Origin of the sequence: Rhodococcus sp. 14C212, assembly GCF_011058195.1 — a bacterium.
In the GTDB taxonomy this organism is placed as follows: domain Bacteria; phylum Actinomycetota; class Actinomycetes; order Mycobacteriales; family Mycobacteriaceae; genus Rhodococcus; species Rhodococcus aetherivorans.
The window spans coordinates 113,189-154,522 of the sequence record NZ_JAALEH010000006.1 but is presented as its reverse complement, the minus strand read 5'-3'; the positions used below and the strand labels follow the sequence as shown (position 1 = coordinate 154,522).

Here is a 41,334-nt window from a genome sequence, read left to right as displayed (position 1 = left end):
GGATCGACCCGGCCCGGATCAACGTCAACGGCGGCGCGATCGCGCTGGGCCACCCGCTGGGGATGTCCGGGGCCCGGATCGTGCTGCACCTGGCGCTCGAACTGGCCCGCCGCGGCGGCGGCGTCGGCGCCGCGGCGCTGTGCGGCGGCGGCGGCCAGGGCGACGCCCTCATCGTCCGCGTCCCCAAGGCGTAGGACCCGCGACCTCGAGCATCCGTCGAGGACCGTCACGTTCGGGCGGAGGCGACACGATCGCCTCCGTCCGAACGCGTGTCCGGCGCTTTACGACACGAGATTCGTTGCGGCCCATTTCATGTGGGAACGCACGGTGGCGGCCGCTTCGTCGGAGTCGCCGGTTTCGATGGCGTCGACGATGGCGCTGTGCCGCCCGACGTCCATGTTGCCGACAGCCTTTTCCAGCCCGGCGAACATGATGGACATGCGGATCGACCCTTCGAGGGACTGCCACGAGTGCATCAGCGTCTCGTTGCCGGTCAGACGGCAGAGGATGCGGTGGAAGTTCAGATCCGCCTCGATGCGCGCATCGAGATCGTGCTCGGCACGCGCCATGATGTCGAGCGCCTCGCGCAGGGCCGGGACCACGGTCGAGCGGTCGGGAAGCTCGGCGAGCTCCCGGACCGCGAGGGCTTCGAGGGCCGCGCGGACGGCGAAGATGTCGCGGATCTCCTTGGCGTCGAGGTGGCGGACGTAGAGCCGGCCCCGGGCGCCGGCGGAGATCAGGCCTTCCTGCTGGAGCTGGCGCATGGCCTCGCGCAAGGTGCCGCGGCTGATCTGGAGCATCTCGGACAGCTCGGTCTCGACGAGCGGGCTGCTGGGGGCGAGGGCGCCGCTGGTGATCGCGCTGCGCAGAGCCGCGACGGCCTGCTGGCGCAAACTGGTCTTCTCCAGTCCGAGCAGCGCGGCAGGTTGTGCGGCCATTGATGCCTCCAGGCGGTGTCAGCGGGCGACTGTCGACAGCAGTCTGTCGACAATGATACGGGCCCGCGCCGGTGGCGGCGCGGGCCCGTCCACACTGCGTCAGCTCAGCTCGTCCAGGACGCGGGCGACGATGCGGTCGGTGCTCAGGCCGTAACGATCGTGCAGCGTCGGCAGGGCACCGGCGTCGAGGAAGCGGTCGGGCAGCGCGATCGGGGTGATCTTCCGGCCCAGGCCCGCCCCGACGGCGGCAGCGGCCACCGTTTCGAACAGCCCTCCGACGACCGTGTGATTCTCGAGGGTGACCACGAGGCGGTCCGTGTCGATCTCGGCGAGCACGGTGGCGGCGTCGAACGGTTTGATCGTCGGGGTGTGGATCACGGCGACATCGACGTTGTGCCGGGACAGCTCCTGCGCCGCCTGCAGTGCCCGCATGGTCATCAGGCCGCTGGCGACGAAGACGACGTCGTTGCCGTCGCGCAGCACCTTGGCCTTGCCGAGCTCGAAGGTGTAGTCGTACTCGTCGAGGACGGTGGCGACCTTGCCGCGCAGCAACCGCAGATAGGTCGGCCCCTCGCAGGCGGCCAGCTGTGGGACCGCCTGCTCGATGTCGACCGAGTCGCACGGGTCGACGATCGTCAGGTTGGGCATGCCCCGGAAGATCGCGATGTCCTCGGTGGCCTGGTGGCTCGGGCCGTAGCCGGTGGTCAGGCCGGGCAGGCCGCCGATGATGTTGACGTTGAGGTTCGGTTCGGCGATGTCCAGGCACAGGAAGTCGTAGGCCCGACGGGCGGCGAACACCGAGTAGGTCGAGGCGAACGGCACCAGTCCGGTTTCGGCCATTCCGGCGGCCGCGCCGAGCAGCAGCTGCTCGGCCATGCCCATCTGGAAGAAGCGGTCCGGGAACGCTTCGGCGAAGATGTGCATGTCGGTGTACTTGGCCAGATCCGCGGACAGTCCGACGATCTTGTCGTTCTCCCGGGCCGCCGCGACCAGTGCGTGGCCGAACGGCGCGGCGGTCGTCTTCTGGCCGGGGTCGACGAAGGAGGCGATCATCGCCGACGTCTTGAGCTTGGGGGCGGTGGTGGTCATCGAGCATCCTCGAGGTCGTATCCGGCGGTCAACTGGTCGCGGCAGATCTGCCATTCGTGCTCGTCGATGCGCATGAAGTGGGCCTTTTCCCTGGTCTCCAGCAACGGCACGCCCTTGCCGACTCGCGTGTCGCACAGGACGACCGCCGGCGCGCCGCGCACGGCGGCACCGGCCGCGGCCTCGTCGAAGGCGCCGAGCAGGGCGCCGGTGTCGTTGCCGTCGACGCGGTAGGTGCGCCAGCCGCAGGCGGTCCACTTGTCGTGCACGGGTTCGGTGCTCAGCACCCCGGCGGTCGCGCCGTCGGCCTGCAGGGCGTTGATGTCGACCATCGCGATCAGATTGCCGAGCTGGTGGTGGTGCGCGCTCATCGCCGCTTCCCAGGTCGAGCCTTCGTCGAGCTCACCGTCGGACAGGAAGTTGAACACCCGTGCCTGCGAGTCCTGGTGGCGCAGACCCAGGGCCATTCCCACGGCGATGGGGAGACCGTGCCCGAGCGAGCCTCCGGAGATCTCCATGCCGGGGGTGTAGGTCGACATACCCGACATCGGGAGGCGGGAATCGTCCGAGCCGTACGTCAGCAGTTCGTCGCGGGGAACGATCCCGGCCTCCGCGAGCGCTGCGTACAGGCCGATGGCGTAGTGGCCGGTCGAGAGCAGGAACCGGTCGCGGCCGGCCCAGTCCGGGTCGTCGGCACGGAACCGGAGGTGCTCCGCGTAGACGGTGGCCAGGATGTCGGCCGCGCCGAGGGCCTGTCCGACGTAGCCCTGGCCCTGTTCCTGGCCCATGTCGAGCACATTGTGCCTGAGACGGTAGGCGAACTCGTCGACGGCGGCGAGGCGGCGGTCACGATGGCCGGCGCCGGCGTGCGCAGTGGTGGTCACAGCAGTTCCTTTTCCTTGGTGCTCGATGCCGTCCCGGCCTGACGGCGCAGCGTTGCGCCGCCGGGGCCGGAGGCGTGTTCTTCTGAGCGGGTGGCCTCGTCGGCGAGTCGGCGTTCGGCCGTGCCCCAGGTCTCCCGGGTGAGCAGGGCGGTGATCAAGCCGATCAGCCCGAAGGCACTGAACAGCAGGGCCGGGCCGACCCAGCCGAGAGAGACGTAGAGCAGGGTGGTGACGAACGGGGTGAAGCCGGAGACCATGGCCGAGATCTGGTAGGCCAGGGAGGCGCCCGAGGCACGCCGCGCCGCCTGGAACAGTTCGGGGAACCAGGCCCCCTGGGCGCCGGCGAGGGCGTTCTGGCACACCGCGTAGGCGATGACGATCGTGGCGACGATCAGGACGAACAGGCCGGTGTTGACCAGCAGGAACATCGGCACACCGAAGAGGGTGGCGAAGGCGCACACGCCCAGGTACACCGGGCGCCGCCCGATGCGGTCCGTCAGGGCGGCCCAGGCGAAGGTGGCGACGATGCCGATCGCGGAGGCGACGCACAGCGCCAGGAGCGTTTCGGATTTTCCGGCCAGGTCGTTGGTGTGCAGGTAGGAGATCATGTAGGTGATCGAGACCGCGTAGCCGGCGGTTTCGGCGACCCGCAGCCCGATGCCGCGCAGGATGTCGCGCCAGTCCTTCTTGATCGACTCGAGTACCGGTGAGGCGGCGATCTCGCCGCTGTCCTTGACGTCTTCGAAGACCGGCGACTCGGGCACCTTGGACCGGATGATCAGGCCCACGGCCACCAGGACGATGCTGGCGAGGAACGGCACGCGCCACGCCCAGTCACCGTCGAGGTGCACGCTGAAGAGAAAGACGAGATTCGCCAGCAGCAGTCCGACCGGGAAGCCGGCCTGGACGATGCCGGTGTAGCGGCCCTTGGCCTTCCATGGGGCGTGTTCGTAGCTCATCAGGATCGCCCCGCCCCACTCGGCGCCGAAGGCCAGACCCTGGACGATCCGCACCGTCACCAGCAGGGCCGGGGCGACGAGTCCGACCTGGGTATAGGTCGGTAGCAGGCCGATCGCGAACGTGGCCAGGCCCATGACGATGAGGGAGGCGACCAGGACGGGCTTGCGCCCGATCCTGTCCCCGAGGTGTCCGCCGAGGATGCCGCCGAGGGGCCTGGCCGCGAATCCGACACCGAGGGTGGCGAAGGCGGCGAGGGTACCGATGACCGGATCGCCGCTGGGAAAGAAGGCGGTACCGAAATACAGGGCAGCGGCGGTGCCGAAGCCGATGAAGTCGTAGGTCTCGATGACCGCCCCTACCGAGGAGCCGATCGCGACGCGTTTCGCGTCTTTCGTGCCGTGGACGGGACCGCGCATCCGGAGAGCATCGGTGCTCATGAACATCTCCTCTTCGAACCGGGAGGACCGGTGGGGGATCGGGCAGTGGATGTCGACTGTCAACAGTGTGCACCGAGTGTGACCGCCACCACCAGCCCCTGTCAACCGTCAATCTTCGACCGTTGACTGTTGACAGTGAATAGTTCTACCGTGGTCCCCGTCACCCCCGCTTCCTCGAAGGAGTTCTCGTGGTCCACGACCGGCTCGGCTGCTCGTCGATCAGCTTCCGTCACCTCGCGCTGAGCGACGCGCTCTCCACCATCGCCGAGCTCGGGTTCGCCGAGATCGATCTCGGAGCCCTGCCGGGAGTGTGCGACCACGTTCCCTTCGGACTCGACGCCGCCGGCGTCGAACAGGTGACCAAGGAGGTGGCCGCGTCGGGCCTGCACGTGCGCAGCGTCAACGGCGACATCGGCGACCTCAACCTGCCCCTGACCCCCGCACAGCGCGACGAGCGGAGACGTCACCTCGATCGGCTGCTCACCCTCACCGCCGGTGTCGGGGCCCGGGCACTGGTCCTGCCGTGCGGAGCCCTCGACCACACCCCGGTCCGGTCACTGGACGAGGACCTCGATGCTGTTGCCGCCCAATTGGAATGGGCAGCCGCCGCGGCCCGCACGTTCGGCGTGGCCCTGTGGACCGAGTCGTTGCACGTGTACCGGTTGTGCTGCGACACCGCACGTGCCGCGCAGCTGACCGCCAGACTGTCCCCCGAGATCGGGATCGTGATGGACTTCAGCCACATCATCGCTTCCGGCGGCGACCCGGTCGGCTTCGTCGGCCTGTTCGGCCATCGCATCACCCATGTGCACCTGCGCGACGCCGTCCCGGGGAACATCAATCTCGGCATCGGCAACGGCACCGCCGATTTCGCCGCCGGCATCGACGCCCTCACCGCCTTCGGATACGCGGGCCATTTCAGCCTCGAACTCGAAACCCGCGACATCACCGACGCGGAGCGCCCCGCCGGCACCGCGCAGGCGGCCCGCCTCATCTCCCCCCTCATTCCCTGACCCAGCCATCAACAGCCCTCGAGGAGAAACCCATGTCTTCCACCCAGCGCACCGCCGTCGTCACCGGCGCCACCTCCGAGCGCGGCATCGGCATCGCCACCGCCCGCCGCTACGCCGAAGACGGCTGGGCCGTCGTCGTCCTCGATCTGGACGGTGAAAAGTCCGCCAAGATCGCCGCGGAGATCGGCAGCGACTACTCCGTCCCGGCGTTCGGCCACGAAATCGACGTCGCCGACGAGGCCTCCGTCCAGCGTGCGCACGACGCTGTCGCCGCCGAAGTCGCCGCAGGAACCCTCCCGCCCGTCGGGGCCCTCGCCAACATCGCGGGCATCACCTCACCGGTGCCGTTCCTCGACACCACCCTCGAACTGTGGAACAAGGTCATGGCCGTCAACGCCACCGGCACCTACCTGGTGACCCGCGCCTTCCTGCCGGCGATGATCGACAACGGCTGGGGCCGGATCGTCAACATGTCGTCCGTCTCCGCCCAGCGCGGCGGCGGCGTCTTCGGCAAGGTCCCCTACTCCTCCGCCAAGGCCGCCGTCCTCGGCTTCACCAAGTCCCTCGCCCGCGAACTCGGTGACACCGGAGTGACCGTCAACGCCGTCACCCCCGGAGCGGTCGACACCGGCATCCGGGTGGGCAGCACCCCCGAGCAGGAAGCCGCCATCTGCCGCGACATCCCGCTCGGCCGCACCGCCGGCACCCGCGAAGTGGCCTCGGTCATCACGTTCCTCTCCTCCGAGGACGCCGCATACCTCACCGGCACCACCGTCGACATCAACGGCGGCAGCCACATGCACTGACCGCCAGGAGCTGCGCCCGGACAGACACGGCCCCGCACCTCCTCACCGCGCACTCGGCAGGGAGACCGTGCACTGCACGACAGTGCGGTATCGACTCGCACCCCACCGACGACCATGAGCACACCGTCCGCCCGCGCCTCCGCGGAACTCGCCGTGCCCTCCCGCGACGAGCGGGAGGACTGGACCGCCCGCGCCGACTGCCGGTTCGTCGAGCCGTCCGTGTTCTTCGGCCCGGACGACGAGCCACGCGGTGCCCGCCTACGACGGGAACGCACCGCGAAACAGATCTGCCACACCTGCCCGGTCCGAATCCCGTGCCGTGCTTATGCACTCGACAGCCGGCAGAGGTACGGCGTCTGGGGCGGCACCACCGAAGCGGAACGCCGAGTCCGGCACCCCGCCCTCCCGGCAGCCGTCCCGCCGGAACCGAGGTGACACGATCACCTCGTTCACCCGTGAACCGGTGACACCGAACCCGTGTCACCGGTTCACGAGTCCGCCACCGCCCACGAAGCGGTCACGCGGCGGAATGCCGTGGCGGCGAGTGAAACCCCGACACGCCACGGGCCGCAATCCCGGTCTCGGTCTCGGTCTCGGTCTGGGTCTCGGCGAGGTTCAGCTCCCCAGGAACTCCAGCAGCACCTTGTTCACGGCCTCCGGCTGCTCCAGGTAGCCGTAGTGCCCGGCGTCCGGGATCTCCTGGTAGCTCGCGCCGGGTATCGCGTCGGCGACCTCCCGCGACAGGTACGCCGGGATCATCCGGTCGTCGGCGAAACCGACGGCCAGGCACGGCACGCGCACCGCCCGGTAGGCCGCGCGACGGTCGAACTCGCGGTCCATTCCCAGCTGCGCCCGCACGCCCGGCGACGTCTTGCCGCCGGTGAACTCGAACACGTCGAGCCAGTCCCGCGCGGTGTGCGGGTCCGCCAGCGACGCCGGCGACAGGTTCATCACGGCCGTGACCGCCGCCCGGTACTTCGGGGGCAGCTCGACCCGGCTGTCGTACAGCTGCCGCTCGCCCTCGGTGAGGGTGAGCTGGAACTGGTCCATGCGCGCGTGCCCGGCCAGGAACACCGCCTTGCGCACCAGGTCCGGGCGCGCCAGCGTCAGCTCCTGCGCGACACGCGCGCCCATCGAGGTGCCCACGACGTACGCGGGACCGCCGAGCAGCTCGATCAGTCCGGCGGTGTCGGCCACCAGGTCGTCGATGGTCATGCCGCCGAGGCTCTCCCCCGACGGCGCGATGCCGCGGTTGTCGAAGGTGGCAACGCGGTAGCCGGCCTGGACCAGCGCGGGGACCTGGTGCAGGTCCCAGACCCGGCCGGGGCTGCCCGTCCCCATGATCAGCACGACGAGGTCGCCGGTCCCCTTGACCTGGTAGTTCAGCGGGATGCCGTTGATGGTCGCGATGGGCATGAAGACCTTCCTGTGGTGGGTGGCACGGGTGCGGCCGTACGGCCGCACGGGCACAACGGACCGATCCACACTACCCTGCACCGCAGGTCGCGACCCTGGCAGCACAGCTCAGGCGCCGGCCTGCCAGGCCCGCCAGAGCCGGGCATAGCGGCCTCCGGCGGCGACGAGCGCCGCGTGCGGTCCCTCCTCGACGACCCGGCCCGCCTCGAGCACGACGACCCGGTCCGCCGCCGCGGCCTGCGTCAGCCGATGCGCCACGACCAGCGCAGTGCGTCCCCGCGTCACGACGGCCGCGGCCGCTTCGAGGGCCCGTGCGCCCGCGCTGCCGGCCTCCGCGGTCGCCTCGTCGAGCACCACCACCGGCGGATCGGCGATCAGCACCCGCGCCAGCGCGAGCTGCTGGGCCTGGGCCGCGGTCAGGGGGTGTCCGCCCTCGCCGACGACCGTGTGCAGGCCGTCGCCGAGCGCGCGGACCCACTCGCCGGCCCCGACCGCGTCGAGGGCCGCTCCCACCTCGTCCGCGGTGGCGCCGGGCCTGGCCAGCCGCACGTCGTCGAGCAGTGGCCCGGCGAACACGTGCACCTCCTGGCTGACGATCACGACACTGCGGCGCAGCCGCGCTCCGAGGTCGCCGAGCGACCGGCCGCCGATACGGACCTCCCCCGAGGTGGGCGTGACGACGCCGGCCGCGGCGGCGGCGACCGTCGACTTCCCGGCGCCGGTCGAGCCGACCAGGGCCACCGTCTCCCCCGGCGCGACCTTCAGGTCCACGCCGTGCAGGACCTCCGGCCCGTGCCGGTATCGGTGCCGCACCCCGGCCAGTTCCAGCGCCGGCGGACCGTCACGCGGGTCGTGCGCGTCGCACTCCGGCGGCCCTGCCGGCGGGAGCTCTGCGACGCCCACGAGCCGGGCCAGGCTGGCGCCCGCGGACTGGACGTCGTCGAAGGTGAACAGCAGGAGCCCGAGCGGCGAGAACAGGCGGTGGAACAACAGCGCCGCCGCGGTGGCCTCGCCGACGGTCACCGCATCCGCCCGCACCAGCACGAACCCGGCGACGAGAAGCGCCGAGAGACCGACGAATTCGGCCCGGTTGGCGCGGCCCGCGAACCGGGTGAACAGGCCGAACACGCCGACGGTGAGGTCGCGGGCGCGGCCCGACGCGGCGTCGATGCCGGACAGGTGGGCCGGGTCGAGCCCGTAGGCGCGGACCGTGCGCACCCCGTGCATGCTGCTGACGAGTGCCTGCGACCGTTCCCCCATCGCCACCCGCTCCGCCGCGTACAGCGGCGCCGACCGGGGCAGGTACCAGCGCAGGGCGAGCGCATACATCGGCAGCGCGACGAGCCCGGCGAGACCGAGCCGCCAGTCGATCCCGACCATGGCCGCGACGCTGACGGCGACCAGCATCAGCGCCGCCACCAACTGCGGTACCACCGAGACCAGCGCCTTCGCCAGCACCGCGACGTCGTCGCCGACACGGGAGAGGACGTCGCCGTGCCCGGCGCGTTCGACGGTGTCGGTGGGCAGGCGCAGCACCCGCGCCAGGACCGTCTCGCGCAACCGGGCCAGCACCGTCTCACCCAGGCGCGCAACGAGGTGCAGGCCGGCACCGTCGAGCACCCCGCCGACGACCGCCGCGGCTGCGATCAGCGCGACGACCCACACGATCGTGGACATCGGCGCCTGGTCGCGCACCCGGTCGACGAGGACGCCGAGGACGCGCACCGGCACCACGGCGGCGACCGCGGCCCCGACGGACACCGCCACGGTGAGCACGACCCGGCCCGGGGCGGTGCGCAGCTGCGCCCCCAGCCAGCGCCACGACCGGCCGGCGGAGGCGATCGGCAACAGCTCGGACTCGTGCGCCGTCATCGCAGCACCGCCGTTCGGTAGGTGGGGTGGGTGGCGGCCAGTTCGGCGTGGGTGCCGGCGGCGACGATCCGGCCGTCGTCGACCACGACCACGCGGTCCGCGACGGCGAGCAGCGCCGGGCTCGAGGTGATGACGACGGTCGCGTGTCCGTCTCCGTCGCGCCGCACGCGTGCGATCCCCTCCGCGACGGCCTGCTCGGTGACGGCGTCGACGGCGGTGGTCGGCTCGTGCAGCACCAGCACCGGGGCGCGCCGCGCCAGCGCCCGCGCGAGCGCCACCCGCTGGCGCTGCCCGCCGGACAGGCTGCTGCCGCGGTCGACGATCTGCCGGTCGAGGCCGTCGGGGTGGGTCTCGGCGACCTGCCCGGCGGCGGACGCTCCGAGCACCTCCGGGGGTACGCCACCGGACGGGTCACGCATGCCCGCCGTGATGTTGTCGGCGAGTGTTCCGGCGAACAGGTCGCTGTGGTGCGGTTCGGCGAGGACGGTCCGGCGGGCGGCGACGGGGTCGAGCGCGCCGAGCGGCACTCCCCCGACAGTCAGTTCGCCGCGGACGTCCTCCGGCGGCACCTGCCCGGACAGCACGTCGGCGAGGGCCTCCGCGTCCTGCGGCCGGTAGGCGAGGACACCGAGCAGTTCCCCCGGCGCGACGGTCAAATCCATCCCGCGCAGCGACCGGTAGCCGAGTCCGCGCAGCTCGAGGCGGCCGTCCGAGGGTGTCCCGGTTCCGGCCGGCAGCAGCGACGGCGCGTGCAGCACCAGCGACAGCCGGTCCGCGGAGGCGCGGGACGCCGCCCACGACGACGGCAGGGCGGCGAGCGTCCCGAGAGGTTCGACGACGAACTGGGCCAGGCCCACGACGGTGATGAGCTCGCCGACCGAGATCCGGCCGGCGAGCGCGGCCCAGCCCGCGACGCCCGCGACCGCGACGGACAGCAGCGCGCTCACCGCCGCCGAGGTGCCGGTGTAGACGCCGGCGGCGCGGGTCGCGCGCAGGGTCGAGGCGAGCGCGTCCGCGCTGGCCTCCCGGTAACGGCGGGTGGCCGCCGGCTCGGCACCGAGGCCGCGGAGCGGCCGCAGCCCCGTGACGAGGTCCGTCGCCAGGCCCGACGCCCGCGCCACCGCCTCCTGCTGTGCGGTGATGCGCCGGGTCAGCAGGGGGGTGGCCCGGTCGAGCGCGACGAGGATCGCGGGCGTGCCCAGCAGCACCAGCAGACCGAGGGGAACGTCGACGAGCAGCAGCGCCACCGCGGCCCCGGACACCGCGGTGAGCGCCGCGGCGGTGGCGGGCACCACGTGCAGGATCTGCGCGGCCCGCCCGGTGTCGGTGGTCGCCACCGCCAGGAGTTCCCCGGTGCGCAGGGAGGTGCGCACCCCGCGCGGATCGAGGATCCGGCGCGCCACCGCGAGCCGCAGCCGGTGCGACTCGGCCTCGATCGCCGTGACGAGCCGGCGCGCACCGAAACGCCACGAGTAGGTGAGCACGACGAACAACGCGGCCAGACCCGCGAGGGCGACGACCAGCGCCGGGACGTTGCCGTCGGTGACCGGTCCGTCGATGATCACCCCGATCGCAACGGGCACGAGGGTCTCCATCACCTGGTGCAGCGAGACGAGTGGGGTGCCGACCGCCAGGGCGGCCCGCTGGTCCGCGATCGTGCGCCGCAACAGTCGCAGACCCGGCTTCTTCCCGTCGCCGATCCGGCGGTCACCGTCACCGCTCATGTGTTCCACCACACGAAACTCTCCGTTCCACGTCGCCACCCCGAGAAGTGAGCCAACCCTAACTTGGAGCGCGGGTGGCGTCGGAGTCGCCGGTTCTCATAGAGTCGCACTACGAATGACCTGCTCGAACGGAGCAGCCAGCCCGGGAGGAACCACCATGGCCGCGGACGCCACCACCGAGAACGACATCCCCGACGAGGAACTCGAACCCGTCGCGGACGAGACGGCCCGTCAGGCGCAGCGTGTCGTCGCTGCATACGCGGAGGATGCGGACGAATGCCGCATGCTGCTGTCCATGCTCGGCATCGGACCGAACCCGAAGACGGACTGAGCGGATACCGGCGGACAAGGACAGAGGAGCACCACGTGGCTGCAGGTGAGGAGTCGATGCACGTGGGTGGTTCGGACTTCGTGGTCGTCGCGAACCGCCTGCCCGTCGACCTCGAGCGTCTTCCGGACGGCTCGACCCGATGGAAGCGCAGCCCGGGTGGCCTCGTCACCGCGCTCGAGCCGATCCTGCGCAACAACCGCGGAGCGTGGGTCGGCTGGGCCGGTGTCGCCGACGCGGAGCTCGACCCGATCGTCGAGGACGGCCTCGAGCTGCATCCGGTGCCGCTGAGCGGGCAGGAGATCGCCGACTACTACGAGGGCTTCTCCAATGCGACGCTGTGGCCGCTGTACCACGACGTCATCGTCCGGCCGGAGTACCGGCGGGAGTGGTGGAACACCTACGTCGAGGTCAATCGCCGGTTCGCGGAGGCGACCGCGAAGGCGGCGGCGCAGGGCGCGACGGTGTGGGTGCAGGACTACCAGCTGCAGCTGGTGCCGAAGATGCTGCGGATGCTGCGGCCGGATCTGACCATCGGTTTCTTCCTGCACATTCCGTTCCCCCCGGTGGAGCTGTTCATGCAGATGCCGTGGCGGACCGAGATCGTCGAGGGCCTGCTCGGCGCCGATCTGATCGGCTTCCATCTGCCCGGCGGCGCCCAGAACTTCCTGTATCTCGCGCGCCGGCTGGCCGGTCATCAGACCTCGCGCGGCACCGTGGGCGTGCGCTCGAAGCTCGGGGTGGTGCAGGTCGGGTTCCGGGCGGTGCGCGTCGGGGCGTTCCCCATCTCCATCGACTCCGGGCAGCTCGACGAGCGGGCCCGCCGCAAGTCGATCCGCGACCGCGCCAAGCAGATCCGCAAGGAGCTCGGCAACCCGAAGCACATCATGCTCGGCGTCGACCGGCTCGACTACACCAAGGGCATCGACGTCCGGCTCGACGCGCTGCTCGAGCTGATCGCCGAGGGACGGGTGGATCCGGCCGAGACGGTGATGGTGCAGCTGGCCACCCCCAGCCGCGAACGCGTCGAGTCGTACGTGCAGATGCGTGGCGCCATCGAGAAGACGGTCAGCCGGATCAACGGCGAGTACGCCGAGGTGGGCCGGCCCGTGGTGCACTACATCCACCGGCCCATTCCGCGCGACGAGCTGATCGCGTTCTTCGTCGCGGCCGACGTCATGCTGGTGACGCCGCTGCGCGACGGCATGAACCTCGTCGCCAAGGAGTACGTGGCCTGCCGCAGCGACCTCGGCGGCGCCCTCGTACTGAGCGAATTCACCGGGGCGGCAGCGGAACTGCGCCAGGCGTTCCTGTGCAACCCGCACGACCTCGAGGACGTCAAGGACAAGATGGAGGCGGCGCTGAACCAGTCCCGCGAGGACGGTCGGCGGCACATGCGGGCACTGCGCCGGCAGGTCCTCGCCCACGACGTCGACCGGTGGGCGCGCTCCTTCCTCGACGCACTCGCGCATCAGGGCGCGGCCGGTCCGGCGCTGATCGCGCCGGCGGAGGTCGGCGAGCCCGAGTGACAAGCACACCGGACCGCGAAGCCTACGGTTTCCGGTCGTCGTCCGAGCGCAACGTCGAGGAGGCGGCGACCGGGACACCGGTACACCGCACGCCCGCCGAGTCCCTCGACGTGCTGCTCGTCGAGGACGACGCCGGGGACGAGCTGATCATCCGGGAATCGTTCGAGGCCAACGAGATCGGTAGCACGCTGCACGTGGTCCGGGACGGCGCGGAGGCTCTCGACTTCCTGTACCGGCGCGGGGCCCACGCCGGCGCCGCGCGGCCGGCGCTGGTGCTGCTCGATCTGAACCTGCCGAAGTACGACGGGTGGCAGGTGCTCGAGGCGGTGAAGGCCGATCCCGACCTGGCGTCCATCCCCGTCGTCGTGCTGACGACGTCCACTGCCGAGGAGGACGTGGTGCGCAGCTACCGGTTGCGGGCCAACGCCTACGTCTCCAAGTCGGTGGACTTCGACCGGTTCGTCGCCACCGTGCGACACATCGACCGGTTCTTCGTGCACATGGTGCGCCTGCCCGGCCGCTGACCGTCCGCCCGGCTCAGATCGGGGTCAGGCGGCTCACCAGCCAACGGCCGTCGTGCTTCTCGAGTTCGACGCGGACGCGGCTGCCGCTGCTGACCGCCTCGGGATTGACGGAGCTGGTGGTGATCTGGTTGAGGAAGAGCAGGGTCACCGCCCGGTCGGCCTCGGCCGACACGACCGACGACGCCTGCACGCTCACCTGCACGGTGATCGACTTCTCCTTCGCGCCGGGCGCGATGACGTTCTTCATCAGGTTGGTGTACTCGTCCCGGAAGTCGCCGGTGAGCCCGTCGGAGGCCGCGGCGACCTGCTCGTCGACCGTGGCGTGGTCGTACGCGAGCATCGCGACGGCCTGCTCCTCGGCGGCCTGCAGGGCCTCGGTCCGGGCCGCCTCGGCGCCGCCGCGCTCGACCTTGTCGTACACGCCGAACCCCACCAGGCCGGCGAGCACGATCGCCGCGGCGGTGAGGGCCGCGAGCAGCAGTCGCCGCGTACCGCTTTCGGAGCCGGGCGGTGTGGTGCCCTCCACGCCCGCGGTGTCGTCGGCCTTCTCGAGGGTCACGGCCTCGTTCTTCGAATTCTCGGTCATGGCACGAAATCCACCTTCGAGGCCAGCAGCCGGCCGTTCTCGTCGCAGATCGTCACCCGCAGCCGGAAGTCACGGGGCTCGGGTTCGGTCTGTTCCACGTTGGACACCATCGACCGCGCGGCCACCAGAGAGGACATGCAGGCACCGTCCTCGGCCTGGATGCCGGCCTCGATCACCTCGCCGGTGGTGTCCACGTTCGCCTTGGTCACCACGTCGACGAAAGGTCCCTCGCGTCCTTCGAATTCGGCCTTGAAGTCCCCGGTCGCCCCGTCGAGCAGACGCTGTACGTCCTCGGCCGCGCTCTGCGGGTGGATGGTGGTCAGATTCAGCACGGTCTGCCGCGCGGCCTGCAGGTACGCCGCCCGCCGGGCGTCGTGGTCGCGGTCGGCCGTCGCGTCGAGCCACAGCCACACTCCGGCGCCCACCAGGGCGAGGACGATCAGGGCCGCGATCGCGGGGAGCACCCGGCTCTGCCGGACGGGTCCGGTCTGCGGCGTCGATGTCGTGGTGGTCTCTTCGTCCGCCATCAGCCTTGCTGCGCCTTCATGTACGTCTCCAAACTGGTCTCGGGGCCGGTCTCGACGTTGCGATACACCGTACCGTCGGGACCGATGTACGTTCCCGTCTCCGGGTCGATGCCGCGCGCCGTCACCCCGGCGGGTGCGGCCGCACTCGGCCCGGTCGCGTGCGCGGCGGGCACCGGCATGTCGCTTTCCGACTGCACGGGCGTCGGCGCGCCCCGCCACGGGTTGTCGAGGTACTCGGGCTGGTACCCGTTGCGGCACGCCTCCGGCGTGGGGGCGCGCCGGCCCGGGAACTCCATGCACGGCAGATTCCGCGCGCCGCGCACGGCGTTCGGATCCGACTGCGGGAGCTTGCAGTACACCGCGCCGGGGGTGTCCACCATCGTGGTGTCAGCAGGGCTGCGCCACTGTTCGGGTGGCAGGAAGCCGGACAGGCACGGCGGCGGATCGTGCAACTGCAGGTGGAAGTCGACGACCGCGCCGTCCTCGGCCGGTCCGCTGCCGGCCGCGGTGATCAGCGCCGTGGTCATCGGCGGGTACAGCACCAGGATCTGTTCGATGCCGGCGTTGTAGATCACGCCCACCTCCCCGACGCTGACCATGTTGGCCAGCAGCAGCGGCAGCGTCGGCCGCAGATCCTGCAGCAGCTGTTCGGCCTCGGCCGCGGCGCCCGGCCCCTTCGCGAGCACCGCCCGCAGGTCGGTGTCGGCGGCCCGCAGCCCGTCGGTGAACGTCAGCATGTCCCGGGTCCAGGAGCGGATCGCGTCGCTGGTGACGACCTGGGTGTCGAGCAGCGGACCGAGCTGATCGAGCAGTGCCTTCGTCTGCCCGCTGCCCGCGCTCGCCTCCTGCACGAACAGGCGGGTCGAGTCGATCAGCCGCTGCAGGTCCGGTCCCGACCCGTTGAACGCGTCGAACGACTCGTCGACGACGGTGCGCAGCCGTGTGTCGCTGATGCTGGCGAGCAGGACGTCGGCCTGGTCGAGGAGCTCGCCCACCTCCTGCGGCACCGACGCCCGGTCGGCCGGGATCACGTCGCCGTCCGACAGATACTCCCCGCTCGAACCATCTTGCGGGGGAACGAAGTCCACGTACTGCTCGCCGACGGCGGACACGCTGCGCACCGCCGCGTCGACGTCGGCGGGGATCGCGCGGTCGCTGTCGATCGACAGGACCGCCTCCACCCCGGTGGGCGAGAGCTGCACCTTGTCGACCACCCCGACCGTGTTGCCGCGGTAGGTGACGTTGGCGTGCGGGTAGAGCCCGCCGGTGGAGGGCAGCTCCACGATCACCGTGTACCGGCCGACGCCGAACAGCTGCGGGAGCTTGACGTACTGCAGTGACATCACCAGCAACCCGACCACCGTGAGCACCGCGAAGATCGCGAGCTGGATCCGGACGAACTTCGACAGCATCATGGTGCCGGCACCCCCAGCGGGGGCAGCCCCGGAATGGTGATCTCCCCCAGACCGGGGACCGACAGGGTCGCGGCCGGGCCGGGCGCGGGTTGCGCGGCCGGCTGCTCGAGCGGGGCCTGGAAGGGGTCCGCGGACTGGGCCGCCAGCCCGGCGTCCCGGCCGAGGATGCCCTCCGGGCCGGCGAGGCGCCCGGCGAGCGGGGTGCCGGTGAGGAAGTTCAGGTCCAGCCGTTCGAGGGTGAGGTCGATGGTCATGGCGAGGTTCGCGTAGTCGCCCCGGATCACCTGGTCGATGCCGGCCTGCGGGAACGGATAGGTCAGGAGCACGCCGAGCACCTCGGTCAGCGCGTTGCCCGAGTCGGCGAGCGCACGCAGTGTCGGAGCCAGCGCCTGCAGGTTGGTCTGCAGGTCCTCGCCGCTGTTCTCGACGAGCCGGCTGGCCACGGTGCTCATCTCGCCGAGCGAGGTGAGCGCGGTGGTCAGGTCCTGTCGCTGCTCCACCAGCACGTTCAGCGCGGCCGGCATCTCGTCGAGCGCCCGGACGAGGGTGGCGTTCTGCGCGTCGACCGTCCACGCGAGCCGATCGATGCCCTCCATCGCGGCGATGATGTCGCCGCGCTGCCGGTCGAGGGTGCCGACGAGTTCGTCCAGCCGCGGCAGCAGGTTCCGGATCGAGTCCTCCCGTCCGTTCAGCGCCGCGTTCAGCTCGGTGGTGATGTCGTTGATCTGTGCGAGTCCACCGCCGTTGAGGACCACCGACAGCGACGACAGCGTCTGCTCGGTGGTCGGGTACGCCCCGGCCCGCTCGAGCGGGATCAGGTCGCCGTCCTCGAGCCGGCCCTGCGGCGGCTCGTCCGCCGGCGACGCCAGTTCGAGGTGCTGCGAGCCGAGCAGGCTGGTCTGCCCGATCTTGGCGGTGGCGTTCGCCGGGAGGTCGACGTCGCCGTCGAGGGCCACCGTCACGAGGGCGTGCCAGTCCTCGACCTCGATCTTCGTGACGCTGCCGACCTGGACGTCGTCGACCCGCACCGGCGAGTTCTGGGTCAGGGTGGTCACGTTCGGCATCTGGATCCGTACCTGGTAGGCGTCCTCGCCGTGCCCAGCGGTGCCGGGGAGGGGAAGCGAGTTCAGCCCCTCCCACTCGCATCCGGTCAACGTCAGCGCCGCCGCGACCAGCATCGCGGCGACGGCACCGCGCCGCGTCGGGTGGGAGTGCCGGATTCGGGTGCTCATCGTCCTCCTCCCGGCTGCAGCAGCGCCCCGAGGTCGGGGGGAACCGTCACGGTGGGCAGGTCCGAGAGCGGCCCGGCCGGCGGCGGCGTGGCGTCCGCGGGTGCGGTACCCCGCCCCGCGGCCGCGGCTTCCGCCTCGAGACCCGGCTCGGTGTACTGGATCTGGCCGGGGAACGCCTCCACCGCGGCGATGGGGTTGGTCATGACCGGCAGATAGTTCATCGCCAGCGACTGGAGTACCGGTCCGAGCTGCTGGCGGCACAGTTCCGCGCTGCGGTCGGAGGTGGCGTTCGCCGCGGCGGCCACGGACCCGCACATGAACTCGACGGGGTTGGCGAGATTACTGATCGCCAGCGCACCGGTGAGCGAACCCTGCGCGGGCTTGTAGATGTCGTAGAAGTTCGCCAGCGCCGTCGGTCCGGAATGCAGGACCCGCTCGATCTCGGGCCGCTTGCGGGCGAGCACCTCGGTGGCGTCGGCGAGGCGCTGCACCGACTCGGTCAGCGCGGCCCGGTTGTCCTGCACGAACCGCTGCACGTCGCCGACCGCGAGGTCGAGGTCCGCGAGCGACGTGCCGAGCTGGTCCGAGCTCTGGGCCAGGACGTCCGAGACCGACGCCAGCCGGCCGCCGAGCTGCACGATCTGCTCGTTGCTGGTCGAGAGGACCGACACGAACGCCTGCAGGTTCCGGACGGTGCCGAACAGGTCGGTGCGCCCTTCCGACAGGGTGTGCATCGTGTCGGACAGTTCGCGCAGTGTGGCGCGGATGGTCAGGCCGTTGCCGTCGAGGTTCTCGGCGGCGGTGTCGATGAAGCGGCCGAGCGAGCCCTGGGGATCGAGGCCCTGGGGGCCCAGCGCCTCCGACAGGCGCATCAGTTCCGTCTTGATCTGGTCCCATTCGACCGGCGAGGCGGTGCGCTCGACCGGGATCGTCGCGTCGTCGGCGAGCTGCGGGCCGCCCGAGTACACCGGGGTCAGCTGGACGAAGCGCGCGGACACGAGGCTCTGCGCGATGATCACGGCCTTGGCATCGGCCGGGACGTCGACGGAGTCGTCGACCTGCATCTGCACGCGCACCAGGTCGTCGCCCGGCTCGATGCGGGTGATCGTGCCGACGCTCACGCCCAGCACGCGCACGTCGTCGCCCTCGTACAGGCCGCTCGTGGAGACGAATTCGGCGTTGATCGTGCGCTTCCCCCAGCCGGGCAGCACCACGGCGAACGCGACGAGGGCCAGGGCCACCACCGCGACACCGGCGATCACCGGCAGCAGCAGACGGCGGTTCTTCCCGGTCCGGTCCTCCGGGGCTTCAGGAGCGTCGGTGCTCATTCGCCATCCTTCGTGATCGACGGCGGGTCCTTCGGGATGATGTCCTGCAGGTCCTGCTGCAGCAGTTCGGGGGCGACCATGCTGTCGACCAACGCCTTCCACCACGGCGCGGGCAGGACGTTCGACACGTACGCGTTGAAGAACGGGCCGCTCGCGACGGACTCGCCGAGCGCGCTGATGTACGGTCCGAGCCCGTCGAGGGCGCCGGCGATGTTCTCCTTGTTCGCCTGCAGATTGGCGGTCACCGCGTTGAGCTTGTCCAGGGTGGGAGCCATCTGCGCCTGGTTCTCCTGCACCAGGGCGGACAACTGCCTCGAGACCGCGGAGATGTTCGCGATCAGCTCGGTGATCGCGTCGCGCCGCAGGCTCAGCTCCCCGAAGAGGGCGTTGGCGTCCACCACGAGCGCGTTGATCCGGTCGCTGCGCTCGGCGAGGATGCCGGTCACCGATTCGGCGCGGGCCAGCAGGTCCTCGAGCGACTCGTCGCGCGCGTTGATGGACCGGGACAGCCTGGTCATGCCCTCGAGCGCCCCCCGCAACTCGGGCGGGGTGTCCTGCAGCGAATCCGACAGCGCGTTGAGCGAGTCGTTGATCTGCTCGGTGTCGAGATCGGACACCGTGGTCGTGAGGTCGCCGAGGGCATCGGTGAGCGAGTACGGGGAGTCGGTGCGCGACGACGGGATCGGCTCGCGCGGGTCGAGGGTCCCCGAACCGTAGGGTTGCACGGCGAGCGACTTGCGGCCGAGCACCGTGTTCGTCTTGATGTCGGCCCCGGTGTCCTCGCCGAGCGCAATGCCGTCGCGGACGGTGAAGGCGACGAGGACCTGCCGGTCGTCGAGGCGGACGTCGGTGACCTCACCGACGTCGACGCCGGCGAGGGTGACGGAGTCGCCGGGCACGAGACCGCCGGCGTCGGCGAAGTACGCCGAGTAGGTCAGGCCGCCGGAGAGGAACTGCAGCTGGTCGTACTGCAGACCGGCGAGCACCGTCGCGGCCGCGACGGACAGGCCGACGATGCCGACCTGCACGGGATTGCGTTCACGGATCGGACTCATTCGATCTTCGCGCACCTTCCGGTCGTCTGCTCGGCCGATGTGAAACGGATGGTGGTCCCGTCCGGTCCCGAGAACTTGAACGTGTTGGCACACAGGAAGAATTGGAAGAAGTTGCCGTACACCCCCACCCGGATGAGCTTCTTGTAGTCGTTCGGCAGCCGCTCGAGCGTCCGGTTGATGTCGTCGCGCCCGAGGTCGAGCTGTGTCATGGTGCGGTTGGTCTCGGCGATCACCGACTGCAGGTCCGGCCGGTTGTTCTGCAGCAGCGACGCGAGATCCCCGGTGCCGGCCGCGATCCGCGGGATGGCGGTACCGATCGGATCGCGGTCCTGCGCGAGCCCGCTCACCAGGGTCTGCAACCGGTCGACGGTCTCGGTGAACTGCTGATCGTTCTCGTCGATGGTGGCGAGGACGGCGTTGAGATTGTCGATGACGTCGCCGATCAGCCGGTCCCGGTCGGCGAGGGAGTTCGTGAACGAGTTGGTGTTGCCCAGCAGCGACACCAGGGTGCCGCCCTGCCCCTGGAAGACCTGGAGCAGCGCCCCGGACAGGTCGTTGACCTGCTGCGGGTCGAGGCCCTGCAACAGCGGCTTGAATCCGCCGAGCAGCAGGTCGAGGTCGAGCGCGGGTTCGGTCTGCGCCACCGGGATCGTGCCGCCGGCCGGCAGCGTCTCGCCGGTCCCCGGTCCCTCGAGCAGCTCGAGATAGCGGTCGCCCACGAGGTTCTCGTACCGCACCGTGGCCTTGGTGCTCGCCAGCAGCGTGTGCTCGGCGTCGACGTCGAAGGACACCTCGGCCTGGTTGCCGCGACCGATGTCGACGCTGTCGACCGACCCGACGGGCACCCCGGCGATGCGGACCTTGTCGCCGGCCTGCAGTCCGGACACGTCGGTGAACGTCGCGTGATAGGTCTGCGTGCCGGTGAACCGCACCTGGCTGAACACGATCGCCAGTGCCGCGAAGATCAGCACCATCACGACCGTGAACGCGAGGAACTTGACCGTGGTGGCCCTCACCGGATCACCCCGTCCCCTCGCGGCGCCCGGTCCACCGGGCGGGTCCACGTCCGCAGCTGCGGCTCCGGCATCTCACTCGCCTCCCGGGAGCATGTCGCCGAACAGGAAACCGAAGATCGTCGGGTATCGCACCCACGTCTCGGTGTTCGGGTGGAACGGCACCGGGTGGGTGTCGGCGACGACGAAGGGGGCATGACCGTCACGCTTGGGATCGAAGGTGGGCAGCCCGTGGCAGTTCGGCCCGCCCGTCGCCCCCACCACCGGCAGGTCCTTCTCGTGGTCGTACCTGGTGGCGCCGCCCAGGAAGTTCGTGCTCAGCATCAGGGCCGGGTACTTACCGGTTCCGGCCATGGGCTCGAACGCGATTCGCGCGTCGTTGAGCCCGACGATGAAGCACGTCAGCTCCGGCGAGTACTCACCGAGCAGCGTCGTGGTCTCCGTCAGCAGGTCCAGCGCCGAGGTCAGCTGCGCCTCGTTCTCGCCGAGGACGTCACGACCGGTGTTCGCCAGGCCGGTGACGTTCATCAGCATCAGGTCCAGGTTGGCCTGCTCGTCGACGACGGTGTTGCCGATCGAGGTGGCGTTGTCGAGCAGGTTCATCACGTCGGGCGCGACGTCGGCGTACAGGTTGGTGACGTCGGCGGCTACGGCGAGGTCGTACTGCAGTTGCGGCAGCGACGGATTCATCGTCGCGAGGTAGTCGTCGGCCTCGACGAGGGTTGCGCCGAGGGTGTCGCCGCGACCGTTCAACGCCTCGGAGATCGCCCCGAGGGTGGCGTTGAGCTTCTCCGGTTGGACCTGCGCGAGCACGTCGGACAGGTGCTGGAAGACCGTGTTGAACTCGACGGTGACGTTCTCGGCCGCGATGATCGCGCCCTCCTGGAGCGGCACCGGCGACGGATCGTCCGGCATGAGCAGGTTGACGAACTTCGCGCCGAACACGGTGGTGGACTCGATGGCCACGCGCACGTTGGACGGCACCAGGTGCAGCTGTCCGGGATCCATCGCGAGCTGCAACAGCGCGCCGTCGGGGCTGTGCTCGACGGACCGGACCCGGCCCACCTCGACACCGCGGAGCTTGACCTTCGCGTCGGGCTCCATCACCAGGCCGGATCGTGCCGAAGTGACCGTGACCGGCGTGGTGGCGGTGAAGGCACCGGCGAACATCAGCAGCGCCAGCGCGACGGCCACGGTGAGTCCCCCGACGAGACCGAGGGCCGCGAGTTTCTTCTTCCAGGAAGGGGTGTCCATGCGCCTATCCCGACAGGTTGAAGTTGCCGGTCGCCCCGTACACCGCGAGCGAGATGAGCAGGGTCACGGTCACCACGGCGATCAGGGACGCCCGCACCGCGTTGCCGACGGCGACGCCGACGCCGACCGGGCCGCCACCGGCGTTGAAACCGTAGTAGGTGTGGATCAGCATGACGGCGACCGCCATGACGATGGCCTGCACGAACGACCACAGGATGTCGGTGGGGATGAGGAACGTGTCGAAGTAGTGGTCGTACACGCCCGCGGACTGGCCGTAGAGCACGACGGTCGCGAAGCGGCTGGCGATGAACGAGGCGATCACCGCCAGCGAATACAGCGGGACGATCGCGATCATCCCCGCCATCACGCGGGTGCTCACGAGATACGGGATCGACGGGATCGCCATGACCTCGAGCGCGTCGATCTCCTCCGAGACCCGCATGGCGCCGAGCTGGGCCGTCGAGCCGGCGCCGATGGTGGCGGCCAAGCCGATGCCCGCGATGGTGGGCGCCGCGATGCGGACGTTGATGAACGCGGCGAAGAAGCCCGTGAGCGCCTCGACGCCGATGTTGCCCAGGGAACTGAAGCCCTGCACGGCGATGATCCCGCCGGTGAACAGGGTCAGGAAGCCGACGATGACGACCGTTCCGCCGATCACGGCGAGCGCACCGGTGCCCATGCTGATCTCGGCGATCAGCCGGACCGTCTCCTTCGGGTAGTGCGTGATCGCGCGCGGGGCGTAGCCGAGCGCCTTGCCGAAGAAGAGCGCCTGCTCGCCGAGCCGGTCCACGGAGTCGGAGGCGCGGGCGATACGGCGCCGCGTGCGGGGGAAGCGCCAGGAGATCACTGCCATCTACATCACCGCCGTGCCGGTCACCCGCCCGTCAGCTTGATGCCGACGGCGGTGACGAGAAGGTTGACCACGAACAATGCCATGAAGGCGAATACGACCGTCTGGTTGACGGCGTCGCCGACGCTCTTGGCGCCACCCTTGACGTTGAGGCCGAGGTAGGCGGCGACGAGGCCGGCGATCATGCCGAACAGGCCGGCCTTGACCTGGGAGATCATGAGTTCACCGAAGCCGGTGAGCAGGGTGATGCCGTTGACGAAGGCGCCGGGGTTCACGTCCTGGAGGAAGACGGAGAACGCGAAGCCACCCAGGATGCCGATGGTGCACACCAGCCCGTTGAGCAGCAGCGCCACGACGGTGGACGCGAGGACCCGGGGCACGATGAGGCGGTGGATCGGGTTGATGCCGAGCACGCGCATCGCGTCGATCTCCTCCCGGATGGTGCGGGCGGCGAGGTCCGCGCAGATGGCGGTGGCGCCGGCACCGGCGACGATGAGCACGGTGACCATCGGGCCGACCTGGGTGACCGCGCCGAGTGCGGCGCCGGCGCCGCTGAGGTCGGCGGCTCCGATCTCGCGCAGCAGGATGTTGAGGGTGAAGCTGACCAGGACCGTGAACGGCACCGCGACGAGGACCGTGGGCACGAGGGACACCCGCGCGACGAACCATGCCTGATCGACGAACTCGCGTCGCTGGAAGGGCCGGGAGAACACGGCCCGGGCGGTCTCGCCCGTCATCGCGAAGAATCCACCGACCGCGCGGAGCGGTACCTCGAGGAGGTCTACCACCGTCTCCTCCTCCGTTGGTTCGCTCGCCGGCCGCGGCCGACGAGGGGCCAGCTTGTGACCCGCGTCATACTAACTAGAACGTGTTCATGTGTCAAAGACCGCTGCGGCGCGGCGCGACACGGCTACTTCTTCGTGGCGGGAGCTCCGCCCCGCCGACCGGATCACCGGCGCTCGCATCGAACGGGGATTCGGGGCTCGAACTGGGAATTCACCGGGCCGGGAGGTCGGATCCGCCACCCGTACACGGGACCCGACCGCGGCCGGGAACCGCACCGGCCGCGCCCTTCGCGAACCACTTCGCGGGCCAGAAACTAGAACAGGTACTACCCGCTCTCCGAGCGGCCATCGGTCGCGTGTTCACGCGTCCGGGTCGCCGGACGGCACGCGAGCCCGGGGTCGAACCGACACTATCCGGATCGGTTCCGGACGGCGCGATATTACCGAAGGACAACGTTGCATGTCACTTCGGGTACCACCTAGTGGGACGTCAGAGGGCGAGCGCCTGCGCGGCCGAGAAGTTCCGGGCGGGGTCCCGATCGTCGAAGTAGCCGCCGACACGTTCGGCGAGGCTCTCCGGAGTCCACCGGACGTCCGCGTCGAAGCGCTGCTCGACCACGGGCGCGGCCATGAGCGCGACCATCGGGCCGTAGACGACGAAGACCTGACCGTTGACCCGGTCCGCCGCAGGCGACGCCAGGTAGGCGACCAGCGCCGAGACGTGCTCGGGCGACAGCGGATCCACCTCCCCCTCGGGCGCCGCACCGAAGACGCCCTCCGTCATCGCGGTGCGGGCCCGCGGGCAGATGGCATTGGCGCGCACCCCGTACCGGGACAGGCCCCGCGCGGCGGAGAGGGTCAGTGCCGTGATTCCGGCCTTGGCGGCGCCGTAGTTGGCCTGCCCCTCGGGGCCGAGCAGGCCGGCCTCGGAGGACGTGTTGACGATCCGGCCGTAGACGGGACCGCCGGCCTTCTTGGACTCGCCACGCCAGTACGCCGCCGCGTTGCGGCACAACAGGAAATGGCCGCGCAGGTGCACCGCGATCACCGCGTCCCAGTCCTCGTCGGACATGTTGAACAGCATGCGGTCCCGCACGATGCCGGCGTTGTTGACGACGATGTCGAGACGGCCGAAGCGTTCCCGTGCCGTCGCGAGCAGCGCGTCGGCCGTGGCACGTTCCGCGACGCTGCCGGCGACGAACGCCGCGTCGGCGCCGAGGTCGCGGATCTCGGCGAGGGTGTCCTCGACGGCATCGGTCGGGTCGAGATCGTTGACGACCACCGCGGCGCCGGCCCGGGCCAGCGCGACGGCCTCCGCCCGGCCGAGCCCGGCACCGGCGCCGGTGACGACGGCGACCTTGCCGTCGAGACGCACGCCCCCCTCGTCCGTCGCACCGTTTCCTGCGGGGCCGAGACCGTTGCCGGTTGCACTCATGGACGCGCTCTCCCTAGCGATGTCGGGCGGCCCACCCGGGGCCGCCGCGCTCCTGGTCGCCGCGGATTCGGCGACCCCGAAAATGTAGAACGTGTTCTCGTTTCTGACAAGCGTCCCCGTCAGGCCTCGCTCAGTGCCGCACGCGGGCACTGCGCGATCGCCGTGCGTACGTCCTCCTCCTGCTCCGGCGCGATGGGGTGCGTGACGATCAGCTCGTCGTCGTCGTTCAGGTCGAACACCTCGGGCGCGATTCCCACGCACACGCCGTTCGCCTCGCAACGATCGAAGTCGACCTTGACCTCCATGAACAGACCTCGCTTCTCGCTTGCACGACCGATCGGGCGCCGGACGCGCGGGCTGGCGCGACGGCTCGGAAACCAGGCTAGAACGCGTTTCAGTTCTGTGCAATGATTCGGGAACATCGCCGAGCCGGTCCCGGTCCTCGGCCGTCGACCAGCTGCCTACCCGACGAACGGAGCGGTTCGTGGACATCGCGTACACCCCGCAGCAAGAGGAACTCCGCGCGCAGTTGCGCGCCTACTTCGCCGACCTGATGACCCCCGAACGGCGGGAGGCGCTCGCCGCGACCACGGGCGAGTACGGCGCCGGCAACGTGTACCGGGAGGTCGTCCAGCAGATGGGCAAGGACGGCTGGCTCACGCTCGGCTGGCCGGAGGAGTACGGCGGCCAGAACCGTTCGGCCATGGACCAGCTCATCTTCACCGACGAGGCCGCGATCGCCGGGGCGCCGGTCCCGTTCCTGACCGTCAACTCGGTGGCGCCGACGATCATGCACTTCGGCACGCCCGAACAGAAGGAGTTCTTCCTGCCGAAGATCTCCGCCGGCGAGCTGCACTTCTCGATCGGCTACTCCGAGCCCGAGGCGGGCACGGATCTCGCGTCGCTGCGCACCACCGCCGTGCGCGACGGCGACGAGTGGGTGATCAACGGCCAGAAGATGTGGACGAGCCTGATCGCCTACGCCGACTACGTGTGGCTCGCGTGCCGCACCGATCCGAATGCCCGGAAACACAAGGGCATCAGCGTCCTCATCGTGCCCACCACCGCCGAGGGGTTCTCCTACACCCCCGTGCACACCATGGCAGGCCCCGATACCAGCGCCACCTATTACCAGGACGTACGGGTCCCGGCGTCCGCCCTCGTCGGCGAGGAGAACGGCGGCTGGGCGCTGATCACCAATCAGCTCAACCACGAACGCGTCGCGCTCACCTCCGCGGGCCCGATTCTCACCGCGCTGCAGGAGGTGCGCGCGTGGGCGCAGCGCACCCGCCTGCCCGACGGCCGCCGCGTCCTCGATCAGGAATGGGTGCAGATCAACCTGGCCCGGGTCCACGCCGGGGCCGAGTACCTGAAGCTGATGAACTGGGAGATCGCTTCCAGCACTGCGCCGCTCGGACCCGCGCCGGCGTCGGCGAACAAGGTGTTCGGCACCGAGTTCGCCACCGAGGCCTACCGCCTGCTGATGGAGATCCTCGGCCCGTCGGCCACGCTGCGGCAGAACTCCCCGGGCGTGCTGCTGCGGGGCCGGCTCGAGCGGATGCATCGCAGCTCCCTGATCCTCACCTTCGGCGGCGGCACCAACGAGGTCCAGCGCGACATCATCGCGATGACCGCCCTCGGACAGCCACCCGCCAAGCGCTGACACTCCACCGGAAGGACCAATCGTGGACTTCACCCTCACCGAGGCGCAGCAGGACCTCGCCGGGCTCACCCGCCGCATCGTCACCGAGATCGTCACCAACGACCATCTGCGCCGGCTCGACGCCGCCGACGACCGCATCGACCACACCCTGTGGGACGCGCTCGCCTCCTCGGGCATCCTCGGCGCGGCGCTGCCCGAGTCCGTCGGCGGCGACGGCTTCGGACCGCTCGAACAGACGAGCATCCTCACCGAACTCGGCCGCGGCGTCGCCGCCGTCCCCTACCTGTCCTCGATCGTCGTGTCCGCCGCCGCCGTCGCCGAGTTCGGCAGCGACACGCAGCGTCGCGACTGGGGCGAACCCGCCGCCACCGGCGAGAAGATCCTCACCGCCGCCCTCGAGGAGGAACTGAACGACGATCCCACGTCCCCGACCACCACGGCACGTCGCGCCGACGGCGGATGGATCGTCGACGGCACCAAGGTCCTCGTCGACGCCGCACCTGCCGCGGACCTGTTCCTCGTGCCGGCCTCGACCCCGGACGGCGTCACCGTGCTCCTCGTCCGTCCCGGCGATCCCGGCGTGACCGTGACCCGCCAGTACGACACCGGCCTCGGCTGCCTCGGGACGCTCACCCTCGCCGCGGCCGCCGTGCCCGGGGACCGCGCGCTCGGTCCCGACGGCCGTGCGGTCGCTGCGTGGCTGCGCGACCGCGGGCTCCTCGGCTCGGCCGCATACCAGTACGGGGTGCTCGACCGGGCGCTCGAACTCACCGCCGGGTACGCCCGCGAGCGTGTGCAGTTCGATCGGCCGATCGGCAGTTTCCAGGCGGTGGCCCAGCGGCTCGCCGACGCCTACATCGACGTCAAGGGTGCCCGGCTCACCCTGTGGCAGGCGGCCTTCCGTGCGGACGCCGGGCTGCCCGACACCGGGGAACTGCGCACGGCCGCGTTCTGGGCCGCCGACGCCGGGCACCGCGTCGCGCACACACTCGTCCACGTCCACGGCGGAGTGGGCCTGGACGAGGACCATCCCGTGCACCGCTACTTCCTGGCCGCCAAGCACCACGAATTCCGCCTCGGTTCGGCCACCGCCCAGCTCCGGACCCTGGGCGCGTCCCTCGCGGACACGCCCGCGTGAATGTCCCGATCAGCGGAACCGGCACCACGACCGGCACGGCGATGTCCCAGGATGCCCCCATGACCGACGCACTCACCGTGACGGAGCTCCTCGAGCGACTCGCCGCCGTCGACGATCGTGGCCTGCAGTTCGAGAACACGTCGCTGACGTGGCGTGAACACGTCCAGGCCGGCCGGGACCGGGCCGCTCTGCTGCGCGAACTGCTCGACCCGCGCAGGCCCCGGCACTTCGGGATCCTCATGGACAACGTGCCGGAATTCTCCCTGCTGCTCGGCGCCGCGGCGCTGTCCGGCTCGGTGGTGGTCGGGCTGAACACCACCCGCCGCGGGCAGGCCCTGGCCCGCGACATTGCGCTCGCGGACTGCCAGGTGGTGTTCACCGAGGCCGCGAACGCCCGACTGCTGGACGGGCTCGACCTCGGCGGGGTGCGGGTGATCGACGTCGACTCCGCCGAGTGGGCCGCGCTGCTCGCCCCGCACGCCGGTGCCACCGTCGAACCGGCGCCCGTCGCCGCGACCGATCTGTTTATGCTGATCTTCACCTCCGGCACCAGCGGCGACCCGAAGGCCGTGTGCTGCACCCACGAGAAGATCACCGGACCCGGCGTGATGCTCGCGGAGCGGTTCGGTCTCGGCGCCGACGACGTCGTGTACGTGTCGATGCCGATGTTCCACTCCAACGCGATGATGGCCGGCTGGGCGGTGGCGCTGGCGGCCGGTGCCGGGATCGCCCTGCGGCGCAGGTTCTCCGCCTCCGGCTTCCTGCCGGACGTGCGCCGCTTCGGCGTCACGTACGCCAACTACGTGGGAAAGCCGTTGTCCTACATCGTCGCCACCCCGGAGGGGCCCGGCGAGGCGGACAATCCCCTGCGCATCATGTACGGCAACGAGGGCACGGCGCCCGCGATCGCCGAGTTCCGCCGGCGGTTCGGCGCGACGGTCGTCGACGGGTTCGGCTCCACCGAGGGCGGCATCTCGATCTCCGCGGCGCCCGATGCCCCGCCCGGAGCGCTGGGACGGTTGCCCGAGGGCGTGCGGATCCTCGACCCGGACACCGGATCACCCTGTCCGGTCGCCGAGTTCGACGCCGACGGCCGCCTCCTCAACGCCGACGTCGCGACCGGCGAGCTCGTCAACGCCGCCGGGTCCGGCCTGTTCGCCGGCTACTACAAGAACCCGGAGGCCGACGCCGAGCGGATGCGCGACGGCCGGTACCACAGCGGCGATCTCGGCTACGCCGACGCCGACGGGTTCGTCTACTTCGCCGGCCGCAGTTCCGGATGGATGCGCGTCGACGGCGAGAACATCGCGGCCGCTCCGATCGAGCGCATCCTGCTCCGTTACCCGGGCTTCGCGCAGGTCGCCGTCTACGCCGTCCCGGATGCGGACGTGGGCGATCGGGTGATGGCCGCCGTCATCCCCACCGCGACCGACGAGTTCGATCCGGTCGCGTTCGCGGACTTCCTCGACGCGCAGCCCGATCTCGGCCCCAAGCAGCTGCCGACGCTGATCCGGGTGTGCTCCGACTTCCCGCGCACGGCCACCTTCAAGGTGCTCACCCGCACGCTCAGCGCCGAACGGTGGAACTGCGCCGACCCGGTGTGGGTCCGCCGGCGCGGCGAGCGTGAATTCTCACTGCTGACACCCGAGCTCGTCAGCGGTGTGTCCTTCGGGCGGCCCTGACCGCCCAAAGGACACACCGGCCCGCGGCGGTCAGAGCCGGGCCTCGCCGCACGCGCATCCGTGACCGCCGGATCCGCCCGGTTCGGTGGACCGACGATCGTGGCCACCTGGCCGTCCGTCCCCCAATTTACTACAGTTAATTCCGTGGAAAATAGGGATCCGATCCTGGGGCCGGCACCTGCGGCGACGGCCGACCCACCGATGCCGTTGTCGGCCCAGCGCGTCACCGTCCTCGACGACGTGCGCGCCCACGCGCCCACGCGCGTCGGCGACGTCGCCGCGCGTCTCGCCCTGCACACCAACACCGTCCGCGAGCATCTCGAAGCCCTCGTCGACCTCGGCCTGCTCCTCCACGACAACGTCGGCACGCAACCTGCGCGCGGACGCGGCCGACCGGCGCGGTGGTACCGGCCCGCCCCCGCCGCCGACCCCTCCGTCTCCGCGCGCGACTACGCCGGGCTCGCCACGGCCCTCGCCGGGCATCTCGCCCGCACCAGCACCACTCCCGAGTCCGACGCCCGCGCGGCCGGCACCGAGTGGGGCCGCGAACTCGTCCGCGAGTACCGCACCGGCTCCCCCTCCGACGATCCCGACCGGACGGTGCTGGCCCTGCTCACCCACCTCGGCTTCGACCCGGTCGACGACGGACCGCACCGCGGCGTCGCGCTCCGCCGGTGCCCGCTGCTCGCCGCCGCCCGCCGTTTCCCCGCGGTGGTGTGCCAGGTCCACCTCGGCATCGTCGAGGGCGCCCTCGACGAACTCGGAGCTCCCACCGCGCCGGGGCTGGACCTGCTGCCTTTCGCCGAACCCGGCGCGTGCCGGCTCTTCCTGCCTGCGTCCGCCGAGTCGCCACGATCCTCGGGACGGCAGCCGTGAACGAGCGCCCCGTTCCGACCCGCGCGCTGCTGCTCGTGCCGGGTGGAGTTGCCCTCCTCGCCGGCCTCGACGCCGCGCTGCTGCTGCTCGGCGTGCCCGCTCCGGTCGACAGCGACCGGCTCCCCGAGGTCCACAGCATCGTGCTGATGCTCGGCTTCGTCGGCACGGTGGTCGCCCTCGAGCGTGCTGTCGCGCTCGGACGAAGCTGGGGGTATTCCGCGCCGGCCTGCCTGGGAGCGGGCGGTCTGCTGCTCGTCGCCCCCGCCCCCCGAAGTCTCGCCGACGGCCTCCTCGTAGCCGGCAGTGCCGTGCTCGTCGCGGTGTACGTGCCGCTGTGGCGGCGCAACGAGGACGTCGCGGTGCTGGTGCAAGCGGCCGGCGCGGTCCTGGCGACCGGCGGCGCGGTGCTGTGGCTCGGGGGCGTGCCCGTCCCCGACCTGTTGCCGTGGTTCGTCGGCTTCCTCGTACTCACGATCGCGGGGGAACGCCTCGAGCTCGCACGGGTCGCAATGGTCGGCACCCGCGCGGAGCAGTTCCTCGCGGCGAGCGCGGGGACCGTCGTGGCCGGCACGCTCGCCTCCCTGTTGTGGCCGTCCGTGGGGTACCCCCTGCTCGGCGCCGCGCTGCTCGCCCTCGTCGCCTGGCTGGCCCGGTTCGACGTGGCCCGCCGGACGGTCCGCGCGGCCGGACAGGCCCGGTTCACGGCCGTGTGCCTGCTCGCCGGGTACGGATGGCTGGCCGCGGCGGGACTGACGTGGTTGCTCGTCGGCCCCGTGCGGGCGGGCGGCGGGTACGACGCGGTCGTGCATGCGGTGATGCTCGGCTTCGTGCTGTCGATGATCCTCGCGCACGCCCCGATCGTTCTCCCGGCCGTGGTGCGACGGCCCGTGCCGTACCGGCCCGCCATGTACGGTCCCGCGGTGCTGCTGCACGCGTCGCTGCTGCTACGCCTCGCGGTCGGGGACGTCCGCGACGTCGGATGGGCCGTCACCGTCGGCGGGGTGCTGAACATCGTCGCGGTGCTCGCCTTCCTCGCGGTGGCCGCGTACTCGGCGCTGCGACCGGTGCGGACGGAGGCGCCGGCATGAGCCGCGGCGGTTGGCACCTGCGAGCGGGGACGCTCGTGTTCGCGTGGTTCGTCGCGCTCGTCGTCGTCGCCCTCGCCCACCGGTTCGTGCCGATGTCCGGGTGGCTGCTGGTGCATCTACTCGGACTCGGCGCGGCGAGCAACGCCGTCCTCGTCTGGAGCCGGCACTTCGCGGACGCCCTGCTGCGCCGCCCACCGGCGACGAGTCGTCGACCCGAAGCACTGCGGCTGGCCCTGTTCAACGCCGGAGCGGTCGCGGTCGTCGCGGGCATGCTCGGCCACTGGTGGCCCCTGGTACTCGCCGGCAGCGTCACGGTGGCGGCGATCGCCGTGATGCACGCCGTGGTCCTGGTCCGACACCTGCGAGCCGCGCTGCCGTCACGCTTCGGCGAGACCGTCCGCTTCTACATCGTGGCCGCCGCCCTGCTGCCGCTGGGTGCAGGCCTCGGCGCCGCGATGGCGAACGACGCACTGCCGGGGACGCTGCACGAGAGGTTCGTCGTCGCGCACGCCGGGATCAACCTGTTCGGGTGGATGGGGTTGACCGTGCTCGGCACCCTGGTCACCCTGTGGCCGACGATGCTGCGCACCCGGGTGGCGCAGCGGGTGGAGACGGCGGCGCGGCACGGTCTGCCCGTTCTCGCCGCCGGGCTCGGTGCCGGGGCGGCCGGGGCGATCACGGGCAGCACCGTGCTCGCGGCGGTGGGTGCACTCACCTACCTCGCCGCCGCGGTGTACGTGCTCGAGCCGCACCTCGCGGAGATCCGTCGCCGCAAGCCCACCGATTTCGCGACGATGTCCGTCCTCGCCGGTATGGTCTGGTTCCTGGTGAGCGCCGGCTACGTGGCGATCGCGCTGGCCACCGCCCCCGGCTGGACGGCCGGCGCCGGACGTATCGGCGCGGCAACCGGGACCCTGCTCGCCGGCTTCCTCGTCCAGGTGCTGATCGGGGCCCTGACGTACCTGCTCCCGGTGGTCATCGGCGGGCGGGCGGCCGTGCAGGCCGCGACGGCGGAGCTCGAGCGCGGCGCGGCGTGGCGGGTCGCGGTGGCCAACGGGGGCCTGATGCTGTGTGTGCTGCCGGTGCCGAGCCTGGTGCGCGTCCTGGCGTCGATGCTCGTTCTCGTCGCCCTCGCCGCGTTCCTTCCGCTCGCGGTACGCGCGGTGGTGGCCGGCCGTCGGGCGAAGGGCACACCGTCGCGGCTCGGCAGGCCCGAACCGATCCCCGCCCGGCGCCGTCTCGGTGCGGCCGCTGCGGGCCTGGGCATCGTCGTGGTGGCCGCCGCCGCGGGCGTGGCGGCGGACCCCGCGGCGGCGGGCATCTCCACCGTGCGCGCGGAGGCCGTCGAGGTCACGGGCGTCACCACGGAAGCGCGGGTCCGCATCGAAGGAATGCGGTTCGTGCCCGACGTGATCGACGTTCCCGCCGGAAACCGCCTCGTCGTCACCCTCACCAATTCCGGTACGGATCGCCACGACCTCGCGCTCGCCAACGGCACGCGCACCGGCCGCCTCGCGCCGGGCGAGACCGCGACGCTCGACGCCGGGGTGATCGGTGCCGACCTCGACGGCTGGTGCTCGGTGGCGGGACACCGGCAGATGGGCATGACGCTGCGGGTCCGCACGACGGGAGCCTCCACGACCGATCCGCATGCGGGCCACGCGGCGACGACGACCGGCGTCTCGCTCGCCGCCGCCGACGTCGCCCGCAGCCTGGGGGCGGAACCGGGACCGGATTTCGTCCCCCTCGACCCGGCCCTCCTCGGCCCGGCGCCCGACCATCGCCTCACCCTCGCCGTCACCGAATCGGAGAAGGCGGTCGCCCCGGGCATCACCCAGCGGCTGTGGACGTTCGGTGGCACCGCACCCGGTCCCACGCTGCACGGCCGGGTCGGCGACGTCTTCGAGATCACCCTGGTCAACGACGGGACGATCGGACACTCGATCGACTTCCACGCGGGGGCACTCGCCCCCGACGGACCGATGCGCACCATCGATCCCGGACAGTCCCTGGTCTACCGTTTCACCGCGACGCGTGCCGGCATCTGGATGTACCACTGCTCCACGATGCCGATGTCCGTGCACATCGCGAACGGTATGTTCGGCGCCGTCGTCATCGATCCGCCGGACCTGCCTCCGGTCGACCGCGAGTACGTGCTGGTGCAGTCGGAGCTGTATCTCGGCGCGCCGGCAGGCGAGGCGGACGCCGGCAAGATCGCAGCCGAGGCTCCCGACCTCGTGGTGTTCAACGGATACGCCGGACAATACGACCACGCGCCGCTCACCGCCCGTGTCGGCGAGCGCGTTCGGATCTGGGTGCTCGCGGCCGGACCCAACCGCGGCACCGCGTTCCACGTCGTCGGCGGCCAGTTCGACACGGTCTGGACCGAGGGCGACTATCGCCTGCGCCCGGGCGTCTCCGGTGCGCAGACGCTCGGATTGTCGCCGTCCCAGGGCGGGTTCGTCGAGCTGACCTTCCCCGAGGAAGGTCGCTATCCCTTCGTCTCGCACGTGATGATCGACGCCGAACGGGGCGCGCACGGGGTTGTCGAGGTGCAGCCCTGAAACGCCCGTGCCGGCTACCCGAGCGACGCGGGCAGGCTCACCCAGCCGCGGGTGAAGGACGACTGCAGACGCACCCCCGATGCCGGATCGACCGACACCTGTGGATGCCGGGCCAGCAACTCCTCGAGCGCAACCTGGGACTGCAGCTTCGCCAGGTGCGAGCCGATGCAGAAATGGGGACCGGTGGAAAAGCCCAGGTGCCGCGGAATCGGCCGAAGGACGTCGAACTGCTCGGCGGTGTCCCCGAATTCGCGTTCGTCGCGATTGGCCGCGCCGTAGAGCATCATCACCTTCTCCCCGGCCGGAATCGTCACCCCGTGCAGTTCGACGTCACGGGTGGTGGTGCGCGCCAGTCCCTGCACCGATCCCTCCAGCCGCAGCGTCTCCATCAGCGCGCCCGGGATCCGGGAGGGGTCGTCGACGAGCAGGTCGCGCTGGCGGTGATCGGTGTCGAGCAGCATCACCGCGTGCGAGATCAGGTTTCCGGTGGTGTCGTTGCCCCCGGCGACCATGACGAAGCAGAAGCCGAGGATCTCCCAGTCGGTGAGCAGTTCGCCGCCGGACTCGACGGTGGTCAGGGCGCTGATCAGGTCGTCGCCGGGTTCGTGTCGGCGCTCGGCGATCAGCCGCGTGAAGTACTCGAACATCTCGGCGACGGCATCGGGGGCGCTCATGGCGCTCAGGTCGAACCCGCTGTCCTGCAACGCCGTCAGCGCGCCGACCCACGGATCGAAGCGGACCCGGTCGGCCGCCGGCACCCCGAGTAGCTCGGCCAGCACGAACGTCGGTACGGGCGAGGAGAATTCGCGGTGCAGATCCACGTCGCGCCGGCCCTCGAACGAATCCAGCAGGGCCCGGACGAATCCGCGGACGGTGTTCTCGAGTGCGCCGATCCGCCGGGGAGTGAAGGCCTTCGCGACGAGTCCGCGCAGTTGCCCGTGCCGCGGCGGGTCGAGCATGACGATCGTCGGGGCGAGGCCCAGTTTGCCGATCTCGTCGGGAACGAACGTCAATCCCCCTGCGGACGAGTAGGTCTCGGTGTCACGCACCGCGTTCCACACGTCCTCGAAACGGGACAGCACCCGGAACGGCGGAATGCCGTTCCGGGTGCTGACGTGGCGGTGCACCGGGTCCTCGTCCCGCAGCATCCGGTAGGCCGGGTAGGGGTCGGCCAGGAACTGCGGATCGAAGGGATCGTAGACGGTCACCACCGGTCCGTCACCGCGCTGCATTCAACCGGTCCACGGCCCGCTCGTACCCCTCGACGAGCTCGGCCATGATCTCCGCGACCGGCCGGATCTCGTTCATCCGACCGACGATCTGCCCGACGGGCATCGCGACGACCTCGGGATCGTCCGCGGCGGCGATCCGCTGGTGGGCTTCGCTCACGAGCAGGTTCTGCAACGGCATCGGCAGCGGCGACGGGGCCTCGGGCTTCGACCATGCCTCGGTCCACTTCGTCTTGAGCAGGCGGGCGGGCTTGCCGGAGTAGATCCGCGAGCGGACGGTGTCGGACGACGTCGCGCCCAGCAGGGCCCGTTGGACCGACGACGGGCCGTCGGCGGCAGCGCCGAGCTTGTATTCGGAGGTGGTGAGCCAGTAGGAGCCCATCCACACCCCGGACGCGCCGAGCGCGAGCGCGGCCGCGACCTGCCGACCGGAGCCGATCCCGCCGGCGGCAAGCACCGCCGCCGAATCACCGAGGGCGTCGACGATTTCGGGCCAGAGCACCATCGAGGCCACCTCGCCGGTGTGCCCGCCCGCCTCGTACCCCTGGGCGATGACGATGTCGACGCCGTTCTCGACGTGCCGCCGGGCATGCTCGACCGCCCCGGCGAGCGCCGCGACGGGCACCCCCTTCTCGTGGGCGAGGTCGATCACGTCCTTCGGCGGGGAGCCGAGCGCGTTGGCGATGAGCGCGGGCCGGTGCTCGAGGGCGACGTCCACGTGTGCGCGAGCGACCGAGTGCAGCCAGCCGAGGACGCCGGCCGCGTGTTCGGCGGACTCGGCGAGCGGCGGCACGCCGAGCTCGGCGAGGGTGCGCTCGACGAAGGCGCGGTGCTCGGCGGGGATGAGTTTGTCGAGGTCGACGGCGGTGCCCTCGGTGGGAACCTTCGCGGGCATCACGACGTCGACCCCGTAGGGCTTGCCGTCGGTGTTCTCGTCCATCCAGGTGAGCACGGCGTCGAGCTCGTCCGGGTCGTTGAACCGGACGCAGCCGAGGACGCCGAGACCACCGGCCCGGCTGATCGCGGCGGCGACGTGCTCGGACGGGGTGAACCCGAAGATCGGGTACTGGATGCCGAATTTCCTGCTGAGATCGGTGTGCATCCCGGTCCCTTCTAGCTCGCCGCGGCGGAGCCGTTGGTGTGATGATCGTCTGCCGGGCGCTGCTCGGTCTGTTCCTTGGCCCAGCGGTAATCGGGTTTGCCGGCCGGCGAACGCTTGATGGCGTCGACGTACCAGACACTGCGCGGAATCTTGTAGCTGGCGATCTGCGTGCGGGCCACCTCGACGAGGTCGGCCAGGGTCGGGCGGGTACCGGCGCGGGGCGCGATCACGGCGGACACCCGCTGTCCCCAGCGCTCGTCGGGCACGCCGACGACGAGGACGTCGAACACGTCCGGGTGGGACTTGAGGGCGCCCTCGACCTCCTCGGGGAACACCTTCTCGCCACCGGTGTTGATGCAGACGGATCCGCGGCCGAGCATGGTGACGGTGCCGTCGGCCTCGACCCGCGCGTGGTCGCCCGGGATGGAGTAGCGGACGCCGTGGTACTCGCGAAAGGTCGCCTTGGTCTTGACCTCGTCCTTGTAGTAGCCGATGGGGATGTGGCCCCTGCGGGCGAGCACGCCCACCTGCCCGGATCCGGCCTCGACCGGATTTCCGTCGTCGTCGATCACGGCCGTGGAGGCGTCGATCTTGACGGTGGGGCCACCCGAGTGGGCCTGGCCCTTGGCGACGATGCCGAGTCCGCCGAAGCCGGTCTCGGACGAGCCGATCGAGTCGGTGATCACCGTGTTGGGCATCAGATCCAGGAAGCGTTCCTTCAGCGCCGGGGAGAACAGTGCGGCGCTCGACGCCATCGCGAACAGGGACGAAAGGTCGTACTTCTCACCGGTTTCCGGACGGCCGCTCTCGAGCGCGTCGAGCATCGGGCGGCCCATTGCGTCGCCGGTGATGAAGATGACGTTGACCTTGTGTTCCTCGACGACGCGCCACACCTCGTGGCCGTCGAACTCGGGATGCATGATCACCTTGCCGCCGCTGAACAGCGACTGCAGCACCGCCCACTGGGCACCACCGTGGATGAGCGGGGGGATCGGGAAGCGCACCAGCGGCGGGCTCGCGGCACCGGTCTTCGAGAGTTCCCATTCGTCGGCGACGTATTCGCCCGTCATGAAGTTGATGCCGCCGCCGAGCACGCGCCACACGTCCTCCTGCCGCCACATCACGCCCTTGGGGCTGCCGGTGGTGCCGCCGGTGTAGAGGATGTAGAGGTCGTCGGCGCTGCGTTCGCCGAAGTCGCGCTCGGGTGAGCCCTGTGCCAGCGCGGCCTCGTAGTCGACGCCGCCGTAGCTCGCGTAGTCGAGATCGGTGCCGTCGTCGACCACGACGACGGTGTGGATCTGCGGGCTGTGCGGCAGCACGGCGGCGACCTTGTCGGAGTAGCGGCGCCCGTGGACGAGCGCGACCATGTCCGAGTTGTCGAAGATGTACTGCAACTCGTTCTCGACGTACCGGTAGTTGACGTTCACCATCACGGCACGGATCTTGAACACCGCGACCATCGCCTCGATGGCTTCGATGGTGTTGCGGGAGTAGATACCCACCTTGTCACCGGGCTTGACGCCCCGTTCCTGCAGATAGTGGGCGAGCCGGTTGGCCCGCTCCTCCACCTGCGCGTAGGTGACCTCACGTCCGTCCGACGCGAGCGCGACGCGGTCGGGAACGAGGTCGATTGCGTGCTCTACGAGGTCTGCGATGTTAAGGGCCACGTCACAAAAGTAGAACGTGTTACCGTTTCTGACAAGACCCGAATGAGATCCAGTTCACAACACCTCAGGAGCCCTCAGTGTCCACCACCGCTTCGGAAGTTTCCGGCATTTCGGCAGACGCTCCACACTGCCTCGTCGAGCAACGCGGACCGGTCCTGATCGTGACCATGAACCGGCCCGAGGCGCGCAACGCGCTCTCCGGCCAGATGATGGCGATCATGGCCGAGGCGTGGGACCGCGTCGACAACGATCCGGAGATCCGGGTGGCCGTCCTGACCGGCGCCGGCGGCGCGTTCTGTGCGGGCGCCGATCTCAAGGCGATGAACCGGTCGGCCCCGGGCGACAAGTTCGAGCAGGGCGAGCGAAGCGACGGGAAGGGCACAGGCGGTGGCTGGGATCTGTCCAGGATGCCCGCACTGCTGAAGGGCCGTCGCCTCACCAAACCGCTGATCGCCGCGGTGGAGGGCCCGGCCATCGCCGGCGGCACCGAGATCCTCCAGGGCACCGACATCCGCGTCGCCGGGGAGAGCGCGAAGTTCGGTGTCTCCGAAGCCAAGTGGGGCCTGTTCCCGCTCGGCGGCTCGGCGGTACGGCTCGTCCGCCAGATCCCCTACACGATCGCCGCCGACATCCTGCTCACCGGCCGCCACATCAAGGCCGCCGAGGCCAAGGAGATCGGCCTGATCGGCCACGTCGTCCCCGACGGCCAGGCCCTCGACAAGGCCCTCGAGCTCGCCGAGACCATCGCCGCCAACGGCCCCCTCGCCGTCCGGGCCATCCTGAAGACCATCCGCGACACCGAGGGCATGCACGAGGAGGACGCCTTCAAGATCGACGCGAAGCTCGGCGCCGAGGTCTTCAAGAGCGCCGACGCCAAGGAGGGCCCCCGCGCGTTCGCCGAGAAGCGCACCCCGAGGTTCACCGGCGCCTGACGGGCCGCGGGCCCGGGGCCGCGGGCCCGGGGCCGAGCGAATGTATCGTTCACCTCCGTAGTCCGACGGTATGGTCCATTCGCTCAGCCCGGGGCCGCCGTCCGTAGTCGCACGTCGGGTCGCGGCCGAGAGGCCGCGAGCTCGTAGTGCCGGCGCAGGTCGTCGATGACACGCCTCGGCGAACGCTCCACCGCACTCGGGACCGTCGGCAGCACGATGATGCCCGCGTTCTGCATGCGGGTCCGGCGCTCGACAGTGTCCTTGTACGCCTGGGGCGACAGGTGCCACGCGAGGGAGTCGATGTCCCAGGCCATCGCGACGTCGTCGATCCAGCCGTCAGGTCGTGCGATGAACCCGCCACGGGAGTCGAGAACATCGCGGTTGAACACCATCTCGGGCAGGCCGCTGCGTTCCCACAGCTCCCGCGCCTTCGCCTCCGCCACCGAGTGGACGTTGGCGTCCACCTCCCGGAGCACCCGCCGCGGCAGAGCCGAACCCCGCCCACTCCCCTCCGTCAGTTCTTCCTGCAGTGCTGCCACCGACACCGCCCCACGCTGGACGGCAGAGGCGATCAACGACCGCGTCGCATCGAGGGTGGTGCACCGGCGAGCGGCGTCGAGCAGGGCACGTTCGAGGGGAGCGCACCGGATGCCATTGCGTAACAACGGTTCCGGAATTCGTGTTGTCCGCTCGACGAGGACGAATCCGGCCGACTGCACGCGACGATTCGCCGGGAGCAGCACGTGGACGGCGTGTTGATCTCCGGCCAATCCATGTTCCCTGAGGGCCGATCGTCCGGTGAGTACGGCGTCGTCGCCGACGTACTTCATGGCCGCGATCGTGCGTTGCCGAGCCGACGCCGGTCCGTTTCCGAGCATCACGATGCCCGGCAGCAGCCGTTGCCAGGGACCGCCGGGACGGCACCGCTCGTGGATTGCCGACCCCGACACTCCGACCCGACGCAGCACGGCGTCGCGAACCACTCCACTGTCGCCCAGCCGGCCCAGCGCCTCCGGATCTCCCGCCCACTCACCTCTTCTCATGGACCCACAGTGCGCCGCTCGGTCGGATTCGTGCGGCCGGCGGGCGCGCATTCGTCGAATCTGTGGAACAACGTCCAGCCTGTGGACAACTCCCCGACCGAGCGAATGTGGCATCCCGTCGGCCTGACGAGGTGAGCGATACATTCGCTCGGGGGAAGCGGGCGCCTACCGCCTCGGGGGAAGCGGGCGCCTACCGCAGGACGACGTCCGCCAGGGAACGCACGTGCTCGGCGTCGCGGCAGCTCACCAACAGCATCGTCACGCCGGCGTCGGACCAGCGCTTCACGCCGGCGCGCACCTCGTCGCGGTCGCCGACGATCATCGTCTCGGTGACCATCTCGTCGGGGATCGCGGCGGCGGCCTCGTCCTTGCGACCGGCGCGGAACAACCTGGTCACCTCGTCGACGACGTCGCCGTAGCCCATCCGCCGGTACACCTGGGCGTGGAAGTTGAGTTCGGGGGTGCCCATGCCTCCGACGTACAGGGCGGTGACGGGCTTGAGGCCGGCGAGGGTCCCCGTCCGGTCGTCGGTGACGACGACCTGGCAGGTCGCGGCGATCTCGAAGTCGTCGCGGGTGCGCCGGGCGCCTGGCCGGGAAAAACCCTCGTCGAGCCACTCGTCGTACATCGGGGCCAGGCGCGGGGAGTAGTAGATGGCCAGCCAGCCGTCGGCGATCTCGGCGGTCAGCGCGACGTTCTTGGGCCCCTCGGCGCCGATCCAGATGGGGATGTCGGCACGCAGCGGGTGCGTGATCGGTTTGAGCGGCTTGCCGAGCCCGGTGGCGCCGGGTCCGTCGTAGGGCAGCGGGTAGTGCGGGCCCGGGTTGGTCACCGGCTCCCGGCGGGCCAGCACCTTGCGCACGATCGAGACGTACTCGCGGGTGCGGGCGAGCGGCTTGGCGAACGGTTCGCCGTACCACCCCTCGACGACCTGTGGCCCGGACACGCCGAGCCCCAGGATGTGCCGGCCGCCGCTGAGGTGGTCGAGGGTGATCGCGTGCATGGCGCAACTGGTGGGGGTGCGGCCGGAGATCTGCACGACGGACGTGCCGAGCCGCACCCGCTGCGTGCCCGACCCCCACCACGCGAGCGGTGTGAACGCGTCCGAGCCCCACGACTCGGCAGCGAAGACCGCGTCGAAACCCTCCGCCTCGGCGGCGGCGACGAGCTCGCCGGCGTTCGTGGGGGGCTGCGCCCCCCAGTAGCCGAGTTGCAGACCCAGTTTCATTGCACACCATTCCTTTCGGGGCGGACCGGGGACACCGCTGCTCGGACAGTACCCTTGCCACCGTCTCTAGAACCTGTTCTACTCGAAGTTGTGAGCCTGGGAAAGAGCGCGATCGTAGAGAAGCC

38 protein-coding genes and 1 pseudogene (1 of these 39 running past the window's edge) are annotated in these 41,334 nt (G+C 70.7%); 15 read left to right on the top strand and 24 right to left on the bottom strand.

The window, feature by feature from the left end; genetic code table 11:
• A pseudogene (locus G6038_RS05320) lies at positions 1-194 on the top strand (acetyl-CoA C-acyltransferase); the annotation flags it as partial.
• Between the two features lie 87 nt (positions 195-281).
• On the opposite strand, the gene G6038_RS05315 reads toward G6038_RS05320, so the two are convergent.
• The 4 genes from G6038_RS05315 to G6038_RS05300 form a co-directional block, all read right to left on the bottom strand.
• The gene (locus tag G6038_RS05315; protein WP_165036288.1) at positions 282-938 is read right to left on the bottom strand and encodes a GntR family transcriptional regulator; all 657 of its coding nucleotides are present in this window, start codon (positions 936-938) and stop codon (positions 282-284) included.
• A 99-nt stretch (positions 939-1,037) separates the two neighbouring features.
• Entirely contained in the window at positions 1,038-2,027 is a 990-nt protein-coding gene (locus G6038_RS05310; protein ID WP_165036287.1) for a transketolase C-terminal domain-containing protein, read from the bottom strand.
• Positions 2,024-2,908, bottom strand: coding sequence for a transketolase (locus G6038_RS05305; protein WP_165036285.1), 885 nt, complete (start codon positions 2,906-2,908; stop codon positions 2,024-2,026). Before G6038_RS05305 ends, G6038_RS05310 begins: the two co-directional genes overlap by 4 nt.
• Positions 2,905-4,305, bottom strand: a complete 1,401-nt coding sequence (locus G6038_RS05300; RefSeq protein WP_165036284.1) for an MFS transporter — start codon at positions 4,303-4,305, stop codon at positions 2,905-2,907. The genes G6038_RS05305 and G6038_RS05300 overlap by 4 nt, the downstream gene beginning before the upstream one ends.
• Positions 4,306-4,493: 188 nt before the next feature.
• Between G6038_RS05300 and G6038_RS05295 the strand changes: the two genes are divergently transcribed.
• From G6038_RS05295 to G6038_RS05285, 3 genes are all read left to right on the top strand, one after another.
• Positions 4,494-5,318 carry a sugar phosphate isomerase/epimerase gene (locus tag G6038_RS05295; RefSeq protein WP_165036282.1) on the top strand — a complete coding sequence of 275 codons (825 nt, stop codon included), beginning with the start codon at positions 4,494-4,496 and terminating at the stop codon, positions 5,316-5,318.
• 32 nt (positions 5,319-5,350) lie between these two features.
• The gene (locus G6038_RS05290) at positions 5,351-6,124 is read left to right on the top strand and encodes an SDR family NAD(P)-dependent oxidoreductase (RefSeq protein WP_165036280.1); all 774 of its coding nucleotides are present in this window, start codon (positions 5,351-5,353) and stop codon (positions 6,122-6,124) included.
• Between the two features lie 114 nt (positions 6,125-6,238).
• The gene (locus G6038_RS05285; protein ID WP_165036279.1) at positions 6,239-6,559 is read left to right on the top strand and encodes a WhiB family transcriptional regulator; all 321 of its coding nucleotides are present in this window, start codon (positions 6,239-6,241) and stop codon (positions 6,557-6,559) included.
• A 180-nt stretch (positions 6,560-6,739) separates the two neighbouring features.
• On the opposite strand, the gene G6038_RS05280 is transcribed toward G6038_RS05285, so the two are convergent.
• The 3 genes from G6038_RS05280 to G6038_RS05270 form a co-directional block, all read right to left on the bottom strand.
• Positions 6,740-7,540, bottom strand: coding sequence for an alpha/beta hydrolase (locus tag G6038_RS05280; RefSeq protein WP_165036277.1), 801 nt, complete (start codon positions 7,538-7,540; stop codon positions 6,740-6,742).
• A 108-nt stretch (positions 7,541-7,648) separates the two neighbouring features.
• Complete coding sequence (locus tag G6038_RS05275) at positions 7,649-9,412, bottom strand: ABC transporter ATP-binding protein (RefSeq protein ID WP_165036275.1); 1,764 nt, start codon at positions 9,410-9,412, stop codon at positions 7,649-7,651.
• Entirely contained in the window at positions 9,409-11,136 is a 1,728-nt protein-coding gene (locus G6038_RS05270; RefSeq protein WP_206024293.1) for an ABC transporter ATP-binding protein, read from the bottom strand. The genes G6038_RS05275 and G6038_RS05270 overlap by 4 nt, the downstream gene beginning before the upstream one ends.
• Positions 11,137-11,293: 157 nt before the next feature.
• Here G6038_RS05270 and G6038_RS05265 point away from each other — a divergent pair, with 157 nt between their 5' ends.
• From G6038_RS05265 to G6038_RS05255, 3 genes are read left to right on the top strand one after another with little or no spacing between them, the layout of a single operon-like run.
• Entirely contained in the window at positions 11,294-11,467 is a 174-nt protein-coding gene (locus G6038_RS05265) for a hypothetical protein (protein ID WP_006937887.1), read from the top strand.
• Between the two features lie 56 nt (positions 11,468-11,523).
• Positions 11,524-12,993, top strand: coding sequence for a trehalose-6-phosphate synthase (locus tag G6038_RS05260; RefSeq protein ID WP_165036314.1), 1,470 nt, complete (start codon positions 11,524-11,526; stop codon positions 12,991-12,993).
• On the top strand, positions 12,990-13,517 hold the full coding sequence (locus G6038_RS05255) for a response regulator (protein ID WP_346772745.1): 528 nt from the start codon (positions 12,990-12,992) through the stop codon (positions 13,515-13,517). Before G6038_RS05260 ends, G6038_RS05255 begins: the two co-directional genes overlap by 4 nt.
• Before the next feature lie 13 nt (positions 13,518-13,530).
• On the opposite strand, the gene G6038_RS05250 is transcribed toward G6038_RS05255, so the two are convergent.
• The 12 genes from G6038_RS05250 to G6038_RS05195 form a co-directional block, all read right to left on the bottom strand.
• Positions 13,531-14,103 (bottom strand): twin-arginine translocation pathway signal, encoded by a 573-nt coding sequence (locus G6038_RS05250; RefSeq protein WP_165036271.1) that lies wholly within the window; start codon positions 14,101-14,103, stop codon positions 13,531-13,533.
• A complete protein-coding gene (locus G6038_RS05245; RefSeq protein ID WP_165036269.1) occupies positions 14,100-14,630 on the bottom strand; it encodes a hypothetical protein in 531 nt (176 codons plus the stop codon). Before G6038_RS05245 ends, G6038_RS05250 begins: the two co-directional genes overlap by 4 nt.
• Positions 14,630-16,045 (bottom strand): MlaD family protein, encoded by a 1,416-nt coding sequence (locus G6038_RS05240; RefSeq protein WP_165036267.1) that lies wholly within the window; start codon positions 16,043-16,045, stop codon positions 14,630-14,632. Before G6038_RS05240 ends, G6038_RS05245 begins: the two co-directional genes overlap by 1 nt.
• Entirely contained in the window at positions 16,042-17,277 is a 1,236-nt protein-coding gene (locus G6038_RS05235; protein ID WP_165036266.1) for an MCE family protein, read from the bottom strand. Before G6038_RS05235 ends, G6038_RS05240 begins: the two co-directional genes overlap by 4 nt.
• Positions 17,274-18,605, bottom strand: a complete 1,332-nt coding sequence (locus G6038_RS05230; RefSeq protein ID WP_165036265.1) for an MCE family protein — start codon at positions 18,603-18,605, stop codon at positions 17,274-17,276. Before G6038_RS05230 ends, G6038_RS05235 begins: the two co-directional genes overlap by 4 nt.
• A complete protein-coding gene (locus tag G6038_RS05225) occupies positions 18,602-19,660 on the bottom strand; it encodes an MCE family protein (RefSeq protein WP_165036264.1) in 1,059 nt (352 codons plus the stop codon). Before G6038_RS05225 ends, G6038_RS05230 begins: the two co-directional genes overlap by 4 nt.
• Positions 19,657-20,676: an MCE family protein gene (locus G6038_RS05220; RefSeq protein ID WP_006937869.1), complete on the bottom strand. Its 1,020-nt coding sequence runs from the start codon at positions 20,674-20,676 to the stop codon at positions 19,657-19,659. The genes G6038_RS05225 and G6038_RS05220 overlap by 4 nt, the downstream gene beginning before the upstream one ends.
• Positions 20,677-20,748: 72 nt before the next feature.
• Entirely contained in the window at positions 20,749-21,927 is a 1,179-nt protein-coding gene (locus G6038_RS05215) for an MCE family protein (RefSeq protein ID WP_165036263.1), read from the bottom strand.
• 4 nt (positions 21,928-21,931) lie between these two features.
• Positions 21,932-22,780 (bottom strand): ABC transporter permease, encoded by an 849-nt coding sequence (locus G6038_RS05210; RefSeq protein WP_165036262.1) that lies wholly within the window; start codon positions 22,778-22,780, stop codon positions 21,932-21,934.
• Positions 22,781-22,800: 20 nt separating this feature from the next.
• Positions 22,801-23,565 (bottom strand): ABC transporter permease, encoded by a 765-nt coding sequence (locus G6038_RS05205; protein ID WP_165036261.1) that lies wholly within the window; start codon positions 23,563-23,565, stop codon positions 22,801-22,803.
• Between the two features lie 487 nt (positions 23,566-24,052).
• Positions 24,053-24,997, bottom strand: a complete 945-nt coding sequence (locus tag G6038_RS05200; protein WP_165036260.1) for a 3-oxoacyl-ACP reductase — start codon at positions 24,995-24,997, stop codon at positions 24,053-24,055.
• Positions 24,998-25,116: 119 nt separating this feature from the next.
• Positions 25,117-25,302, bottom strand: coding sequence for a ferredoxin (locus G6038_RS05195; RefSeq protein ID WP_010594447.1), 186 nt, complete (start codon positions 25,300-25,302; stop codon positions 25,117-25,119).
• A gap of 179 nt (positions 25,303-25,481) precedes the next feature.
• On the opposite strand from G6038_RS05195, the gene G6038_RS05190 reads away from it, so the two are divergent.
• The 6 genes from G6038_RS05190 (at position 25,482) to G6038_RS05165 (ending at position 34,008) form a co-directional block, all read left to right on the top strand.
• Positions 25,482-26,660 carry an acyl-CoA dehydrogenase family protein gene (locus tag G6038_RS05190; protein WP_165036259.1) on the top strand — a complete coding sequence of 393 codons (1,179 nt, stop codon included), beginning with the start codon at positions 25,482-25,484 and terminating at the stop codon, positions 26,658-26,660.
• A gap of 22 nt (positions 26,661-26,682) precedes the next feature.
• On the top strand, positions 26,683-27,798 hold the full coding sequence (locus G6038_RS05185; RefSeq protein ID WP_165036257.1) for an acyl-CoA dehydrogenase family protein: 1,116 nt from the start codon (positions 26,683-26,685) through the stop codon (positions 27,796-27,798).
• A gap of 59 nt (positions 27,799-27,857) precedes the next feature.
• Positions 27,858-29,480 (top strand): long-chain-fatty-acid--CoA ligase, encoded by a 1,623-nt coding sequence (locus tag G6038_RS05180; RefSeq protein ID WP_165036255.1) that lies wholly within the window; start codon positions 27,858-27,860, stop codon positions 29,478-29,480.
• A 201-nt stretch (positions 29,481-29,681) separates the two neighbouring features.
• Positions 29,682-30,356, top strand: a complete 675-nt coding sequence (locus G6038_RS05175; RefSeq protein ID WP_165036308.1) for a transcriptional regulator — start codon at positions 29,682-29,684, stop codon at positions 30,354-30,356.
• Positions 30,353-31,444, top strand: coding sequence for a hypothetical protein (locus G6038_RS05170; protein WP_346772744.1), 1,092 nt, complete (start codon positions 30,353-30,355; stop codon positions 31,442-31,444). Before G6038_RS05175 ends, G6038_RS05170 begins: the two co-directional genes overlap by 4 nt.
• The gene (locus tag G6038_RS05165) at positions 31,441-34,008 is read left to right on the top strand and encodes a multicopper oxidase domain-containing protein (protein WP_165036253.1); all 2,568 of its coding nucleotides are present in this window, start codon (positions 31,441-31,443) and stop codon (positions 34,006-34,008) included. The genes G6038_RS05170 and G6038_RS05165 overlap by 4 nt, the downstream gene beginning before the upstream one ends.
• Before the next feature lie 14 nt (positions 34,009-34,022).
• Here the strand turns inward: G6038_RS05165 and G6038_RS05160 are convergent, their stop codons facing one another.
• The 3 genes from G6038_RS05160 to G6038_RS05150 are packed head-to-tail and all read right to left on the bottom strand — an operon-like array spanning position 34,023 to position 38,006.
• Positions 34,023-35,240: a cytochrome P450 gene (locus tag G6038_RS05160; protein ID WP_206024292.1), complete on the bottom strand. Its 1,218-nt coding sequence runs from the start codon at positions 35,238-35,240 to the stop codon at positions 34,023-34,025.
• Complete coding sequence (locus tag G6038_RS05155; RefSeq protein WP_165036251.1) at positions 35,227-36,339, bottom strand: nitronate monooxygenase family protein; 1,113 nt, start codon at positions 36,337-36,339, stop codon at positions 35,227-35,229. Before G6038_RS05155 ends, G6038_RS05160 begins: the two co-directional genes overlap by 14 nt.
• 11 nt (positions 36,340-36,350) lie before the next feature.
• A complete protein-coding gene (locus G6038_RS05150; protein WP_165036249.1) occupies positions 36,351-38,006 on the bottom strand; it encodes an acyl-CoA synthetase in 1,656 nt (551 codons plus the stop codon).
• A gap of 77 nt (positions 38,007-38,083) precedes the next feature.
• Between G6038_RS05150 and G6038_RS05145 the strand changes: the two genes are divergently transcribed.
• Positions 38,084-38,938, top strand: coding sequence for a crotonase/enoyl-CoA hydratase family protein (locus tag G6038_RS05145; RefSeq protein ID WP_165036247.1), 855 nt, complete (start codon positions 38,084-38,086; stop codon positions 38,936-38,938).
• A gap of 83 nt (positions 38,939-39,021) precedes the next feature.
• On the opposite strand, the gene G6038_RS05140 is transcribed toward G6038_RS05145, so the two are convergent.
• Entirely contained in the window at positions 39,022-39,981 is a 960-nt protein-coding gene (locus G6038_RS05140) for a hypothetical protein (protein WP_165036246.1), read from the bottom strand.
• Between the two features lie 190 nt (positions 39,982-40,171).
• Positions 40,172-41,209, bottom strand: a complete 1,038-nt coding sequence (locus G6038_RS05135; RefSeq protein WP_165036244.1) for an LLM class F420-dependent oxidoreductase — start codon at positions 41,207-41,209, stop codon at positions 40,172-40,174.
• A gap of 90 nt (positions 41,210-41,299) precedes the next feature.
• Here G6038_RS05135 and G6038_RS05130 point away from each other — a divergent pair, with 90 nt between their 5' ends.
• Positions 41,300-41,334, top strand: partial view of an OB-fold nucleic acid binding domain-containing protein gene (locus G6038_RS05130; RefSeq protein WP_165036242.1) — the start only. Its footprint extends 943 nt past the window's final position; 35 of the gene's 978 nt are visible here — the first part of the coding sequence; its start codon is at positions 41,300-41,302; the stop codon falls past the right edge of the window.

Excerpts from the sequence above, each read along its gene's own strand:
- G6038_RS05315 (WP_165036288.1), bottom strand. The coding sequence starts at position 938 with ATGGCCGCACAACCTGCCGCGCTGCTCGGACTGGAGAAGACCAGTTTG.
- G6038_RS05310 (WP_165036287.1), bottom strand. The coding sequence starts at position 2,027 with ATGACCACCACCGCCCCCAAGCTCAAGACGTCGGCGATGATCGCCTCC.
- G6038_RS05300 (WP_165036284.1), bottom strand. The coding sequence starts at position 4,305 with ATGAGCACCGATGCTCTCCGGATGCGCGGTCCCGTCCACGGCACGAAA.
- G6038_RS05290 (WP_165036280.1), top strand. The coding sequence starts at position 5,351 with ATGTCTTCCACCCAGCGCACCGCCGTCGTCACCGGCGCCACCTCCGAG.
- G6038_RS05285 (WP_165036279.1), top strand. The coding sequence starts at position 6,239 with ATGAGCACACCGTCCGCCCGCGCCTCCGCGGAACTCGCCGTGCCCTCC.
- G6038_RS05280 (WP_165036277.1), bottom strand. The coding sequence starts at position 7,540 with ATGCCCATCGCGACCATCAACGGCATCCCGCTGAACTACCAGGTCAAG.
- G6038_RS05275 (WP_165036275.1), bottom strand. The coding sequence starts at position 9,412 with ATGACGGCGCACGAGTCCGAGCTGTTGCCGATCGCCTCCGCCGGCCGG.
- G6038_RS05270 (WP_206024293.1), bottom strand. The coding sequence starts at position 11,136 with ATGAGCGGTGACGGTGACCGCCGGATCGGCGACGGGAAGAAGCCGGGT.
- G6038_RS05265 (WP_006937887.1), top strand. The coding sequence starts at position 11,294 with ATGGCCGCGGACGCCACCACCGAGAACGACATCCCCGACGAGGAACTC.
- G6038_RS05260 (WP_165036314.1), top strand. The coding sequence starts at position 11,524 with ATGCACGTGGGTGGTTCGGACTTCGTGGTCGTCGCGAACCGCCTGCCC.
- G6038_RS05250 (WP_165036271.1), bottom strand. The coding sequence starts at position 14,103 with ATGACCGAGAATTCGAAGAACGAGGCCGTGACCCTCGAGAAGGCCGAC.
- G6038_RS05245 (WP_165036269.1), bottom strand. The coding sequence starts at position 14,630 with ATGGCGGACGAAGAGACCACCACGACATCGACGCCGCAGACCGGACCC.
- G6038_RS05240 (WP_165036267.1), bottom strand. The coding sequence starts at position 16,045 with ATGATGCTGTCGAAGTTCGTCCGGATCCAGCTCGCGATCTTCGCGGTG.
- G6038_RS05235 (WP_165036266.1), bottom strand. The coding sequence starts at position 17,277 with ATGAGCACCCGAATCCGGCACTCCCACCCGACGCGGCGCGGTGCCGTC.
- G6038_RS05230 (WP_165036265.1), bottom strand. The coding sequence starts at position 18,605 with ATGAGCACCGACGCTCCTGAAGCCCCGGAGGACCGGACCGGGAAGAAC.
- G6038_RS05225 (WP_165036264.1), bottom strand. The coding sequence starts at position 19,660 with ATGAGTCCGATCCGTGAACGCAATCCCGTGCAGGTCGGCATCGTCGGC.
- G6038_RS05215 (WP_165036263.1), bottom strand. The coding sequence starts at position 21,927 with ATGGACACCCCTTCCTGGAAGAAGAAACTCGCGGCCCTCGGTCTCGTC.
- G6038_RS05210 (WP_165036262.1), bottom strand. The coding sequence starts at position 22,780 with ATGGCAGTGATCTCCTGGCGCTTCCCCCGCACGCGGCGCCGTATCGCC.
- G6038_RS05200 (WP_165036260.1), bottom strand. The coding sequence starts at position 24,997 with ATGAGTGCAACCGGCAACGGTCTCGGCCCCGCAGGAAACGGTGCGACG.
- G6038_RS05195 (WP_010594447.1), bottom strand. The coding sequence starts at position 25,302 with ATGGAGGTCAAGGTCGACTTCGATCGTTGCGAGGCGAACGGCGTGTGC.
- G6038_RS05180 (WP_165036255.1), top strand. The coding sequence starts at position 27,858 with ATGACCGACGCACTCACCGTGACGGAGCTCCTCGAGCGACTCGCCGCC.
- G6038_RS05175 (WP_165036308.1), top strand. The coding sequence starts at position 29,682 with ATGCCGTTGTCGGCCCAGCGCGTCACCGTCCTCGACGACGTGCGCGCC.
- G6038_RS05165 (WP_165036253.1), top strand. The coding sequence starts at position 31,441 with ATGAGCCGCGGCGGTTGGCACCTGCGAGCGGGGACGCTCGTGTTCGCG.
- G6038_RS05160 (WP_206024292.1), bottom strand. The coding sequence starts at position 35,240 with ATGCAGCGCGGTGACGGACCGGTGGTGACCGTCTACGATCCCTTCGAT.
- G6038_RS05155 (WP_165036251.1), bottom strand. The coding sequence starts at position 36,339 with ATGCACACCGATCTCAGCAGGAAATTCGGCATCCAGTACCCGATCTTC.
- G6038_RS05140 (WP_165036246.1), bottom strand. The coding sequence starts at position 39,981 with ATGAGAAGAGGTGAGTGGGCGGGAGATCCGGAGGCGCTGGGCCGGCTG.
- G6038_RS05135 (WP_165036244.1), bottom strand. The coding sequence starts at position 41,209 with ATGAAACTGGGTCTGCAACTCGGCTACTGGGGGGCGCAGCCCCCCACG.